Origin of the sequence: Acinetobacter sp. YH12140, assembly GCF_013418475.1 — a bacterium.
In the GTDB taxonomy this organism is placed as follows: domain Bacteria; phylum Pseudomonadota; class Gammaproteobacteria; order Pseudomonadales; family Moraxellaceae; genus Acinetobacter; species Acinetobacter amyesii.
Window position 1 is genome coordinate 1 of the sequence record NZ_VPBZ01000006.1, and the last position, 57,671, is coordinate 57,671.

Genomic DNA, 57,671 nt, shown 5'->3' on the forward strand with positions numbered 1-57,671 from the left:
CAGCGTTCAATCTGAGCCATGATCAAACTCTTCAGTTTAAAATCAATAGTACATATAGTGTACCAATCTTGGCTCATCAATTACTGACAAAAATTTGCTCAAATAAACTTCGAGTAATTTCTACCATCAATCAATGAAAATAATTTCGATCGATCAATCAGTAAAAATCCACACAAGTTGTTCTTCATAATCTTTTAATGATCTTCTTGTTGGTTCGTCACCATCAAGCTAGGTCGGCTATATTACTCTTTATTTCTAAAGAGTCAACTAGTAATTTAAATTATTTTTAAACTTATCAAATAAAACCCAACTTAATCAATTCAACCAAGTTATTGTTTTATCAGAAGTTTTAATCTTCATCACCGCCGATGGATGTGCATTCTACAGCATTTCTGATCCAACGCAACACCCTTTTTTAAATAATTATTTTGAGCGCACATTTTTCGCTCAAATTACATTTTTTCATTCATATTTTGATCAAATTTGGTTTAATAGTAATAAATCAAGATTATTTGAACGTTTTTACTTATTATACGGCAAACATTTTGCCGCGCTAAAAGCGTCAGGACTATATATGCGCCAAACTTCTTTTTTATATGCAGGATTATTGTCACTTGTCGTAACAACACCTGTATTTGCAAATGACGAGGCTTCAGCACCTGTTGCTCAAGACTCAGAAGCTGCCAATAAATCAAAAACACAACAACTTGCGCATGCTGCGATGGTCAAGTCATCTGAAGTTGCAAAAAAATTATCTGTAAATGCCAATGCAGCACAATCAGAAGAAGATAAAGACCCTTTCCAACCGATCAACCGGAAAGTTTACGCATTTAATGATTATTTAGATGTCCATATTGCCCGCCCTGTTGCTGTGCAATATGTAGCAAAAACCCCTAAGGATATACGTGAATCGTATCGTTTATTCCGTAAAAATTTGGGCGAACCTTGGAATGCATTTAACCAACTCATCCAAGGTCGACCGACACGTGCCGCAAAAAGTCTGGGGCGTTTTACTGTTAATACACTGACAACTTTAGGCTTTGCTGACCCTGCAAGCCGTCTAGGTCTAGAAACCGAAGATGAAAACTTTGGCGCGACTTTAGGTTATTACGGTATTCCTTCTGGTCCTTATATTGTTTTACCAGTGCTTGGTCCAAGCACATTGCGTCAAACTGTGGGGCTTGCTGTAGATAGTCAAGGACGTCCACAGAAATATATGCTTGATGGTCATGATGTGGCGTATTGGTCTGAGCAAACTTTACGTGGAATCGATACTCGCGCTCAATTACTGGATATCGAAGGTGTATTGCAAGGCGATAAATACGCTCAAATTCGTGATATTTATTTGCAACGCCTGAACTATTCTATTGCTGAGAAAAAAGGTATCGCTGAAGAAAACCTATTTATTGATGAAGAAGATGACGATATTGATGAATCTGAAGAAAATTCAGTAGACGTTTCATCTGATGATTCTACCGATTTCATTGATGATAGCATTTCAGATGATACCGACACGGTAACAACTGAATAAATAAAATTTTTCAATTGGCTGGTGTGGTTTTTCCCTCCAGCCATCATTAGCTTGCTATAGTACACTTATTGTCTATCGAAGGATTCATCTAATTCTTTATGTATTTCATTCAACCTACTCGTGATATTCCATATTTAGATCAGGTACTTGATGCGCTTCCTAGCGTACAAATGATTAACATTGAAGATCTAGACTTGTATGATCCAACGATCATTGCAATTGCTGATGTTGCCGACTTTTTAAATCACCAATGGACACTTCCTACTATTGTGCTTGCTTTTGAGCATGAAGGTGCTGCATTGGCTCAAGCGTGGCAACAAGGCGCTTTAGCAGGATGGGTGTGGGACCATATTCCAACCAACCTTCAGGTGGCACTCACTAAAATTGATGCGCAATACAAACGCAATCAAGATAGCCGTGATCTCCCTTCTGCTGCAGATTTGCAAAAACGTTTACTGCCCAACCCGATTGAACTCCACAACTATAAAATTGAAACATTCTTCCAGCCTTCAGCCTATTTATCTGGTGATTGGTACGATTACTGGAAAATCAGCGATAAAGAAATCATGTTTTATCTCGCAGATGTATCTGGTCATGGGGTAACGAGTAGTTTACTAACCTCATGGATGGCTGCTTTCCACGGTCGTTCAAAAACCCCGAGAGAACTCATCAAAAAGCTCAATGGCATGTTGGTTCAAGAAAATATTGAAAAGCACATTACCATGATTGCGGGGATACTCAATCTCGATACGCATGTCTTGAAATGGTCTAGTGCAGGGCATTATCCGCCGGCCATTTTATTTGAACCCGGTCTTCCCGCACGAATTTTAAATACCAGTAGCTTTCCACTTGGCTTAACTGAAGACCTAGAAGTTGAAGAGTTTGAATTTACCTTAAATCGTTATTCACGCTTTGTAATTTGCTCGGATGGCGCACTTGAACCTTTTGACGGTGGATTGAATGAACAGCTAGGTCAATTGGTCTATCACTTGCAAAATCAATCATTTCAAGCACCAGACCATGTTGCCGACGATATTGCCATCCTAAGTTTACGTCGAATCAATTAATCACGAAATCAATTACTTAAACCGAATACGACTTTCTGATCATACTCGGCTACTTGAGTAAGCTGTGCCCCTATGGGATAATTTACTATCCTTCTCTGCAAATGGCATTTATATGTCAACAGGTCATGTTGAATATGCAAGCTTGAACGGAACGCATATTTTTAAGCTTATTGGCGAAGTGCGTGCCCAATCTTGTATTAGTCTAGACAAGTTATTAAACAAAATTGAACAGCAACAAAATGTCGTCGGTGCAATCGTTGATTTAACCCAAACGACATTTATCGATAGTACTGTCCTTGGCATTTTGGCTAAACTGGGTTTGAAGCTCAAACAAGTTCACCATATCCAAGCGGTAATGTTGTCTACAAACTCTGATATCACAACGCTTGCCAATAGCATGGGTTTAGGTCAGGTGTTTGTTATTTTGAATTATTGTGGTGATCCAAGTGTATGCACTCGCGCACTTATGGAAGAACACATTACCCATAGCAATATGCTGAATACGGTTTTAGATGCACACAAAACGCTGATGAAACTAAATGATAGCAACCAAAATATGTTTGAGCCTTTGGTCAAACAACTGCAAAAAGAGCAGGACAATCTAGAGCAACCCAAGCAGCAAAATGTCTAATTTAGGTTAATCACAGCAGAGACCCTCTTCGCATGACTTTACTTTCCGTTGCACAAATGAATTCTCAAAATGACATTGAAGATAACTTCAAAGTGATCGAATCATTGATGCAACAAAGTCAGGCTCAAGGTGCGAGTCTCATTGTATTTCCTGAAAATTTTGTCTGCTTTGCCGCAGGTAAACAACGCGAAACCGCGGCGCAATTTGAAAGTATTCAGCAGCGACTAGAACAACTCGCACATCGTTATCAACTTTGGATTGTTGCGGGCACACTCCCATGCCCTTATCGTCCAGATGGTTCAATCATTCAAGATGGCCGTGTCCGTACTGTCAGCCTGTGTATCAGCCCTGAACGTACCGAAGCACGTTATGACAAAATTCATTTATTTGATGTGCAAGTTGGTGACGCTGTCGGTGGCTATCAAGAATCAAAATTTTTTGAACCTGGTACTGAAACCGTAGTTGCAACAACACCTTTTGGCAATATTGGCCTGATGGTGTGCTACGACTTGCGCTTTCCTGAACTGGCTTTGAAACTTCGTAGCCAAGGTGCAAACATTTTAACGGCGCCTGCAGCTTTTACTTATACCACGGGTGAAATGCACTGGCAGTTGTTACTGCAAGCTCGTGCCATGGATAGTCAATGTGCCGTATTAGGTGCCGCACAACAAGGCTGGCATGGTGAAAAGCGTCAAACTTGGGGTCATGCTGGAGCAAGCAACAGCCGTGGTCAAATTTTAGCAATCACCGCGGAAGAAGGCGCTCAACTACTCACAGTTCCTTTTGACTTAGACGAGCAGCAACAGATTCGCGCATCAATGCCACTGATGCAGCACCGTGTTTTGGTTCAATATTGATTTTCACTCTGTATAAAATTACAAAAAAACTGAATATTATTTAAACAAAATCCCCCACGATATGATTTTGAACCATCATCTGAGGGATTAGAAAAATGACTTTAGAAAAAGCAGTTTATACAGCCCATGCAAAAGCCACTGGTGGTCGTGATGGTCGTGCAACGACATCCGATGGTCATTTAGATGTTCAATTGGCTGTGCCTAAAATTATGGGGGGTACAGGTAATGGTACAAATCCCGAACAACTCTTCGCCGCTGGTTATTCAGCCTGTTTTTTAGGTGCAATGAAATTTGTGTCAAACCGAGATAAAATTTCGATTGCCCCTGCTGCCTATGTCGAGGGTGATGTGGGTATCGGCCCTATTCCAACAGGATTTGGTATCGAAGTGACGCTTAATATTCATCTTGAGGGTATGGATGCAAGCGAGGCGCAGAAATTGGTCGATGCCGCGCATATTGTGTGCCCCTATTCAAATGCGACCCGAAACAATATTAATGTCACTTTAAATGTTTTGACTTAAACCCATTTGTACCTATCTATACAAAGCACTGTTTTAATTCTTATAAAATAGTGCTTTGAGCTTTTTTACTTCTACACATCTACAGCTGAGCTCAAAATAAAATCTTATCCATTTCCAATACATTTAAATATTCATATTCAGTTGCCAAAACCTTGCTAAAATATATAACGATTCTTATTTACATTCATTTGTTGATCTATGAAGCTTAAACCTCTCCTTATCAGTACATTGCTAATCAGCGCATCCACACTCAGTTTTGCTGAATTAACGCTGTCTGAAAAAGTCCGTCCTCAGATTAAATCCTTGGTCAATCCAGATATTCAACGTCTTGCGCTACCACCAACACCGAACAACATGTCTTTACCTGCCTATGGTCAAGGCATCATTGGTTGGGGTACAGGCCCAGAAGGTGCTGCAGCACGCTTAGCCAATATCAGCAAAGCCGACGTTGAAAAGCTTAAAACTCAAGATGTCACTTTAGAGATGGTTCAAACTTGGCAAAAGTTTTATGAAAATGAAACCCAGCGCAATGCAGGTAACCCGACCGCGCCCATTCGTGCTGAATTGATGAAGAAAGTTGTCAGTTTGTGGTAAGTGAAAGACCGTACAGCCCATATTTTTTGGGCTGTTTTTGTTCAAATTAAAATAAAAAATTATGAGACATTCGATAGAAAGAATAATGAATAAAATTTAAAAAATGTTTAATATTCAAACTATAATTAACTATACATCCATAAAAAATTAAAATCATTTTCAGGACTTTACAATGAAAACATACTTTTCGTTGCTTTTTCTAAGCTTGGCCTTAGCCGCATGTAGCCAAACACCTGCGCCTGATTTTTCAGGGGAATGGAAACAAACACCTGACACGGAGAGCCTACGCAAACTTTCCATTAGCAAACAAGGCGATGACTACCAAATTAAAGACGAATTTTGGCTCGATAAAAATAATACTGAGCGCACTTCTAGTGCTTCATCCGGTATGGCCGAAGTGAATAATGATGTTTTGAAATATAAAGAGAGCAATAACATTGAAATGAAACTCAGTGATGCAACTCACCTCACTCTGACAGATAAAGCATACGATGCTGTTATTCATTTTGAAAAGATTAACTAAAGCAAAGCCCCGAGTCCTTGCACAGGCTTCGGGGCTTTTTTTATAATTCACACCGACTATTCAGCCGCTTCATTGGTTACACGTAAAACCTCTTCTATCGTGGTTTTACCTGCCAAAACTTTACGCAATCCATCATCACGAATTGAACCCGCATTTGCACGTACATGATTTTCTAACTCAAACTCAGCAGCATTACCATGGATGAGGCGACGTGTTTGCTCATCAATCGGGACGATTTCATAAATTGCGGTACGCCCTGTAAATCCAGTATGCGAGCATTGTTCGCAGCCTTTAGGTTGTGGCAATTTTAATTCGGTCGAGGCATCGAGATGCTTAAATAAGTCTTTTTCAAAATCATCGGCATCATGCCAAGTCGCACAATGACGGCACAAGGTTCGAACCAAACGCTGCGCCACCACACCTATCAATGAGCTTGACAGTAGAAAGGGTTCAATCCCCATGTCTTTAAGACGGGTCACTGCACCGATTGCTGTATTGGTATGCAGCGTTGAAAGTACCAAATGGCCTGTTAATGACGCTTGTACTGCAATTTCAGCAGTTTCTAAATCACGAATCTCCCCGACCATCACCACATCTGGGTCTTGTCGAAGCATGGCTTTTAATGCACGAGCAAAGGTCATATCCACTTTGGTATTGACCTGCGTCTGCCCGATCCCTTCAAGTTGATACTCAATTGGATCTTCCGCAGTCAATATATTTTTTGAACCATCATTTAGATCAGACAATGCCGCATATAAGGTTGTGGTTTTACCCGAACCCGTTGGTCCCGTAACCAAAATAATGCCATGCGGACGATGTACCAGTTGTTTCAATCGATCATAGTCATGCTGCATCAAGCCCAAATGGGTCATGTTTAAACGCCCAGCTTGTTTATCGAGTAAACGCATCACCACACGTTCACCATAGGAAGATGGTAAGGTTGATACACGAACATCAACTTCTCGGCCCGCCAAACGTAGTGAAATACGACCATCTTGTGGAATTCGCTTTTCTGCAATATCGAGTTTGGCCATGACTTTGATCCGTGACACCAACAGTGGTGCTAGTTCACGACGTGGCTGCACAATTTCACGTAACTGACCATCGACACGTAAGCGGACAGACAGCTTTTTTTCAAAAGATTCGATATGAATATCTGAAGCACCGACACGGATCGCTTCAGACAATAAGGCATTGATTAACCGTACAATCGGCGCATCATCCTCCTGATCCATCAAATCTTCAGCTTCTGGTACAGAGTCCGCAAGGCTAAGTAAATCAGGATGATCTTCCAGACCCGCTACCACTTGTTGAGACTCACCGGTGTCTCCGGCAAAGCTTGCACTGAGTAATTGATTAAACTCTTGCTCACTACATAATTGATATTGTGCAGGATGCCCTAAATAGCGACGTGCTTCTTGTAAAGCCAGCAGTGGCGTGCTGTCACGACGTACAATAAAAGCTTGATCACCCTCATATCGAAGCAATACGCCATGACGTTTGGCAAAACTATATGGTATTTGTAATTGTTTAAGTACTTGCATCACGCATTATAATGATGAAAAAAGTTGTTTTGAGTGTACTCTAAGCATCTGACAGCGTGAAGTCTGTTTTTAGGATTTATCAGGACAAGGGATATACGCATTGCCATTAGAAAATGATTTGACTGAAAAGGAATCCCCAAAACGTAAATGGTGGGGGGAATATCAATTTGAACTGAATCACCCGCGCAGTTGGCAGTTTGGGTCTTTATTGTTCCGGGTGACGCGCGGCATGCAAGAGTGGCGTATGGAATATCATCGCCCGACCTTTCAGTTTGACTATGAGCAGCAATGGCATCCGATTCAAGACCCTGAATTTGGTTTTCCACAACCCATTAAAATGGAACGTTATATGTTCCGCCAGACGCATGACAAAATTCAAATCATGCCACGTTTGGCAGATCGGTCTGTGGTGATTAAACCGGTCGATCCGATTTATATTCCAGCCGGACAGCGCGGAACGCTATATATCAGTACGCCGCTGTGGATTGCCGGCTTTGTCGAAGGTCTTAGAGAACCCTTGTTTGATATACCTGTGATTTTACCTAAAGATACTTGGTTTGGACCAAATCATCGAATGGGGGAAATTTGCTATGCCACAGCAGTCGATGGTCGTACAGAACTCAAACAACTCAAACCTCGTGCTTTTCGTGCAGTAACCCCTATTGAGTTTCATAACGTGAGTAACCAACAGATTCGTTTTGACCGAATGAATGTCCCTGTACCGGCTTTGCCATTATTTTATAGTGAAAGTACGGGACGTTTATGGACTTCACAAATTCGGGTCGTCCATGAAGGTCATGACAAACCGCCGCGGGTCAAAATTGAAAACCGTACACCACCACAAGCGGGTGACGTTGTTTATCTACATCCGCCACGCGAGTCAGCCAATGTGCTGTTCAATATGTTTGATTCATTTTTCTAAGGGCGAGCCATGGCAGATTTAAATATTTCGACAGAAATCACCAGCAGCCTAAAAGGAATGGTCGCCAATCTCAATACCGATCGGCTGACAGAATTATTGGTGGCTGTTTTATTGGCAGTCATCGGCTTTCTGATTGCCCGTTTTATCTCGAATACCTTTATTCGTACTGTGGGTATGCGTTTCAATGCTCATCAGCAGTTGGTTTGGCGTCGCGGGATTTTCTATTTCATCTTTTTAATCTTTGTGATGGCAAGTTTAAAAGAAGCCGGCTTTAAACTCAGCGTCTTCTTGGGTGCGGCAGGTATTTTAACGGTCGCACTGGGTTTTGCCTCGCAAACGTCCGCATCCAACCTGATCAGCGGGATGTTCTTGATCGGTGAAGGGTCTTTTGAAGTTGGTGATACCATTCAATTGACACTGATTCGTGGACATACTATTGAAGGTGAAGTGATCTCGATTGATTTACTGTCGGTCAAATTACTTACGCAGGACAATGTCTATGTCCGTTTGCCGAATGAACAACTGATTCGCGCGCCTGTACATAACTTGTCTAAGTTTCCAATACGGCGCATTCCAATTACCCTTGCGATTAACTTTCATGAAGACATCATCAAAGTCCGTGAAGTTTTATTAGATGCCGTTAGTAAATATCCATTGGTCTTGGCCGATCCTAAACCTGCCGTGACTGTCACTGCCTTTCGTGAATCTTCCATTGAGCTGCTTTTTGCTATTTGGTGTCAAAGAGAGAATTTCCTGAAAGTCCGTGATGAAATGCAGGAACGGATTCGTAATGCTTTTGTCGAAAATAAAATTGAAATTCCTGTACCGAAAATGGGTTTTGTTGACCACCCGCTTTCTACGCAAGCAAGCAATGCCGACGTCGATCAATATGCCAATGCACAAGAGATCCAACGAGAACCTCAACTCAAATAATGGTCTATCGACTTGATATGAAAAGCCCTGCATATCTTCAAATGTGCAGGGTTTTTTTATCATGTACTTTTATAGCCATCGACCTGTACAGCTTAGTGATCTCGTACCTTTAAGAATTTCATCATGGTTCAACCTTGTCATTCGGCATGGGTGCAATATAGGCAATCAAAAGCATGGCAAAACCTGCCGCCATAAATGAAATCACTCGCATGAGTGTGCCGACATGAGATAAATCCAGCAAGACCAATTTCAAAGTGACCAAGACCAAAATACTGCCGCCGAGCAGCCAAACTGAACGTAATTGACGCTGAGCGGCAAAGCGCATACTCACCAAAGCCAATAACACCCACAGCACGGTAAAACTCAGCTGAATGGTCGCATTACTCCAAATGTCTAAACTGTTATAAGGTGTATCCAGATACCTATGTAAGGCACGGAGCACAACATAGCTACTTAACCAAAGTAGCCCTAGGACACTCAACACGGCAGCCAAGCTACGATCTAAACCAGCTTTTAACTGTTGATTCAACATCCATAAAAAAGCCGCTAACAACAGCAAACTCACTGCATCAAAAGGATTCAGTATCGGCAAGATATATCCCACAAAGGCCTGCTGACTAAATAATTGCGAACTAATGATCCAAATTAAAGCCAAAAACAAACTGCTACGCGCTTGCCAAAACATTTTCCAGGCCGGTTGCTGCGCTTGCCAATAACACCATGCACAAAATAACAGCGGCAAAATTACCACACTGATATACGGCATACTGGGTATCAACGTCAGACTGGTCCACGCCAAGCTGCTCAAAATTCCGAGACTGACCCATTCTTTTTCTTCACGCACACCGAGTAATGGTCGTAGCCAAAGCAGCGTCAAGCACAGCCCAGCGAATGCAAAATACATCTGCTCCATCGTTGAATGCCAAAGTAACTGACCGTTCTCACTCACTGAAATAACTTGGTACAGCCCCATCACATAAACAGGTACTAGACCCGTCCACTTAATGATGGACCAACTCCACGAAGCTTTTCGTTTTAACAAGCCTTCATTCACCAACAGATAGGCCACACTGACGATCAATAGACTCAAGGCCAATTGATGACTACTCTGCAGCCAATCTAAGAGCAACATGATGAACATAGTAGTTGCTGAGAGCATTTGCACACATTGAAAGGCAATACTCGAACTTGAAAGCTGTTTATGAAATGCAGGAACAGCATGCGTCACGATAATGGCCGCCAAATAGCTCAAACACACGCCCCAATACATCTGTGCAGGGAAATGTGGCAGTTGAACCAAATAATACAGACTTGAACAACCCGCCATCACCAAGAGCGCCATGCCTAAATAACGGCTGATATTGGACTGCTTGTATAGGGCATATATAAATATCAATGCACCTTCAACTGCCCAACCGACCACACTCCACTGCTCTTTCAATACTATCGGTGGAATCAATGCCAAGAAAATTAAGGTCAAACTCAAATAACTTTGTGCAATCACTGGGATCACCGCACTACGCTTACTGATGCTATACAGTGCGGCAAAAAGCGCTGCGAATAGCAAGCTATACCCCGCCTGCCATACCGTTTCCTCAAAATACATCAAATACAATGCCAGATAAGCAAGCACTGGTGCAGCAAAAATCAGTGCAATATCCAAGGCAGGTTTGAGTTGAAAGTGCGCAAGATCCTGTTTCGCCAATAACTGGCTAAAACGAAAACCGAGCCAAATAAAAATCGCAGCGTGAGCTAAAACCAACACGCTCATCATCTGACGTTCGGTGGTGTATCCGTGGTAAAAAGCATATCCTCCACCCATAATCACCGTCATCAAAAAAGCGATTTGATTCAGATATTTCCACGGTCTTAATGTACTCATGACCGCAACAGCAATATTAATCACAAGATAATAGGCAATAAATTCCGTTGCAGTTGCATCACGAACAGGCAAGGTAAATGGCGCAAGATAGGCGATCAGCATTGCCATAATTGCCAGTTCTACCGACTGTTGTTTCAAACTGAGCCAAATCGTCAATGCCATAAGCGTTGCATACATCACACAGGCTATGCTAAAGCCCGAAATCACGGCATTGTAATAGGCAAAAAATAAAGTCAAAAACAGCGCTGCAAGACCTAGACCTTCTAGAGCCAAGGCAAAACTGCGATTTTTGGTTTGCAGCAAAAAACCCAGTCCCACAACACCAGCACTGATCAAACTCACGATCAGCAGTTTCATGGCCAAGCTTAGTTGCCAATGCTCTGTGGCAAATCTGAGTAATAGCACCACGCCAATCACCAAGACCAATACCGCCACTTTTAACACGGGATTGCCTTGGAAAAGCCATTGCTGAATTTGACTAGATAGATTTGGCGCAGACTTGGATGGTGTATTAGAAGGTGTTGAATTGAATGGTGTCTGATGTCTAGCTTTACCAATTTCCGTCGCGGGATGTACAGATGGTGTATCGTCAGAATCAAAATTTTCAGGACGGTCTATTGTCGACGCTGATATTGAAGTAGCTGCATGAATCGATTGCGAGTGAAGCGCACGTCCTTGCAATAGATGCAGCTGACGTTCTAATCGTTTCAGCCAGCGCAGAAAAAAATAAACCCACAGGCCAATCCCGATCGCAACCAAATATCCTAATTCTGTTAACAGTCCAACGACCGTTAATAACGATGCAATATATAACGGAACCTTTGATGTCACTTGAAATGGTTGTTTTGATGAGCTCAGTGCATCAGCGCCGTGCTGTAAATCATCGACATAATTCATCACACTGAGCATAAAACCGATGCCACTGATATAACTCAGAATACGGAGGTCTAAATACCATGCCCCGATCCCTACCAAGATCAGCGTCATCAACCAAATCATCTTGAGTTCATTATTCTGTTTCAGCATACCTGCTTCGTCATTTTCCTGAATGTTTTGATGATACATGAGCCTGACCGATGGATTAAAACTATTCATCAGTGATTCGGTAAGTTACATATACAATCTAGACTCAGCGTACGGGCAAAAAATCACGTACAATAAAACCGTTTTTAGGATTAGGAAATTATCAATGCCACCATTTGTCTTGGTCGATGGCTCATACTTTTTATTTCGTGCTTACCATGCACTGCCACCATTAACCACTTCAACCGGTTTGCATACCAATGCAATCCGAGGTGCCATTTCTGCCATCCAAAAATTAATGCGTCGCATCCAACCGACGCATATGGCCGTTATTTTCGATACACCTGAACCAACCTTCCGTCATGAATTGTCCCCGATTTATAAGGGTGACCGTCCAAGTATGCCTGAAGAATTATCACAACAAATTCCATATCTTCATGCATTAATTCGTGCTCTAGGGATTCCACTACATATGTTGCCGGGCGCTGAAGCCGATGACATTATCGGAACTTTGGCCAAACGCGCTGAAGCAGCCGGTCATCAAGTTTTAATCTCCACCGGTGACAAAGACATGGCACAGCTCGTTACTGAGCGTGTCACTTTAGAAGACAGCTTCAAAGACAAACCTATGGACGTTCAAGGTGTTTTTGAAAAATTTGGGGTGTGGCCGAATCAAATCATTGACTACCTCACGCTGATGGGCGATGCCTCTGATGGTATCCGTGGTGTACCCGGTGTTGGCGCAAAAACGGCAGCGAAACTTTTAACCGAGTACGGCTCGATTGGCGGCATTTTAGAAAATGTCGACAGTATTAAAGGTAAAGTCGGTCAAAACATTAAAGACAATATCGAAGGGATTGCTCTTGACCACCAACTGGCGAGTATTGTTTGTGACCTCGACATGGGTCTTAAATACGAAGATTTGAAACTTGCCGATCCAAATATTCCAGCACTGCGTGATTTATATACGGAACTAGAATTCCGTAACCAACTGCAGTCATTAGATCATCCGAACAACCCCAATGGCGCAACTTACAAACAAGCAGCCAAAGCCATCAACACCACGGCGACTGTTGCCAATGCACCTGAAGTTGAAGATCAAGCGGACAAAACCAGTGTTGATGACTTACTTGGTGAAGCACGTTATCACACGGTATTGAACCAAGAAGATTGGGATGTGTTATTTAAACGTCTAAATACTGAAAAGCGTTTTGCCTTTGATACTGAAACCACAAGCCTCGATTACCGCGTGGCACAGATTGTGGGTTTCTCGGTGGCTTTAGATGCACATGATGCCTATTACGTGCCGCTTGCGCATGATTATGAAGGTGCGCCGAAACAACTTGATCGCGACACGATCCTGAATCAACTCAAACCTTTACTTGAAGATAATGACGTACAAAAAATTGGTCATCATCTCAAATATGATGCACATGTCTTAGAAAATCATGGCATTCATTTGGCAGGTTGGTATTTCGATACCATGTTGGCCTCTTATGTCCTTAACTCTGTGGCTACACGTCATGGGATGGATGACGTCGCGCGTTTGTATTTAAGTCATCTCACTACGACGTTCGAACAAGTGGCGGGCAAAGGTGCAAAACAAAAGACCTTTAACCAAATTGAGCTTGAAACGGCAGCCCATTATGCCGCAGAAGATGCCCATGTGACCTATCGTCTATATGAAGTACTCGATAAGAAGTTACAAGCTCACCCGGAGCTGATCAATATTTTGCACAATATTGAAATGCCTGTTGCTCGTGTTCTAACCTCTATGGAAGAAAACGGCATTGAATTGGATATGAACTTCCTCGACCAACTCGGTGTGGAATTTGCCAATACCATTCAAAATTTAGAAACAGAAATTACCGATCTTGCGGGTCAAAGCTTCAATGTCAGCTCACCAAAACAAGTTGGTGAGATTCTGTTTGATAAATTAGGTTTAAAAGGCGGTAAGAAAACTTCTACAGGTCAGTACAGTACCAGTGAAAGTGTGTTAGAAAAAATCGACCATCCGATTACTGATTTAATTTTGGAATATCGTGGTCTCTCTAAACTGAAAAGCACCTATACCGACGGTTTGTTAAAGCAAGTGAATAATGACACACATCGTGTACATACCAGCTATCACCAAGCGTTAACGGCTACAGGTCGTCTGTCATCCACAGATCCAAACTTGCAAAACATTCCTGTCCGTGAAGATATTGGACGTCAAATCCGTAAAGCCTTTATTGCACCTGAAGGTCGCATTTTATTGGCAGCCGATTACTCGCAAATCGAATTACGTTTAATGGCGCACTTCTCACAAGATCATGCATTGGTCGATGCCTTCAATCATGGGCAAGATGTACATAAACGTACAGCGGCAGAAGTTTTGGGCATTCCACTCGACGAAGTGACTAGCAACCAACGTCGTCAAGCCAAAGCGGTGAACTTCGGTCTGCTCTATGGCATGTCAGAATTTGGTTTGACCCGTCAATTAGGTTTCACTCGTGAAGAGTCGCGTAACTATATTGGTAAATACTTCCAACGCTACCCTGGTGTTTTGGAATATATGGAACGTACTCGCCAAGTCGCACGTGAACAAGGTTTTGTGGAAACCATTTTAGGTCGTCGTCTGTATACACCGGACATTATGGCGAGCAACAAAATGGTGAAACAAGGCGCTGAACGTGCAGCGATTAATGCGCCGCTACAAGGTTCTGCGGCGGATATCATTAAACTAGCCATGATTGCAGTCGATAAAATCTTACCGAAAGATCAAGCCAAAATGTTACTGCAAGTACACGATGAATTGGTGTTTGAAGTTGATGCTGCAATTGCCGATGAACTGTCTGCCCAACTGACTGAAGTGATGCAATCTGTGTTGAAAATTTCCGTTCCACTGATTGTGGAAGTGGGTCACGGCAATAACTGGGACGAAGCACACTAATTCATTCACGTTCATTCACGCCTTTCTCCCTCTAGGAGGAAGGTTGGATGGAGGTGAGATGTTTATTAGTTAGTATAAATATCTTGTTTTACACCTCATATTAAATCCACAAAAAAAGGACGCCTCGGCGTCCTTTTTAATTTAACTCGTCTTAGCTCAGATTAAAGACCAGTCAATAATGCAATTGCGACTTGCTTCATAATGGTTTCCGCAACCAACAATGCCAAAATCGCAAAAATTGGTGACAAGTCAATCATCCCCATATTTGGAAGAATACGACGGAATGGCGCAAGTAGCGGTTCTGCCAATTCTTGAACCACTTCAATATAAGGCGAACGTGACTGACTAAACATCACGACCCAACTCAAAATAATCGATGCAAAAATTAAGTAACGACAAAAACGGATTAAATCCTGAATCATGGTCACAAAGGTCATAATGATCAAATGGAATGGACTATTCACCGCCACACCTGACAAATACATCAAACCAAACATTTTTAACAAATACAGAATCACCACCAACACCAATGCTGCAGTATTCACTCGACCTTTGGCCAAAGTTGGGAAAATTCGGCTAAAGATATCGACAATTTTTGTTGCTTTTGCTGTTGCCAAAACCACAGGGTTATATGGACTCACGGCAGCAAGCTGCATTAAAAAACGGAAAAATACGAGCAAAATTGCAACGTTAATAATGATTCCAAAAATTTGAGCAGAGCCCATACTTGAACTTTCCTAAATCAAATCGAATTATTTGGTGCTTTCGCTTAACTCTTGTGCCAACTCTTGGCTACGCTTTTGCGCTGCGGCTAAAGCGGCCTGAATATTTTGTGAAATTTGAGCATGATCAAATACTTCAATCGCAGCTTGTGTTGTACCGTTTGGAGAGGTTACATTTTTACGCAACTCCGCAGGACTGTTGGCACTGGTAATCGCCATTTGTGCAGCGCCCAATGCAGTTTGCAAGGTTAATGCTGTAGCCACTTTTTCATCCAAACCCATGTTTTTACCTGCACGGATCATACTTTCCATCATATAGAAAAAGTATGCAGGACCTGAGCCAGAAACAGCTGTTACTGCGTCAATCTGCGCTTCTGAGTTTACCCAAAGTGTTAAACCCGTTGAAGCCAAAACTTGACTTGCAAGATCACGATCTTCAGCTGAAACCGCTTCACCTGCATATAAGCCATGCGCACCGGTTTGAACTAAAGCCGGTGTATTTGGCATGACACGAACAATACGCTCTGTGCCTAATAGTTTTGAAATCGTTGCAATTTCTGCACCTGCAACAATTGAAATCACCAACTTCCCTTCTAGCAAACCTTGTAATGGTGCCAAAACTTTTGCCAACACCTGAGGTTTAACTGCAAAAAGAACAATGTCAGCATCTCGAATTGCCGCAACATTATCATCGGTCACATGCAAATCTTTTTCAGCCAAAAGCTCACGTACTTTTTCTACGGGATCTGAAACTGTAATACGTGTAGTCGGGACACCACGTGCAATTAGGCCACCAATTAAAGCCTGTGCCATGTTGCCGCCACCAATGAAACTGATATTACAATTTAGAATTGCGCTCATGATTGAAGATCCGATATTGCAGATTTAGCGTTAAGAGATAATGTCGGTTGCCAGCCAGCTTGAGTACAAAATTCAGACTGCGCCAACCAAAAGCCCTGAGGCGTAAAGACGCCTAGCATAACATTATCTCGGCTTAATATTTGAATAGTATGACGCTGCCATGGAAAAATTTGCGCCTGCTGAATGGCTTTTTTCAAAGGCCAACTTCCGACACGACCATATAAATGAATTTTTTCTCCGCCAAGGCGTGGGCGAATCTGCAGTTGCTGCCCCAATAATTCTGGTGATAAGCCAACCTCTGAGGGTTGAATCACAAAATGTCCTGCAGGCAACTTGAGGCACTGACCTGCAACACAAGTTACAACCTCAACCTCTTGAATGGGTTCAGTTGGCAGATATTCCGCTTTGGCAATCCGATGAAGTTGCTGTTGAAAGCGCAGATAATAAAATCCATTCCAGTGTAATGCCGCTTGCGAGTCTTCGCGTGAGCCAATCACTTCTGAAAATAAACGCTGTACCATTTCAAAACTAGGACGATATTGTCCCTCACCTTTCATCCAGTGCGATAACAACTGACGCTGACGTGCCAGACTGAGCTGTTGTAGAGCCACCAAAGATAACGCTTGCGATGAGCCGCAGACTGCTAAATCTTGTTGTAATACCTCATATAAAATTTCATCAGCATCTTGCATCAAGTAACTGGTTCGGCTCAGAGCTTGCTGCATTTTAGGAAATCGCTCACTGAGTAGTGGCCACAAAATTTCACGACTCCACGCGCGGTCATAGTCAGTATCAAAATTGGTGAGATCTTGAATATTTTGCACATGTAGCTGTGCTGCCCATTGGCAAATTTGCTCACGTGAAAGATCCAATAGCGGACGCCATAATGTAAAATCTTCACGTACATCGAATTTTTTCATGGCAGCAAGGCCATGGACACCGGCACCTGAAAGTAGGCGCAATATCAGTGTCTCGGCTTGATCTTGCTGATGATGCGCGAGTACTAATATTTCATCTGCTTGTAAATGTTGGGCAAAGGCTTGATAGCGGGCCGAGCGTGCTTGATTTTCAAGGTTACCTTGCCCAACCTGGACTTTCTGTATAATGAATGGGAGATTTAACGCTGCACACTGAGCGCGTACAAACTCGCCCCAAGCATGACTACACGCTTGTAGTTGGTGATCAATATAAATCACCCGTATTTTTTCAGGGCACAAAAACGACATAAGATGCAGCAGCAACATGGAATCCATGCCACCACTACATCCTATTAAAAATCGGCTTTGTTCAGGCAGCGCCTGAATTTGACTTAAGCAGTCAGCCCTAAATTGTCGCTGCCAAACTTCATTAAACGCTGATAACGCGCTTCGCATCGTTCGTTTGCATCCATTGGTTGCAGTTCTTCTAGAGCTTGCTTCAAGACCACTTTCAAATCCTGCATGACTTTTTCAGGGTTTAAATGTGCACCTTCCGCTTCATCCACCACGTATTCCACTATGCCCATCTTCTGCAATTTATCTGCCGTCAATGCTAATGCTTCACTTGCTTGTTCTGCTTTTTCTGCAGTTTTCCACAAAATAGATGCACAACCTTCAGGTGAAATCACTGAATAAATACTGTGAGATAACATAATCACACGGTCAGCTACGCCGATACCGAGCGCACCACCCGAACCACCTTCACCCAATACCGTTGCCACTACAGGCACTTTAAGTGAAGAAAGCTGAGCTAAGCTAGTTGCAATCGCTTCGGCCTGACCACGCTCTTCTGCACCCACACCTGGGTACGCACCCATGGTATCAATAAAGGTAAAGACTGGCAGATTAAAACGCTCGGCCATATCCAATAAACGCTGTGCTTTACGGTAACCTTCGGGGTTACTCATACCAAAATTATGTTGTAATTTTTCACGTGTACTACGACCACGGTGCTGACCTACAATCATCACAGGCTGACCATCTAAACGAGCCAAACCACCAATCATCGCTCCGTCATCACCAAATAGGCGGTCACCGTGCAAAGCATCGAACTCTGTAAAAATTTCGCCAACATAATCCAAAAACTGCGGACGATCAGGATGACGTGCGATCTGAACCGTAGTCCAGGCTTTAGATTGAGCTGCTTTATTTTTCATAGGTCGATCATTATCCCTAACTTAACTGGTCTGTTAATTGATAAATTGTTCCGACTGGATATTCAGTTCAATATCCCAATGCTTAAATTGCACTTGCTCATCATGCAAGTCTGCAACCAACAAAGGCCACTGTTTGGCATCACCAGAAACACTAAGTTGCCATTGTTGCGCATTGTCCACGCTTAATTCAATGGCAGGAAGCATCTCATCGCTGCGACTATGATTTAATAAAACTGCTAAACGAAGCAATAGACATAAGTAAACAAGTTTGTTACCACCGACTTTCATCACATCGACACGTGCATCACTGCGTAACTTACGACGATGATGCGCCACTAAATGCGACAAATGATTTTGATCAATTTGTGAGAAACCCGGAATATCCGAATGTTGCAGTAAATAAGCACCATGACGATGGTAACCACTATGACTGATCGCTAAGCCAATTTCATGCAAATACGCTGCACGACGCAGTAAATCACTGTCATCACTGGTCAAATTCAGTGCGGTCGCCACACCATTAAACAGTTGTTGAGCGGTATTTACAACACGTTCAGCTTGTTTCATATCTGCGTTGTAGCGACCCATCAACGCATGTACAGAACGGTCACGAACATCTTCATGTTGGAAACGTCCCAATAGGTCGTACATCACGCCTTCACGTAACGCGCCATCAGAATAAACCAATTTATCGATATTCAACACATCAAAGACGGCATACAAAATGGCAATGCCGGCTGGCAAAACTGCTCGACGGTCTTCTTTTAGACCATCAAATTCCATTTCATTGACATGCTTATATTTAAGCAATTTATCTTTGAGTTTAAATAAACCGTCACGTGTCAGTTCTTCCTGATCGTTGCTCCAGCCCATATTGACACAAATCTGACGACACGCTTTGATCGTGCCACTTGAACCGACAACAGTATCCCAGCCCGCAGCTTTATAAGTGTTGGCAATGCCTGCGATTTCCTTGCGAGCAGCATTTACCGCTTTATCAAAACTTTTCAGGTTAATTTCACCATCAGCAAAGAACGCTTTGGTAAAAGCGACACAGCCCATTTGCACAGATTCTGTATGAATCGGTTCAAACTCTTCACCAATAATCAACTCTGTTGAACCCCCACCGATATCAATCACAAGGCGGCGACCACTATTTGCCATAGTATGTGAGACCCCTAAATAAATTAGACGGGCTTCTTCACGACCAGCAATGATTTCAATTGGTTTTGGTAAAATTTCAGCGGCTTTTTGAATAAATTCATGACCATTTTTTGCTTGACGCAAGGCATTAGTCGCCACAATACGTAAACGGTTAGCTTGTACAGGATTTAAACGCCCAACAAAACGTGCTAGGCAGGCTAATCCTCGTTGCTGTGCGGCTTCAGTCAAATTTTTATTTTCGTCTAGACCTGCGGCAAGCTGTACTTTTTCTGACATTGATGCAACTTTTTTCACTTCACCATGGTCTACGCGTGCGATAGCCAAGTGGAAGCTGTTCGATCCCATATCGATAGCAGCAAGTAATTCTTCATCAATCAAAAAATCAGACATTATTCAAAAAAACCTGTTCAGAATTGTGCTTAGATTAATTCACATACATGCAATTTAAAAGCCATTTATGAGTAGTTCGGGCGGAACTTATCGATTTTTTATCTGAAGCAATGATAGTCATACACGATCATCGGCATCGTGATCATCCATTAGACAAACTCGCCATTCAGGTCGAAAATTTACATAACCCCCTACATTGTTATAGTTGGCTATGTAATACTTATAAACATAGAGTCAACTTAAAAATTAATTCCGGAGCAAAATCCATGTCTGGCAATATCGTAAATACAACTGATGAAAACTTCCAAGCCGATGTACTAGAGTCTGATACTCCTGTACTTGTAGATTTCTGGGCAGGTTGGTGTGCTCCTTGTAAAGCCATTGCACCTGTACTTGAAGTACTTTCAACTGAGTTTGAAGGCAAAGTTAAAATCGTTAAAGTAGACGTAACTTCTTGCGAACAAACGGCTGTAAACTACAACATCCGTAACATTCCTGCATTATTAATGTTTAAAAACGGCGAAGTTGTAGCAACCCAAGTCGGTGCCGCACCAAAATCTAAATTGACAGCTTTCATCGAAGAAAACATCTAATATTTTTTCGATAAAAACACTCGAAAATACGCTGTTTTACACAGCGTATTTTTTTGGTTGATAAATTGACAAATGCTGTGTTCTCTCTTATATTGTTTACTCAAGAAATTAAGGATCTCAAATCCTGTCATTTTCTTACAACACAACACATAAAATGCCGCTCGGCAACAGAATTGTTTTTCACATCTCTCTTCATATAACGAATCAGATCTCTGAATTGTTTTGTGCAAACCAATTGCTATCGTTTCTTGCATGATCGCGGCACATTTGTTGCTCCCTTTTCCAACCTGTACCTCAGAATTTTAGATTCTATCTGACCACCTATGAACTTAACCGAACTCAAGAAAAAACCGATTGGCGAACTCATCAAGATTGCCGAGTTTATGGGCCTCGAAGGAATGGCTCGTAACCGTAAGCAAGATATTATTTTTGCCATCTTAAAGCGCCACGCAATGAACGGCGAAGAGATTTTTGGTGATGGCGTTCTAGAAATTCTGTCGGACGGCTTTGGTTTCTTACGCTCTGCAGCGGGTTCTTACCTAGCCGGCCCTGACGATATCTATGTGAGCCCATCACAAATCCGTCGCTTCAACCTTCGTACTGGTGACACTATTACAGGTACGATTCGTCCACCTAAAGAAGGCGAACGTTACTTTGCATTATTAAAAGTTAATCAAATTAACTACGACACACCCGAAAACTCACGTAATAAGATTCTTTTCGAAAACTTAACACCTTTATTTCCAACCGAACAATTGGTAATGGAATTAGGTAATGGTACAACAGAAGACTTAACTGCGCGTGTGGTTGACTTGGTTGCTCCGATTGGTAAAGGTCAACGTTCAATTATCGTTGCACCGCCAAAAGCGGGTAAAACCATGTTGTTACAAAACATCGCTCAGTCGATTGTTCGTAACAATCCTGAATGTTTCTTGATTGTCCTTCTGATTGACGAACGTCCTGAAGAAGTAACAGAAATGGAACGTACTGTTCGTGGTGAAGTGGTTGCTTCAACATTCGATGAATCACCAGCTCGTCACGTACAAGTTGCAGAGATGGTGATCGAAAAAGCTAAACGTCTTGTAGAACACAAAAAAGACGTGGTGATTTTGCTAGACTCAATTACTCGTTTAGCCCGTGCTTACAACACCGTGATTCCGTCATCTGGTAAAGTTCTTACTGGTGGTGTGGATGCCCATGCTTTAGAACGTCCAAAACGTTTCTTCGGTGCAGCACGTAATATCGAAGAAGGTGGTTCACTGACAATTATCTCAACTGCCTTGATTGAAACTGGCAGTAAGATGGATGAAGTGATCTACGAAGAATTCAAAGGTACAGGTAACCAAGAAATTACCCTAGACCGTCGTATTGCTGAAAAACGTGTGTTCCCTGCGATGAACATCAAAAAATCAGGTACACGTCGTGAAGAGCGCCTAATGTCTGAAGATAACCTCCGTAAAGTTTGGATTTTACGTAAATTGCTTCATACACAAGACGAACTTGCAGCGATGGAATTCTTGCTTGATCGTATGAAAGAAACCAAAACCAATGATGATTTCTTTGATCAAATGAAACGTAAAGCATCCAACTAAGTTGAATGTTTGACTGAAAAGGCCATCTATAACGATGGCCTTTTTATTTGGTTGACTTTGGTTACACAAAGAAACATTTGATGGATTTCCATGTAAACTTATTTTCAAGCTTCTGATTATAAAAAATATATTTTAAAAAACCCTATTCTTTTTAGTAGTTTATTTGCTATTTCGCCAATATAAAACTTTCTCTTAATTGTTATTTTCTGTTAAAAAATGGCCGTTTTTCACCTATTTTTAACGGTTTTTTCAAAGTCACTAGTAGCATTTCAAAATACTCAGTGATAGCATACACGCAGACCAGTTAGACTGCTCTATGCATTTTTAATACCTATTCAAATTAGGCATAATAAAAGCACACAACAGACTAACGCAGGTTATTTTTTAATCTCATATTTTAGAGAGTGATGCCATGTTATTCAAAAAAATCGCTATTGCTGCTGCAGTTGCTACTACTTTAGCTTTCGTTGGTTGTGCTAAAAAAACTGAAGAAGCTGCTCCTGCTGCTGCATCTGAAGCTGCTGCTTCTGAAGTAGTTGCTGCGTCTGACGCTGCTGCTGTTGAAGCTTCTGCTGCTGCATCTGAAGCTACTGCTGCTGCTTCTGAAGCTACTGCTGCTGCTTCTGAAGCTACTGCTGCTGCTTCTGAAGCTCAATAATCTAACCGATTATTCAGCACAAAAAGAGAGCCCTATGGCTCTCTTTTTTATTGCCTCAAACTTTAAACCCTAGTTCATAAAAAGAGCTAAAATTCAAAATACTAAGCCCATGCTTATTGAAAAATAAAAACTGACAATTTAGCTAAAGGAAAGCCACAATCAACCTCTACGACAACTCAACTCAAGTATATCGTCTCACTTTAAAACTAATATTCTTCAACATGAATTGTGCGATAGATGATGAGCACTGCGCCTCCTAAATCAAAGGAAAAAAAAGCAGATCAATTGATCTGCTCATTTCCAACACGTTGACGGAATTTTTGTCCCGCACGGAAGGTCACTACACGACGGGCAGAAATCGGAATTTCTTCACCCGTTTTCGGGTTACGGCCTGGGCGTTGACGTTTATCACGCAACTCGAAGTTACCGAAACCTGAGAGTTTAACTTGTTCCCCAGAGATTAGCGCTTGGCTAATCTCATCGAAGAATAACTCGACCATTTGTTTTGCTTCACGACGGTTTAAACTCGTGAGCTCACTTAAATGATCAGCCATTTCTGCTTTTGTTAATGCTGTCATGAAGCCCTCAATGTCGCCTGGTAAGTGTTTTCCAACACCTGAAGTATGTTATCCATACCGGTTTTGATTTCAGCATCTTCTAATGTACGTGTTGGATGTTGCCATTGAATTGCAAACGCCAATGAGCGCTTGCCTTCTTCGACACCTTGACCAGTGTACACATCGAATAACCAAACTGCGTCTAAAAGCTCACCGCCGGTTTTTTCGATAAGTTGCTGAATTTCACTAACATTAATCTTATCACTAATTAAAAGCGCAATATCACGTCGAACCGACGGAAAACGTGATAATTCTGTAAAATTAGATACATAAGTTTGCAAAACAGCCAATTGATCTAATTCAGCGACCCAAGTAATCGCTAAATCCAACTCATCTTCTAAAGATGGGTGTAAGCGACCGAAGTAGCCAATTGATTGACCATTGACTAAGATTTCAGCAGATTGACCTGGATGTAACCACGTACGCTCTGAACGTACATATTCAACATTTAAACGTGCAGAATTTAAAATCTCCTCTACATCGCCTTTAAAGTCAAAGAAATCCATAGGCTGTGCTTTACCATGCCAAGATTCAGTCGTACGTGAACCTGTTGCAACCAGTGCAAAGGTTGGTATCTGTTTGAGATCATGAATGCTGTTCGCACCTTGATAATCAAAACGTAGACCAAGCTCATAGAAACGCACACGGTTTTGCTGACGGTTCACGTTGTATTGCACACATGGGATCAAACTTGATAATAAGGTTGAACGCATCACTGCAAGATCGCTTGAAATCGGGTTTGCAAGCGCTAGTGGTTGAACCTGTGGATTCAATTGTTTCTCTAGTTTCGCATCTGCAAAACTAAAGCTAATTGCTTCTTGATAACCCAAAGCCACTGCAGTTTGACGTAACTGAACCAATTCAAATTGGTCTTGGTATTTCGCCAGTTTGACATCAATCACCGGCAAGCTAATTTGAATATTGTCGTAACCGTGAATACGTGCCACTTCTTCGATGAGGTCTTGATAAATCGCCATGTCAAAACGGTGTGATGGCGGTACAACTGTCCACTCACCTTCTGCTTTCACAGTGACATTGCAACCTAAACGCGTTAAGGCATCCGTAATAAATGCAGATTCAACTTTATAACCGAGTAGTTGATCAACTTGTGCTTGATTTAGTTCAATGGCTTCACGTTTTGGTAATAGCTCTACTTTTTCAGCAACAGTAATTGGACCAAACTCACCACCAGCTAAATCAGCGATAAGTTGAGAAGCACGGTGCATTGCCGTCATCGGCAATTCAAAGTCTACACCGCGTTCATAACGCTGAGATGCATCAGTATGCAAACCAAAACTACGTGCACGACCTGCGATATAGAGTTGATCAAAGAACGCCGACTCAAGGAAAATTTCAGTGGTATCATCAGAAACCGCTGAACTTAGGCCACCCATGATTCCTGCAATCGCCAAAGCTTTTTGATCATCCGCAATCACCATCACGTTTTCAGATAATTCAACTTCTTGTTCATTCAACAACATTAATTTTTCTGCTGCTGTTGCTTGGCGTACACGAACAGAACCTTCAACTTTACCGCCATCGAATGCATGTAAAGGTTGACCCAATTCCATTAAAACGTAGTTGGTAATATCGACCAAAATACTGTGCTGACGAATGCCTGCACGAGCTAATGCACGCTCCATCCACTCAGGAGTTGGTGCTTTGGTATTAACGTTTTTGATCACTCGACCTAAATAGCGTGGGCAACCATCAGTTTCAACAACAACTTTCTTCTCATCAGTAATTGTTGCAGCAACTTCTTTAATTTCAGGGGCAGTCACAGGGAGTTGATTAATCACACCAATTTCACGTGCAATACCACGAATACTGAAACAGTCTCCACGGTTTGGTGTAATACTAATATCAATAACATTGTCATCAAGATCTAAGTATTCACGAATATTTGTGCCTACAGGAGCATCTGCAGGAAGCTCTAATAGACCGTCGATTTTGTCTTCAAGATCAATTTCAGACGCACCGCACAGCATGCCTTGTGATTCAACACCACGAAGCTTGCCTTTTTTAATTTTGAAATCGCCCGGAAGTACTGCACCAATGGTTGCTACAGGAGCTTTCATGCCTACACGTACGTTTGGAGCACCACAAACGATTTGTAACGGCTCGCCTGAACCGATGTTTACAGTAGTGACACGTAAACGGTCAGCATCGGGATGTTGAACCACTGTTAAAACTTCACCGACTACTACACCAGTAAATGGTTTTGCAGCAGGAGATAAATCATCAACTTCTAAACCTAACATGGTCAGTTGGTCAGAAAGTGTATCGCTATCAATGGCTGGGTTAACCCATGTACGCAACCAATTTTCGCTAATTTTCATTGTATAAAAACCTATTAATTCTAAATTTCTAATCCCCTCTAGCGCCCCTTTAAAGAAAGAGGACGAACCCTAAGTCATGATGGACACCCCCTCTCCTTTTAGGAGAGGTTAGGGAGAGGTATAAAACTGTTTAAGCAAATTGGCGTAAGAAACGCACATCATTTTGGTAGAACATACGTAGGTCATTAATGCCATAACGCAACATTGCAAAACGTTCTACACCTAAACCAAAGGCAAAGCCTTTGTATTTTTCTGGGTCAATGCCAGCGGCTTGTAAAACGTTTGGATGCACCATACCGCAGCCCAAAACTTCCAACCATTTACCACGTTCATCCATGATATCCACTTCTGCACTTGGCTCTGTAAATGGGAAATAAGATGGACGGAAACGTACTTTCAAATCTTTTTCAAAGAATTCATTTAACAAGTTCACCAACAAACCTTTAAGTTCTGCAAAGCTGGTGTTTTCAGCCACATACAAACCTTCGATTTGATGGAACATTGGCGAATGCGTTTGATCTGAGTCACAGCGATAAACACGACCAGGACACACAATACGGATTGGAGGCTGCTGAGTTTCCATCGTACGAATTTGCACGCCTGAGGTATGCGTACGAAGTAAATGATTCGCATCAAAATAGAAAGTGTCGTGCATCGCACGTGCAGGGTGATGACCCGGAATGTTCAATGCTTCAAAGTTGTGATAATCATCTTCAACTTCTGGACCGGTCGCAACAGTAAAGCCAGCTTTGGTAAAGAATTGGCAAATACGTTCTTGAACTTGAGTCACAGGGTGAATACTACCCACCGTTTGACCACGGCCGGGTAAAGTAATATCAATCGTTTCGCTAGCAAGCTTTTGTTCTAATGCAGCTTTTTGTAATTCAGCTTGACGAGCAGTCAGTGCGCCAGTAATCGATTCACGAACGGCATGAATTTGAGCACCAAAAACTTTACGTTCTTCTGGGTCCATTTTACCGAGCGACTTCGATTGTTCCGCGAGCTGGCTTTTCTTCCCTGTAAATTGCACTCGCACTTGGTCGAGTGTAGCAAGGTCCTCTGCTGCTGCAATCGCAGCGAGCGCTTCAGTGGTCAGGGCTTCCAGTGACATAGTAACTCTCAAAGCAACAATTTAAAAAAATAATATAAACCCCTTATTCTAACAGTTTTTAGCCGTTATGATGAAGCGCATTCACAAGTTAAAATTGCATTAGTATCAAGTTTTAAAAAAAGTATAAGATAAACACAATATCAATGGGATCCAATCTTTATGGCACTCGATCCAATCTTTATGGCACTCGATCCAATCTGGAAACAACAGCTCACACTCGTCACTTATGGCAATGAATTTCTCAACCAAGGTTTAAGTTTTCAACGTTGGTTAAATCACCACATTTTTGATCAGCACAGTTTCCATTTTCGTGATTTGCTATCACAGCATTTATTGGCTCAACATTTCCAAATTTGGCTAGAAGGCTTAAAAAAACAAGGGGTACAACGCTTAAGTTTACATAGCTCTAGCTTGCTGAATGATGAACAAAATCCGAATGCTAACGTTGAACTTCTTCCCTTTGCTCATTTCATTGTTAGCCACGAACAAAATAAAAAGCAGGCATGGATTTTTGGTAAAGAACTTGCCGAGTGGTATAACGCAGAAAATGACTATGAAGCACCGGCATCCCAACAACTGCAAATTCGTCGAGAAACCTTTTGGCGCTATGAGCTGAACCATAAACTCATTAAACGCATCGAAGCGGATATGCAGTTACCCAAATGGGATGATATTCATAACTTCACTGAAGCAGAATTATTTTTACAAAAACCTGCGGAAGGTTTTATTGAGCCGGAGGTGTTGGGCACACCTTATTATGGTACGCAGCCCGATCTAAGCAGCGAATCGAATGAATCTACAAAACTTGCACTCTTGCCAACGGATGCACAAGCGGATTTTGCACATGACAGCTTGCATCGCTTAGATGCATTAAACCGCCACATTCAGTCTAAAATTCAGCATCCCTATCATGCAGATGGCAGCATCTATACACCTGAAGAACAGTTAAATTTGCGCCATTTTGCTCAAAAAACTGAAGATTTAACGGCTAAATTTATTGTGAAAGTCGCTAATCACTATAAAACTGCACGTTTAACTCCTGTGGTTGAAAGCTCTCCTCTGGATGGATTTAAAACTGAGCAAAGAAAATCATATCCTCAACATGCACACACGCCAAATCCAACCCATAAACCCGGTGCAGGTGGAGTGATTACTTTAATTATTATTACGGTAGTGATTTGCTTATTGGCTTATTACTTCGGACTTTAACTGTATAAATGTAATTGACATTAAAAAGCCCTTCTTATAGAAGGGCTTTTTTTATAAACATACTTCTGTATGAAAGACCTCAAAATTATGAGGTCGTTAAATAATTAAACGGACGAATTTCTAATCGAACGCGATGCTGATCGGCATGTTGATTAATATAATGACTGACAGAGACTACTTCCCCCTCAAGCTCTGCGTCTGCACCATACATGATTTTGACTGCCTCACCTTTGCGGGGAATCATTTCGAGCTCTACAGTAATGCTACCTTGACCCATACCAACTATTTCAGCCAACATTTTATTTTCCTTTTGTTCTTTTCTATCCATACATTAGGCATGTCGCAAAGCGCGGTATAAAGATTATTTCTGTAACTTAACTGCACTTTTTATTGATAAAACATCAAAACTTAAACATCAAAAACATAAGAGTCCAATTGTTCTAAAAATGCATCAACTGCACTTGCAGACTTTAAACGAATCCATTGAATATGTTGATATTCAGGTGCATTCATCATCTGTAGATATTTTTCACGATTCTTTTTATGGGTCTTAATCATCCACCAGACAATGGAATCTCGACCAAACATCCGCCACAAACTTTCCTGATTATTTGAATCTGGCCAAAGATCTTGTTTGGACTTAGCCCGAGAAAATGCGCGCCTTACAGAGCGGTATAAATTGACTGGAAACGGAAGATCTAACCATATCACCGTATCTATTTCAGACCATTTAACAGGAATCGTTCGAGTATAGTTGCCATCAATAACATAACCATTTTTCGCTTTGGCAATTTCAGTTTCGATACGTGCAAAAAAGATTTCGTCAGGACACTCCTGCCAATCATCCAGCCAAAATAGGTTATCTAGTTCAATATAATGCAGCCCTATTTTGTCCGCCAAAGCTCTGGAAAAGGTTGATTTTCCAGTGGCCGATGTACCGACTACGTTTATTCTTTTCATTGTCATGATGATCTACTTGAGTCTGGTGAATCTACTTCAAGATAACAGCATTGGATCTGTAGGTTAACTTTTATTCTTCACGATAATCCAAAAGATCTGCATCGATATTGATAAAGTCAGGTTCAATTGCAGTATAAAAACACACTTTTCACAGACTATATTGATCCAATAATTTTTCAGTTGGTATTTATCCATTCATTTATGGCTGTCCCTCCTATCTGCACGCCTTATAAAAAAACAGATTCTAGCTGTCCCCAGATGTATGAATTAATTCTGTCCGCAATTATGATGAACATGCGCAATATAAATACCTTCCCGTTCTGAGCGAAAAGCGCCGTGTGCATGTGCGGGCCTTCAACTGAGCATTAAACAAACCGGCCAGGCAACAAGATCGAAGCTAAACATTGAAATCACGACATAATACGCACAAACCGTGGCTCGGGGCGCAGCACCTACCTAGCCTATTCATTTTCAGATATAATTTAGCGCTAAGCATCGATCAAATATTCAAAATTTAAATATAGTAACCAAACACTTAAATATAAAATTTCAACATAATTATTATGAGACTTTATGAAAACAGAATTTGACATTTATGCTAAAAAACCGCTGATTTCATGGCCAACAATTTTAATGCTTATTTTACTAGGCATTGCGATGGTCTTTATTATACCTTTTTTCAAATGGTTTAGAGATCAAGCTCAACCGCTTAACGTCAGCATAGTGATTGAATACCTGCAATTCACCCTAAAAAATTTCCCGATTTACAAGCTGCAAGCCGATCATGCCCAGCTGATCCTGCTCTACATCGTATCTATAATTGTCATTGATTACTTAAAAACGCAGATTAAACTGGTCATTACGCCTGATAAAATTTATTACCGCTTGTGGAAAATACCTCTCAGCACATTCATTCAGCGGCAGGAGGTAGAATACTGTCAATTTGCCATTCTTGGTATAAAACGCCCAAAACGGATCTCATGGCTGCAGCGTCCCATTTATCAGACTGCCAACAAAGAAAATCCACAGCTTTTATTCTTCCCCCTTAAAAATGTTCAATCTCAATTGCACCTTGCATGCTTAAGTGAACATGAAAAAGGGCAGCTGATTCAAATACTCAAACAATATTATAATTTTCAGGATGAGATTGCGGCGCTGACGCTTTCTCAAGAAGATCTGCAAAATTTAATTCTGCAAACCAAGATCAGTCCGCGGATCGCCTACATGCTTATCGGCAGCGTTCCTATTGGTATTTTGGGCTTATATTTAAACGCGCAAGCGCAGTTCTTTTACATTTCCAATTATCCGGTTTTGCTGTGTTTGGCCATTATTTTTCTGCTGATTTTCATTCCAAGCGTATTGTGGATACAAAAAGATATTCCCAAAATGGCGTTTACAGGAAGCGTGCTGTCCAGTACATTTTTAACGCTGAGCCTGAGCTTTTTTCTAATGCCGGTATTGCATAGTTATTATGCTTTGCATTTTGGCACTCATAAAATGACCGATGCGCAATTACTCTCAATGGATGCAGATGGTCAGAAATGGTTGTTATTAGACAACCAGCAAACTTTTCATATTTTACCCAAAACACCTTTCTACAACACGCACTTTAAAATAAATGCAATTTATGAATTTCCCATTTATTATCACTGGCATAACTATCATTTTCAGCACCGAGACCTTGCTTATGTCCAGCTTAAAACAAAAACCGATTAATATTGGTTAAGCTTACATAAGAATTTAAAGCCCAAAAAAAGACCGCTAAAAGCGGTCTTTTTTTAAGTCATAAAGACTTATGCAGCTAATGCATCTTTAGCTTTAGAAGCTAAAGCAGCAAACGCAACTGCGTCATGCATAGCGATGTCAGCAAGTACGCGACGGTCGATAATCACTTGAGCTTTTTTCAAGCCAGCAATCATACGGCTGTACGACAAACCATTTTGACGAGCACCAGCATTGATACGCGCAATCCATAGAGCACGGAATTGACGTTTCTTTTGACGACGGTCACGGTAAGCATATTGACCTGCTTTGATTACTGCTTGGAACGCTACGCGATATACGCGTGAACGAGCGCCGTAGTAACCTTTAGCACGAGCAAGAATTTTTTTATGACGGCGATGAGCCTGTACACCACGTTTAACACGAGCCATTTATAATCTCCTTAGATGTATGGGCACATACGGCGAACTGAAGCAACGTCACTTACGTGAACCATTACACAGCCGCGTAATTGACGGATACGCTTAGCAGATTTTTTGGTCAAAATGTGTCGTTTGAACGCTTGGTGACGTTTAAAACCGTTTGCAGTTGGCTTGAAGCGTTTAGCTGCACCACGGCGAGTTTTCATCTTAGGCATAAGAACCTCTTTTGAACACCTGTTCGGCACGTCTGCACCATTGCAAAGACGCCCTGCAGGTAAGGGAGCGAGTATTCTAAAGCATCTTTGCTCAAAACAAAAGCGAATCTTTCTACCGAATATCGAACTTAATTAATTTTCTGATATAGATTTTCCGATGATTTTATAAGCGATGCCCAATAAGGCTTATATAATGTCGGCACGCCAACTATTAATGTCCATTATGAAACCTGCACAGGATGCTTTTGCAGCCCTACGTTATCGGGATTTCTCGATTGTTACGCTTAATCAATTTTGTCTGACCTTAGCCATTTTGATTCAAGAAATTATTGTTGCTTACTCACTGTATCAAATCACTAAAGACCCGCTAACACTGGGCTTAATTGGTTTAGCCGAAGCAATTCCTTTTATTGCTCTCTCTTTGTGGGGAGGATACTTTGCAGATCGTTTCAATAAACAGACCATTATGAAAATTTGTCTGTTTTTTTCTGTACCGATGCCACTGATTCTTTGGGGGTTATTTCACCAATATGGTCTCGGCCAAATTGATGTCACCCAACTGTCTTGGGGTATTTATGCGGTCATTTTTGGGCTTGGAACGATCCGTGGTTTCTATAATCCCTCGGCAACGTCGCTTAAACCTTTTTTAATCCCGCGGGAGCTCTATGCCAATGGTGCAACATGGACAACGATTGGTTGGCAAAGTGGGGTAATTATTGGGCCAATGCTCGGCGGTTTCATGTTGGCATTTTTAGGCCGTGAAACAAGTTTGCTCAGTGTTGCAGCTCTACTAACGCTCTGCTTCGTCCTTATTAATCTGCTCAGTAAACGCAGTTTCCCTAAAATTGAATCTGACAATTTAAAAGATAGTTTAAGTGAAGGTTTTCGTTTTATCTGGAAAACCAAAATTGTCCTTTGGGCGATTTCACTCGATTTGGTTTCTGTGCTTTTTGGTGGCGTGATTGCCCTCTTACCGATTTTTGCCGAAGATATTTTAAAAGTGGGGCCTGAAGGTTTAGGCTACTTACGGGCAGCACCGTCTATTGGCGCCCTGATCACCATGATTGCATTGACCAAATTCCCTCCAACTCATCATGCATGGCGTAATATGTTATTGGCTGTAGCGGGTTTTGGTGTATTTACCATTTTATTCGCATTTTCAAGCCATCTTTGGTTATCACTCTTTGCACTGGCAATGACTGGTGCATGTGACAGTGTTTCTGTCGTCGTGCGTCAAACGATTTTACAGCTCTATCCACCTGAAAATATGCGGGGTCGTGTTGCTGCGGTGAATGGCATGTTTGTTTCTAGCAGTAATGAACTTGGAGCTTTTGAATCGGGACTTGCAGCAAAATACATGGGCACGATCATGGCGACACTTTTTGGTGGTTGTATGACCATGGCTGTTGTTGCAATCAGCTGGGCAAAAACTCGTGATTTGTTTGGGATCGACATTACCCATCAGTCAAAAAAATAATGGCATATTTTCCATTTAAACCTTGCCAGTATTTCCAATACAGGAAATACTGCGCAGCAATATCGACGCATTCATCACTCACATTGTGATCTTAGAATAGACTTATGAAACAATATCTGTGCTTAACCCTTTTGGCCTGCGCTCCATTTTCTACAGCGTTTAGTGCTTCAACCAAAACCCATCAACTTCCGGCACAGAATATTGAAGTTGCTCATGCACATTTAACCACGCGTTTAAATTGGTCGGTTTTTCCAAAACCGGTATATGCCAATGAAGACCTCAAGCAACGTGATCGCGCAGCCATTATTCGTGTCACAGCGAATGCAAAAGGTACAATTACCGATGCAAGTGTTGAAGAAAGTACAGGTGTCGATCAACTCGACCGAATCTTAATTTCTGCTGTCAAAAAAGCTAAAGTCAAACCACATTTAGAAAATGGTGAAGCCAAAGCCATTATTGGCTATCAAGCGTTTAATTTGAGAGTTAAAGGCAATACGCCTGAATGTGATTTCAACTTTGATTCAAAAGTTTGGAATGCACAAAGTGCAGATAAGAAAACGCCATTCCAATATGTATCTCAACCAAAATTAGATCTCACTAGCCATGAGTTGAAACAGCATGATCGTAAAGTCAAATTTAACTTTAAAGTGGACAAACACGGACAAGTGAAAAAGGTGAAGATCAAGCAAGGCTCTGGCATTTATGCACTCGATCAGAAAGTCGTTGAAGCACTAAGAAATAGTCAGATCTCGGTTAAACGTACTGCGAGCACCCTTTGGATCTATAAAAAGTCGAACTTTAAAGATGAAATTCAATTTAAAGTGAATGGCTGCTCATAATCTCAATTTTTAGCGGCATTAAAATAATGCATTGGCGTGCCGCGCACTGATGGAATGACTATGTTGAAACAATATACAGCAATAGGTCTAATGCTCTGTGCAAGCACAGTGATGTGCACGCAGTATGCTGCCGCTGAGACTGCGCCCGCCAGCGAAGTAAAAATATTGCAAGACAGACCTGTCAGCTGGATGCGCGCACCCAAAGTTAAATTTGAGCCAGGAGATCTGGAAGGACGCCCTAGATTTGTCAATGTCGCAATTGATGCAGACAACTCGGGCAACATTACCGCAGTCAAAATCATCACCAGTTCAGGCTTGCCAGATTTGGATGATATGGTCATTAACGCGGTAAAAAAGGCACGCTTCAGGCCTTATATAGATTCGGGCATCAGCTATCCCTTCCGAGCGACGCAGCCATTTGAATTTAATGCTGATGACTATTCATCGACACGTAAAACACCAAAAAGAAAGCCCATCAAAACCTGCTGGGCTGATTTTGAGCCCGAGGGCTTGCAGCTCCAACAGTCTGGCCAACATAGAACATTTCAATACAAAGACGTCCCCGCAATGAAGCTGCCGATGACGGAATCTGAAGCAAAACAATTCAGCATAGATTTTAGTTTTAGCGTAGATCGTAAGAACCAAATTTCCGATATTCGTTTAATACAAAGTCCAAGTGATCCAATTGCCCGCTTGCTATTAAAGAAATTTGAACTGGCAAAAATCGAAGCGCCACGTAAGTTTTATCAGATCTTTAAAATTCAATTTAAAGAGCGCATTCAGCTGAAAAATATTCAATGTAATTGAAAAAATAGCCCGTAGATAAACAGATAACGTCCAATTTTGGCGATACTGACCAGTGTCAAAAATCGCCAGAAGTTTTCTTTCATTAAACCCGCAATTAAAGTAATAGGGTCTCCAATAATCGGCAGCCAACTCAGTAGCAAAGACCAATAACCATATTTGTGATAAATACCCTGTGCCTGCTGCATTTTCAGCTCTGACACGGGAAACCATGTTTTATTTTTATAATGTTCTACTTTTAAACCGAGCCACCAATTCACACAAGAACCGAGAATATTACCAATACTGGCCACCACAATCAGCAGCCATGGATTATGTTGACCATAGCTCAACAAGCCGAGCAATACGGCTTCGGACTGTAAAGGAAGTAAGGTCGCAGCCCCAAATGCCGCGAAGAATAAAACTAAAAACGACCACATCGAAACGAATGCTTAGAGACCTAATTTTTTCTTCGACTTCAAATATTCAAAATTTGACCAAAGCACTGCTGCAACAATTACAACGATTCTCGACCATTTATATTGTGAAGAAATCGGTTCAATCGCAGCTCGCATCAAGTTTTGATCTTTGGTATGTAAATCTGCAAGAATATTTTGAACATGCACAATTTCAGCGACAAATAGCACTAAGCAGCCTGCAATACCAAAAATAATACTCCAATAGATTCTTGGGTTATTTTCAACAATACGGGTAAAATTTAAGAAAAAGTCTTTCATCGCAAAATCGTCCAACTAAGCCGTCAACAACGCGTTCTTTTCGGCAGCGCCGCATTCTAACACAGCCTTAGAATTTTCTTCCGTCCCATCTAAAATCTTAAGGTGAGTCTTTCCGCACTTTACTTTTATACATGAGACTTCTAATCTGCCACGCAAATATTGAAAAATTTAAAAACTTGATAAAAAAATTCTTAGCCTAATTTTTATCGTGTTCTTACAAAGTTTAACTGCTTTATATGCGTAGATTCCTACTGAGATTGCCAAACAACACGTGATTACACAAGATCAAATGATTTGGCAAAAGCGACCTTTCTTTAACTTCAACAATGACGATCTGGGCAATCAAAATCGTGACCTTAGTTTTAAATTGTATGTTTTAGCCACCGGCGAAGTTCAAAAAGCTGAATTAATCAAAAGCTCTGGACTTACACACATTGATAAGCGGGTTGAGCAGTCACTTTTACGTGCCAAGTTCAAACCTTATATCGAAAATGGTGTAGCCTCCCCCTTTGTTGCCTTACAGCCCTTCTCACTCAAGACCCTGAAAGAAAACCAAAGACCTTGGTGGAAAAAGCTTCTATTCATTCCATAAAAAAAAAGAGCATGTTTCCATGCTCTATTTTTAAACGTGTATTGCTAAGGCTTTTTGTACCGCTGGACGGGCCGTCAGTCGATCGATATAGTCTTTCACGTATGGATAATCTTCCAGCTGAATTTGCTGCCATTCATGACGCAGTGCCCAAGGCAGAATAGCCATATCTGCAATCGAATACTCTCCAGCCACAAATTTTTGACCAATCAACTGATGGTTCAAAACTTTATATAAGCGTTTAGATTCATTTACATAACGTTCAGTTGCATACGGAATACGTTCAGGTGCAAAACGACTAAAATGATGATTTTGTCCTAACATGGGCCCAAAACCACCCATTTGCCACATCAACCATTGTTCAACTTCAACGCGCTCAAACTCATCTTCTGGATAAAACAAACCTGTTTTACGTCCGAGATATTGCAGAATCGCACCAGACTCAAAAACTGAAATCGACTCTCCTCGTGGGCCATTCTGATCCACGATTGCAGGGATTTTATTGTTCGGAGAAATTCTCAAAAAGTCTGGCTGAAATTGATCATTTTCCAAGATATTAATCGGAAAAATTTGGTATTCCAAACCCATTTCTTCTAAAGCGATGGTAATTTTATGTCCATTGGGTGTACCCCAATAGTAGAGATCAATCATCTATATTCCTTTTTAATTTTCAGTAAGGCAATCTCATTTTGCTTTATGTATAACATGTTTAATCCAGTAAAAGCTTGTCAGTTTTTCTGAAAAGTAACGTTAAAATGTGAATTATCACTTTGCTTTTAAAATCACTTAAGGTACAAAAATTCAAAAAATATAATTTTTTTATAAAAATCCCTTGAAAAAAATCAGCACAGACCGATATTGATACATGTACAAGGATCAAACGATCTTGTTAGTGAACAGTGGATGCCAAGCATCACTGAACATTTCTTATTGTTACAACTTTGCTTATTAAAGAGAGTTCTAATTATGAGTAGTTTAAATCTTAACCCACTTTTCCGTCGTAGCATTGGTTTTGATCGTTTCAACGATTTATTTGATTATGCCATGCAAAGCGACACACCAAATTACCCGCCATACAATATTGAAAAAACGGCTGAAAATAGCTATCGCATTGTGGTGGCAACCGCAGGTTTTACAGAAGATGAACTTTCGCTAAACTTAGAAAATCAAGTGCTAAGCATTTCAGGTAAACCAACTGAAGCGCAAGATACAACTGTGGAATTCCTGCATAAAGGCATTGCTCGTCGTACATTTAAACTGTCTTTACGCTTAGATGAACATATAGAAGTGCAACAAGCCCTATATGAAAATGGTTTATTGACAGTGGACTTACAGCGTATTATTCCTGAAGAAAAACTACCACGCCAAATTCCAATTGGCAAAAAGGCATTGATAGAAAGTCCTGTCCAAGAAAATATCGCTGAGTAAACCCTCATAAAAAAAAGACCCTTCGGGGTCTTTTTTATATTAAGAAAATTAGTTAGATTCAAAACATGACAAACAAGAATAAAAAATCATGCCATCTCAAGAATATAGTGTCTCGATTCCAATTTATATGTTTCGTTTTTTATCTATTCTCAACTTAATCTTACCCATAGGTGTTTTTAATGAATCCTTGGTGGGTCTGGCTTACAAGCTGTTCATCTACTCTTTTTAAATTTTGGCGTATCTTGCAAAAAATAATCCTACTCTGTATTACTATCTATTTATATGAAATGTACTTTGTTCTGATTGCTTTTATGACATGGAATATACGACCTAATATTACCAAGATGAAAATCTATTGGAGGGTACTGAAAACCCCTATTTCACGGCCTGTTTTATGTAAATAGATCTCACATAGTTAGCTCAATAAAAAGCTTTGCTCACTTTATACCTACATCAAGCGCAAGTTAAAGCATTTCGATACACTAGATTCGGAACAACGATTTAATAACCGTTACTGCACAATTGAATTTGTCTTTATTCAAAAGAGCCTATTTAGTACCCTAAGGCATAAATTTGCGCTGATTAATTTCGCACTATTTTCTAATCACCACTCAGCAGACATTCTTGCTGCCCTTCAGCAACATTGGAATTTAAAACCCGACATCTAGACAAAAAAAAGCACTGCAAATGCAGTGCTTTTTTAATGGATACTTACTTTTTCTTTTTAGGACCAAGCAGCATACCCATTTGACGGCCTTCCATTTTTGGTGTTTGTTCAACAACACCATAGTCAACCACGTCAGCTTCAATTTTTTGCAATTGAGCCAAACCTAACTGTTGGTGTGCCATTTCACGACCACGGAAACGAAGCGTGATTTTTACCTTATTGCCTTCTTCAAGGAACTTGATAATGGCACGTAGTTTAACGTTGTAGTCACCAACATCAGTACCAGGGCGTAGCTTGATTTCTTTCACCTGTACTTGATGTTGTTTTTTCTTCGCTTCTTTTTGCTTTTGTTTTAGATCAAACAAATGCTTGTTAAAATCCATGATTTTGCAGACTGGTGGCTCAGCATTAGCAACAATCTCAACAAGGTCAAGATCTACTGCTTCTGCAGCACGCAAAGCGTCAGCAAGAGATACAATCCCTTTTTGCTCGCCATTTTCGTCTACTAGACGGACTTCTTTTGCACGAATTTCATCATTCAAGGCAGGACGGTTTGATTTTCCGCCCTGTTGATTACGGTCAGGCTGTTTAATCGCTTTTACTCCACAATGTACCGGCCGCGTTCGGCTACGGCTGCTTTTACTAGGTCAACGAATGCATCAATTGACATAGTACCCAAATTTTTTCCAGAGCGAGTACGGACGTTTACAGTACCTTCCTCAACTTCACGGTCTCCAAGAACCAATAAGTAAGGAATACGCTCTAAAGTACGTTCACGAATCTTAAAGCCGATTTTCTCATTTCTCAAGTCTGAAATCGCGCGGATACCGCTTTCTTTAAGTTTAGCGACGACTGACTCACATGCTTCAGCTTGTGAATCGGTAATGTTCATCACACATGCTTGAATTGGAGACAACCAAGGTGGCATGAAACCAGCATAGTGTTCAATAAGTATACCAATAAAACGCTCGAAACTGCCAAGTATTGCACGGTGCAACATTACAGGCTGATCACGGTCGTTATCTTCAGTCACATATGATGCGTCAAGACGTTCTGGTAAGTTAAAGTCACATTGAATTGTACCGCACTGCCATACACGACCTAAGCAGTCTTTCAATGAGAATTCAATTTTCGGACCGTAGAATGCACCTTCACCCGGTTGAAGTTCCCACTCTAGGCCTGCAGCATCTAAAGCATCTGCTAAAGATTTTTCTGCCATGTCCCAAAGTTTGTCATCACCTACACGTTTTTCTGGACGTGTCGACAACTTCATTTGTACTTCTTCAAAGCCAAAGTCTTTATAAACATCTAAAGTCAATTTAATGAAGTCTGCAACTTCAGTGCCGATTTGTTCTTTCGTACAGAAGATATGCGCATCATCTTGTGTAAAGCCACGTACACGCATAATACCGTGTAATGAACCCGATGGTTCGTTACGGTGACATGAACCAAACTCAGCCAAACGAATTGGAAGATCACGGTAAGATTTCAAACCTTGGTTGAAGACTTGCACGTGACATGGGCAGTTCATTGGTTTTACAGCATAGTTACGGTTCTCTGAGTGAGTCGTAAACATGTTTTCAGCATAGTTTGCTGCGTGACCTGATTTTTCCCAAAGTGTGAAATCAACCACTTGCGGTGTACGGATTTCTTGGTAACCGTTGGCTTGTTGAACTTTACGCATGTATTGTTCAAGCACTTGGTAAATAGTCCAGCCGTTCGGATGCCAGAACACCATACCTGGTGCTTCTTCTTGCATATGGAACAAGTCTAACGCTTTACCAATTTTACGGTGATCGCGTTTTTCAGCTTCTTCAATACGTTTGATATACGCAGCTAACTGTTTTTTGTCAGCCCAAGCTGTACCGTAAATACGTTGCAGCTGTTCGTTTTTCGCATCACCGCGCCAGTAAGCACCAGAGATTTTAGTCAGTTTGAACGATTTTAGGAATTTAGTATTTGGAACGTGCGGACCACGACACATGTCCAAGTAGTCTTGATGGTAGTACAAGCCCATTTCAGTTTCTTCAGGCATGTCTTCGATCAGACGCAGTTTGTATTCTTCGCCGCGTGCAGTGAACTCTTTGATCACTTCGTCACGTGGAGTCATTTTTTTGATGACATCATAGTCTTGGTCGATGAGCTTTTTCATGCGCTCTTCGATTGCTGCCATGTCGTCTAAAGTAAACGGACGTGGCATCCAGATGTCATAGTAGAAACCTTCTTCAATGACAGGACCAATGACCATCTTTGCTTCTGGGAACAATTGCTTAACTGCATGACCTACCAAATGCGCACAAGAGTGACGAATGATGTGAATACCATCTTCATCTTTAGGCGTGATAATTTGTAGGCTAGCATCTTCTGTAATTAAATCAGACGCATCAACTAAACGATCGTTTACACGACCCGCAACTGTATTTTTTGCTAAACCAGGACCGATGCTTTGAGCAACTTCCATCACAGATACGGCATGATCAAATTCTTTTTGATCGCCATTTGGCAAAGTGATAATTGGCATATAAAAATCCTTAAGGAGTGATGCCCCGTACAATGGAGCATGTCACCGCGAGATTATGATCGAGGGAGACCCTCAAAAGATAAAAACGGTGGATAAATAAAATTCGACCTAAATTTTACACGCCCTGCCAACTTTAATAAACCTCTAATACTATGGAAGTTGATTTTTCTGCCGCCTTTTACAAGACTCCTGATAATTCAAGCAGATTTCAGCCGAAATGCGCTTTATGCTGTCAACATAATAATCACGTTCTAATTCATAAAATTATTCCGAATTTCGAACACCTATACCCACTGAAATCTTTATATAGGCAGGTATCATGCAAGCACACTCACTTATATCTTGGTCTAGTTTAAAACCGCTCCAACCCGCTTATGCCCTTGCAGCCAATGTCGATCTTGTGGTCTTAAGGCTCGAAGATAATGATGCAGAACAAGTCGTGGTCATGTATGGTCGCTGTCAGCATCGTGGCGCCCTCATGGCTGATGCCCATATTCAAGGGGATAAAATCGTCTGTGGGCTGCATGGCTCGCACTATATTTATAAAACTGGTATCAACCCACGTTATCTGAATAAAAATTTGCAAAAGTTTAAAGCGTGGGTGGAAGGCGATCAGGTGTACGTCGATCTTGAAGAAATTCAAGCGTGGGAGAAAAGAAATCCTCAACAATATAAGCGTGATCAATACCAAGGCCTATATGCTGACTCCGCGCCCGCACCAGAAGAACCACATAATAAATTGATCTTGGAACTTGCACGCAATGGCTTAAGTAAATTTGGACATCATGGCCCGACAGCTGCCATGGGCGTGCCTTTCAATCAACTCCCGAAATGGGAGGACATTCAACTGATCACCGCACAACTGTGGAAAATTCCATTATTAGATGATGCACCCGTAGCGACCGAAGTGGTAATTGGCCCAAATGCTAAAAAACCCTTAAAACTCAAAATCCCCCTGTTTGTGTCAGATATGAGTTTTGGTGCATTATCTCAAGAAGCCAAAGTTGCCCTTGCAATAGGTGCTGAACTTGCAGGTACAGGCATTTGTTCAGGTGAAGGTGGAATGCTTGCTGAGGAACAAGCGGCCAATTCACGTTATTTTTATGAACTTGCATCGGGTCGTTTTGGCTATGACATCGAAAAAGTTAAAAAGTGTCAGGCCTTTCATTTTAAAGGCGGTCAAGCTGCAAAAACAGGTACGGGAGGACATCTGCCAGGCCATAAAGTGGTTGGCAAGATTGCAGAAGTGCGCAAATTACCAGAAGGCACCGCAGCCATTTCTCCTGCAACTTTCCCCGACTGGACTCATCTTTCACAATATCGTGAATTTGCAGAATATGTCCGAGCAGAAACCGGCGGCATCCCGATCGGCTATAAACTCTCCGCACAGCATATTGAACGTGATATTGACGCAGCACTCAGCATCGGTGTGGACTATATTATTTTAGATGGTCGTGGCGGTGGAACAGGTGCAGCCCCAACCTTATTCCGTGACAATATCTCTGTACCGACCATTCCTGCACTTGCACGAGCACGTCGTCATTTAGACCGTTTAGGACGGTCAGATATTAGTTTAGTGATCACAGGTGGACTTCGTGTACCCGCTGACTTTATTAAGGCCCTCGCTTTAGGTGCAGATGCCATCGCGATTTCAAACTCTGCCATGCAAGCCATTGGCTGTTTAGCTATGCGTGCCTGTCAGACCAATGATTGTTCTGTCGGCATTGCCACACAACAAGAGCATTTACGTCGTCGTTTAGAAATAGACAAATCGGCACAACAACTGGCGAATTTTCTAAATGCATCTGTTGAACTGATGCAAGTCATGGCTCGTGCCTGCGGACATCATCATCTGAATCAATTCTGCAAAGATGACCTGACCACATGGAAAAAAGAAATGTCGAACCTCACTGGTATTCACTACAGTGGATTTGAGTAAGCTTCAAATCATGAGCTTTTTTCAAAACCATTGAACCTAAAAAGAGTCCATACGGGCTCTTTTTTATTCTCTGAAGGTCTCAAAGGCCATGAATTGATCAGCTTGGTACAACCAAAGCTGTGCAAATTGAGGGATGATCATTTCACTCTGGGTAGGGCGTAAAAAAATATAATCATCTACGTCTATGCTGTTTGTCTGTGGAATTTGCACAAGCTCCTGATTACTACTGCGACCATATAACGCATGGGGCTGACTGCCTTGAGGATAAACATAGTCCCCTCGCCAATAACCTCCATAAATAAACACAGCCTGAGATTTCGCCCAACGACTGAGCCATTCTAACTGTGGTAATTCAGTCCGCGGCAACACTTTTAACACAGGCGTGGCGATCCACAAGGCACTTTGGAAAGCTTGTAAATTTTTCAGTTCAAAATCTGCGGGTTTTAACAGCATCGAACCAAACGAGACTTCGTTACAGACGCTCTGCTGACAATGAAAACTAAAACTAGGACTACCACCACCATTCCAACAGATGTGTTCATCACATAAAGTTGGATAATGCTGTTGTACATAAGCTTTGAATTGTTGATAACTTTGCTGGGATTGTTGATAAGTCTGTTCAGGAGATTGGATCAGCCGTGGGATCTTCGCCACATGTGCGTCATAGCCCATCAATCCTGAAAATTTTAAATGTTGAGGATGTCGAACAATTACATCCAAAATAGCCTTTAGCTCATCGATCGTTTTCAGACCACCACGATGTAGCCCAACATCGATTTCAATATTGATACGTAGACACAGTTGATGCTGCTCAGCAAATTTGAGGTATTGAGCTAAACGCTGTTCACTATCAATCAGCCATTGCACTTGCGATTGCGTTGCCTGCAAAAACGCCTTGTCTGCATGGTTCAAGGCCTGAATCGGCATCGGTTTTCCAAACAACACATCGGCTTGCGGTATCGATTCGAAAAGTGTTTTCAGATGTGCAAAATGAAATAGCATGAAACGCTGTGTCTTGAGCTGTGTAGCACAGTGTTGAAGCAATGCCATGCACGCCAAGGATTTCACCACCAAGCGAGGATGCAGACTGTGTGGTATTTGCTGCTGAGTGACCCCCAAGTTGTGATTTAATGCGTCAATATCCACGATTAACTGCGGCATCCCCGTCCCGTTTTGCTTTAACAGCGTATTCAACTTTTGAAAATATGCATCCATGCCATCCCCTTGTTCATATCGTTCAATTGGTCTTCAACGTTTAACGTTCCACGATGCTTATTCAATCAGTATTTGCTGTAGCTCTGGACTGAGCCACTTTTGCTTCGGATCTAATTCTTGTCGAATATTTAAAAAATCCTGCCACTTGGGGTACACATTTTGAAGCTGCCGCGCATTTAGGCTATGCAATTTTCCCCAATGCGGACGCCCGCCATATTTTAAAAAAATCGGCTCCACGAGCTTAAAGATGACTTGATAATCTTGCTTATAGAACTGATGCACCGAAATTGAGGCCGAATCTTGCTGATAAAACGGACTGAGCCAAATATCATCCCCACGTACAAGTCGATATTCTAGCGGGAAAAACATCGGAACCTTATGTCGTCGAAGGGTATGCAAAATTTCTTCTAAACAATTCATCCCGTGTTGCAGCGGAATCTGGTATTCCATCTCATTAAATTTGGTATTTCGAGCAGAAGGAAAAATTCGACTTGACCAATCTACGTTCATCGAAGGTTTGACAAAAACACCCAATAAGTTTTGTAGCCATGGATTCAGTGGTGGAAAAATTCGCGTCAATTCTGCACAAAATTTGAGTAATACGTCATCATCTAACCACTGTTCTTTCCGCGGTTGAAGGTCATCTTCCGTCTCATCTAAGGTTTTTAAAATAACCTGATCGGCATGACTAAATACCCAGAACTCAATATGTCGATGTGCATATTGCCATTGCTGCATATTCTGCATGACATCTTTCAGCGGACATAATCGCGTTTGTTCTTTGAGTTTATACATCGGCCGATTTTGCAGCTGTACATGCGTCAGCACGCCTAAACTCCCGAGTGAAACACGCCCTGCTTGGAAAATTTCGCTGTTCTGTTCAGCACTGCATTGTAGTAATTCACCCTGCGCGGTTAATAATTCAAACCTCGTAACCAATGCCGATAAACACGGTAATTCGAGTCCGGTACCATGCGTCCCTGTTGCAATAGCTCCAGCCAAACTTTGACGATCAATATCACCTTGATTAATCAGTGCTTGATCAAAAGCCGCGAGCTTCTCCCCCAAATCAAATAATCTTGTGCCAGCTTGGACGGTACTTTGGCAGCGTTCAGCATCGATATCTAGAATGCCTTTGAGATGATCTAAACGTACTAAGGTATCTGTAGTTTTTGCCAAAGGGCTAAAAGAATGCCCTGAACCGACCATACGAATCTTAGGATGGGATTGCACTATATCCATTAATTGCTCAAGATTTTGCGGTTGTATAAATGACTTCGGGATCGACTTCTGAGCACCTGACCAATTTTCCCATGCAATGTCGTGTTGAATTGTCATATTCATCCTTGTCGCCATACTTTTTATTGTATTTAGCCGTATTGTTTTATTTTTGATTTCCGCTTTTGCAATGTTAATGCACAAGCCATCTTGATTTTTTACTTAGATTATACGAAGTTTAGCATCTTCTCAAATTTAAGTTTATTGTTAAAAAACAGCAAATAAGCCACGATCAATTAAAGAAAATATCATTCGTTTATATCCCCACAAAGACTATTCAAGGCGCTCTACATTATTCGTTAAGCATCATTCAAACCGAATCAATAAAAAAGATCACACACGGAAATATCTGCTAAATTAGTATAAAAAACCAACAAACCCTGTATATTTTTCAACTAAATTATTTATGCTAAAAAATCAAATTTGAGAACCACAGGGTTCATTTTCGTCACCTTATTGTTTTTATTATGTTAAATTTCAATCACTTAAAAATTTAGTGCAAATACTCGACTAAAGCATAAATGCAGAGAAGCTACGGACTGAATTATTGTTAAGTCAGATTTAAAACAAATAGACATGGACTTGGAGTACCACGATGGTTAGCGCATACGATGAATTGCCACGGACCCCGGCAAATTTTGTGGCACTTTCGCCTCTACGTTATTTAGAGCGTGCAGCTTATATTTATCCTGATCAGGATGCCATTATCCATGGCAATCGTCATATTTCATGGCGCCAAACGTATAACCGCTGTCGTCAATTTGCACATCAGTTGCAACAATTAGGCATTGGCAAAAACGACACCGTGTCTGTGTTATTACCGAACATTCCGGCTATGGTTGAAGCACACTTTGCCGTACCGATGGCGGGTGCTGTACTAAATACGCTAAATACACGCCTTGATGCGAAAACCATTGCCTTCATGCTGGAACATGCAGAAACCAAAGTCCTGTTGGTTGACCCTGAATTTGCTCAAGTTGCCACCGAAGCTTTGGCTTTGATCGATCAAGACATTTATGTCATTGATGTTGCAGATGCTGAATTTGAAGGCACAGCACAACCGATTGGACAAATTGAATTTGAAGACTGGTTGGCGCAAGGCGATGCCAACTTTGAGTGGCACTTACCTCAAGATGAATGGGATGCAATTAGCTTAAGCTATACCTCGGGTACCACAGGGAATCCAAAAGGCGTGGTGTATCATCACCGCGGCGCATATATCAATGCAGCGAGTAACATCATTGCTTGCGGCATGACGCCACGTGCAACGTATCTGTGGACGCTTCCTCTATTCCACTGTAATGGCTGGTGCTTTGCATGGACGATGGCAGCCAATGGCGGAACCAATATTTGTCTACGTAAAATCGACCCTGAACTGATTTTCAAACTGATCGCAGAGCACAAAGTAGATTATTTCTGCGGTGCGCCAATCGTACTTTCAATGATGATCAATACGCCTGAAGAGAAAAAAGCGCAATTTGACCATCGCGTTGAAGTGATGGTTGCTGGTGCAGCGCCACCTGCAGCGATTATTGAAGGGATGCGTAATATTGGTATCAATGTCACACATGTTTACGGTTTGACTGAAACCTATGGTCCATCAGCACTTTGCGCATCGCAAGCTGGTTGGTCTGATCTTTCCATTCAAGAACAAGCACATTTGCATTCTCGCCAAGGTGTGCCATACCCGCTTCAAGATGGCATGAAAGTCATTGATCCTGAAACCATGTTACCTGTTCCGCATGATGGCCAGACCATGGGTGAAATCATGTTCCGTGGCAACATCGTAATGAAAGGTTATTTGAAAAACCCGGAAGCAACGGCTGAAGCCTTTGCCGGTGGTTGGTTCCATACAGGCGACTTAGCAGTCTGCCAACCTGACGGTTATGCCAAAATTACTGACCGCTCTAAAGATGTGATCATTTCAGGGGGTGAAAACATTTCATCGCTAGAAGTAGAAGAAATTCTATATCAGCACCCTGCTGTACTGACAGCTGCAGTGGTTGCAAAACCTGACCCTCGTTGGCAAGAAGTGCCTTGTGCCTTTATTGAATTAAAAGCAGGTAAAGAAGCAACGCCTGAAGAACTGATCGAATTCTGTAAGCAGCACCTTGCACGTTTCAAAGTACCTAAAGATGTAGTGATTACCGAAATTCCAAAAACTTCGACAGGTAAACTTCAGAAGTTCGTTCTCCGTGAATGGGCTAAAGAGCGCGCTGTTGGTGAATTTGGTTAATGTTAAAACTCAAAAGCCAAGCATGATTTTTTCAACATTTAAGCAAAAAAAGCGACCTAATCAGGTCGCTTTTTTGATATGAAGTCTATAACTTCACGTTTTGCTTCAATGATCAGATCATGTTGAATTCTCTGATCATTGAGCTATCTATGCACTTGGCTATCTAATCATGCATTAGTTATCAGATAATAAAGCCACTTGTTGAATGTAGTTAAACAATTTCAACTTTGACGCAGTCAGTTCTTCTTCGCTTACATTTTTTGCTATATCACGTTGAATACGCAAAATATGCTGACGAATAGGATGATGTTCAGCAGCATTATGTGCTTTCATGAACTCTTTAATGACGGGATCACCTTGGGCAATCATACGTTCAGTCCAGCGTTGAAGCTGCGCTGTTTTTTTCGCACCTTGCTGCGGGGTTAAGTAAGATAAAATCATGGTTTCATCTTCATTACGCAGTAATTTACCTACACGTTGAAACTGACGGCGTCGCGCTTCATGTGAAGTAATTGTTTGTGCATCTAGTAGTGCTTCGATCAGACGCTCTTCAACAGGAAGATTTTTAATCTGTTTAGGATTCAGTTTTGCAAGTTCCTCGCCCAAAGCAGCCATACGTTGTACAGCTTTCTTTTGCTCAGTTTTACTTGCACGTCCTTCTAAGGATTCAAAGTCTTCTTCGGTATAGCGGTTCGGTCGACGTGCCACGTTTAATCTGCCTCGTAAAATTTTGCCGCAAACAGTGCTTGAATTTCAGATAAAGCTTTTTCTTCATCTGCACCTTCAATCACTAAGCGTAAAGTTGTGCCCTTGCCTGCGCCAAGCATCAGCAAAGACATAATATTTTTGGCATCTACTAATTTTCCACCCTTACCAATTTGAATCGACGAGCGAAATTTGGTCGTGACTTCGATTAGCTTGCCAGATGCACGCGCATGTAAACCCAGTTTATTAATTACGTCAACAGTTGTGTCGATCATGACCAGTGCTTCATTTCTCTATGTAGAACCTGAATAGACCATTTTGCCTCAAGTGCTTTTTTTAGTCTATCTACGATATATACCGAACGGTGTTGCCCACCTGTACAACCGATCGACACCGTCATGTAATGACGATGCCCTTCGGCAAATGCCGGCAGCCATTTATCCAAGAAATGATAAATATCTTGGAACATTTCATTGGTTTGTTCACTTTGCTGTAAAAATTGACGAACTGGCTCATCTAATCCTGAATACTTACGTAATTCCATATCCCAGTGCGGATTGGGCAAATGACGGACGTCAAAAACATAATCTGCATCGAGTGGAATACCATGCTTATAGCCAAAAGACTGTAAGATCAATATTAAATTATCTGCCTGTCCAAGTTTAGACAGCAAGGTATGTTTTAAATCATGTACGCTCTTATCTGTAGTATCAATATGTACTGTCGAGCGTAATTGAATCGGCAACAGTAAAGATTTTTCTTCCTGTATGCACTCATTTAAACTTTTGAAACGACTTGCCAACGGATGGGGACGTCGAGATGAACTGAATCGCGCAATCAATTCCTGATCACGCGTGGTCAAATAAATAATATCGACTGAGCCATGGCGTTGTAGCTGTTGAAAAACCAAATCGAACTCTTGTAAATCTGCACGTGTACTGCGGACATCCACACCCAGTGCCAATTGTTCAAGATTATTTTCTGAATCAAGTTTTTCAACAATTTCGGGGAGTAAGGCCAATGGCAAATTATCGATACAGTAATAGCCCAAATCCTCAAGTATCTGTAATGCAGATGACTTTCCAGATCCAGATTGTCCTGTAACAATTAAAATGCGCTTCATCGCTTGCTACCCCATAGCCGTTTTAAACTGCAGTATATTTAACCTGCATATTATCAATAAGACGTGTTGCGCCTAATTTAGCCGCAATAAACAACACCACGTCTTGATCAAATTCTTCAATTTTCTGTAATTCAGGTGTACGTGCTTCAACATAGTCCACAACAAAACCCGCCGCTGTCAATGTTGCTTTAATATTCGCTAACACATCTGCAAGCTGAGTTCCAGCATGTAATTCTGCCTCAGCCGTTTTCAAGCTTTGGTAAATCGTTGGTGCAATCGCACGATTTTCCGCACTTAAATAACCATTGCGTGAACTCAATGCCAAACCATCTTCAGCACGAGTAATCGGCACACCAATCACTTCTAGTGGAATATTTAAGTCACGTACAAACTGACGAATCACTGCAAGTTGCTGGTAATCTTTTTGCCCAAAGAATGCAAAATTCGGTTGAACAATATTAAAGAGTTTTGTCACAACAACAGCAACACCGTCAAAATGACCCGGACGCTGTTCGCCACACAAATCATTGGTAATGCCGCCCACGCTAATATTGGTTAAGCGCGGTTTGTTGCCATACATTTGTTCAACAGTCGGTGCAAACACGATGTCACAACCCACTTCAGCCAATAAGTGCTGATCTTGTTCCAAAGTACGTGGATAGTTGTCAAAGTCTTCATTTGGACCAAACTGAATTGGGTTAACGAAAATACTCACCACCACGACATCACACAGTTTACGTGCTTCACGAACTAAATTAAGGTGACCTTCATGCAAGTTCCCCATCGTTGGTACAAAACCAATGATTTTGCGCGCAGCACGTGCTGGATTTAGCGATGCACTTAAACCTTGAATCGTTGTTTCAGTTTTCATGTCTTACAGCTCAATTTGGAATGTATGTTCTTTGGCAGGGAAACTACCATCAAGTACGGCAGCGTGATACGCCTTAAACGCATCCACAATTGCTGTTTCCCCTGCTTGCTCTTTCATAAAGTTGCGAACAAATTTCGCCACGTGACTAAACGTTAGTCCCAACATATCTTGTTGAACCAAGACTTGAGCATCCGTTTCTGCACCGGCACCGATCCCAATCACAGGTGTATTTGGGAATAATTCACTAATTTCTTTACCCACTTGGGCAGGAACACATTCCAAAAGTAAAATTGCTGCACCTGCATCAACCACAGCTTTACAATCTGCAATGAGTTGATCCGCGGTTTCGCGTGTACGTGCTTGCACTTTATAACCGCCAAACACATGAACCGATTGCGGAGTTAACCCTAAATGCACACACACTGGAATACCATTACGGGTCAATACTTCAACTGTTTCTGACAACCATGCACCACCTTCCAATTTGACCATCTGTGCGCCTGCTTGCATCACGGTCTTTGAATTCACCAAAGCGTCATTCAAAGTGGCATAGGTCATAAATGGCAAATCAGTCAAAATAAACGCATGTTTATTGCCACGACGCACTGCAGCAGTGTGATATACCATATCTTCAACAGTGACAGGCAAAGTTGAGTCATTCCCTTGAATGGTCATCCCCAATGAATCACCAATCAGAATACTATCGACTTCAGCAACTTCCATTGCTTTTGCCATGCTCGCATCATAGCAAGTCAGGCAGGAGAATTTGCGGCCTTCCGCTTTAAATTTTTTCAAGTCACTTAGACTAATCATTTCAATATTCCTCAGATGACGGCTTTCTCAAGTGGTCATACAAAAATTAAAGATGGGCCCAGTTTCCTGCATCCAATACAGTTAAATTTGGATTATTCAAAATAGGTAAATCTTTTAATGGTTGTCCTTTAATCTGTAGATTCTCATCTAAATCCAACAAAGGTTTCAACACAAAATCACGTTCTAAAACACCAACATGAGGCACCGTCAAACGTTCATTTTGAATGTGCTGTTCACCATAAATCAGTAAATCTAAATCCAGTGTACGCTCCCCCCAATGACGTAGGCGTACACGCCCCGACTCTTGTTCAAAGCGTTGCAATTCATCCAACAAGGCCAAAGGCGCTAGATCCGTTTCTAATGCAACCGCTGCATTTAAATAATTCGGCTGATCTTGTGGCCCCATTGGCGGGCTTTGATACAGTTTTGAGACTTTCACTGTTCCGAGTGTTGCAAGTTTATGCACCGCTTCACTGAGAATCTGCTGAGAATCACCTAAATTACTGCCTAAACCAATATATGTCAGCGTCATTGTGTTGGCCCAAAAATAACCTGAGTCAAATCTCGTTTCACACGTTTACGTTTTAAAATCGGATGATCTGCACCAATTTCACCACTGGCTGACGCTGCAACGATTGACACTGTCTCTAGACTATTGGCATGTGATTTAGGCTTACGTTGACGGCGACTTCTGCTTTCTGGTTCATTCACCAGCGGTTCAATTTCAACTTGCTGATGAGTAGAAGTTTTGGCTTCCACATCTTCATGCGCCGCTTTACGACGACTCTTGGCACGTTGACGATTGTATTGGCTAATTGCTCGTTCTTTTTCGTCAGTGCTCATCTGCTGATAAGCATCCCACCACTGCCCCATGCCTTGCGTGCTTGTATCGCCCGATTTTTCACGCAGCAGCAGAAAGTCAAAGCCTGCACGGAAACGTGCATGACCTGAAAGTGCTTCAATTTGCTGTGGTTTTGGACTTAGTAAACGGGTTTGCATTTCCCAAACTTCACGAATAAATGTTTCGGCAAAGCGTGGAATAATGGTTCGTGTAGCCTGACGTTTCAATACATCTAAACCAGCTTGAGCACGTGCTTCAGCAGGAACTACACCTTTGTTTAGATAGAACGTACAACGTTCTTGGAACGGAATCCACAATAACACGGCATAGAAAAATGCAGGGTTAATGGTTTTCCCAATCGAAATACGTTGATCGGTATTTTTTGCAGCCAACTCAATAAATGGCGTTACAACCGGTTTGATATCTGCAAATAATTGATACCAAATACCAAAATCGATCAGCATCGGTAAGACGCGATTGAGATGCCCCATAGTAAAGAGTTTTTGTGACTCATCGTATAAACGATGTGGAGACACATCACGCAGCAATTGAGTAAGTTCTGGAGTAAAGACATCCAGAATTTTTTCATCAATATTAAAGTTTAATTTGGCTGCAAAACGTAAAGTCCGAAGCATCCGCACAGGATCTTCTTCAAAACGTAATTGTGGATCACCCAATAAACGCAAGGTTTTATGCTTAATGTCATCTACTGCATGACAAAAATCTAGCACTTCACCTTTGCGTGGTTGGTAATACATTGCATTGATCGAGAAGTCACGACGTGCAAAGTCTTGCTCAATCGTACCCCAATTATTATCACGTAAAATCATGCCCGCAGCAGAAGTCACGGCTTTTTTAGGCGGCGCACGGAAGGTCGCAACTTCGATCAGTTCACGTCCTGAGTAGACATGCGCCAGCTCAAAACGACGACCAATAATTCGGCAACGTCGCCCGAAGACTTCTTTCACCTGAGCTGGTGTCGCATTAGTTACGGCATCAAAATCTTTAGGTGCATGACCCAACATTAGGTCGCGGACACTGCCACCCACGATATAAGCTTCATAGCCTGCCTTAGTTAAGGCATCAATCACATCTAAAATGGAAGAAGGTAATTGTGCGGTTGATAAACCACATTTGGACGCGCGCAAAGTTTGCAAAAGACGCTGTCTCCTACGTCTGAACGTAAAATTCTTAAGATGTCGCTAATGATATCTCTAACACAATCAAAGGGCAATTTGATTATCTCAATGCTCAAGCTGAGCTTAACCTAATTCTTTTTTTTACACTTCACTTAAAGTGCCAATTTTGCTTTATTTTTAGCAAACAGCGCAGGACCGATTCCCTTAACCTGTTGAATATCATCAATGCTTTTAAATAAGCCATTACTTTTGCGATATTGCACAATTGCTTCCGCTTTTTTCTGACCAATTCCATGCAATGTCTGCAGTTCATCGACTGAGGCTGTATTTAAGCGTACCTGATCTGATCGGCTATTTTGCTGAGTGCTGGGTCGTGACAAATAATAGTTTGCATTGCTGGGTGCAGTTGTCGCTTTGGACTTAGAGGCCTCAGATTGCTTTTTTAATTGCTGATCTTGAGCTTGCTGCATGGCTTTCCATTCCGCGTAGCCCGAAGGGCTTTGCGCAAAAGTTAAATCTGCCATTAAACTCAAAACCAAGACAAGTAATTGCGTAAAGTATTTATTCTTTAGGATGTGATACATATTTAGCCTGTTGTTTTAATTGTTGTTTTGCCTGTTCCCATAACTGATCCATTTCAGTCAGGGACAAGTCTTCTACATGTTTTTGTTGTAATGTGGCCTGTGCTTCAATATAAGCAAAACGGCTTCTAAATTTATGAATGGTACTTAACAGTGCCATCTCACTTGAGATGCCAATCTTACGTCCAACATTCACCAGAGAAAATAAGCAATCACCAAATTCATCAAATATTTCGTCGGATTTTTTGCCTGCTAAGGCCTCTTTTAATTCCCCCAACTCTTCCTCAAGCTTGCCATAGGCCCCTTCAATATCTGGAAAATCAAAGCCTATTTTCGCCACATTTTTTTGAATTTCATCTGCTTGGCTTAATGCAGGAGCATGTTTAACCTCATCTAATCTAGATGCTGATTTCCCCGCTTTTTCTTGTTGTTTAATCTGTTTCCATAGTGTTGCCACATCATCCGCATTGAGTGCTGAGAATTGCTCTGCCTGAAACACATGGGGATGACGGCGAATTAATTTATCTGTAATGGCTTGCACCACATCTTGAAAATTAAACGCGCCTTGTTCGCTATACATCTGCGACTGAAAAACCACTTGTAGTAATAAATCTCCCAGTTCATCTCGTACATCATCACTCTGACCTGAACGAACTGCCGCTTCAACTTCATAGGCTTCTTCGATGGCATAACGAGTCAAACTTTCTGGGGTTTGCTTTTGATCCCATGGACATTTTTCACGTAATTCTTTCATCACTGCTAATAATTGTTCCATGTGAACTCCAGCTATTTACTCATCAGTACATTGTTTCGATTACAGAATTTGATATGCTCAAAATTCACTCAGGGAATGAGCAACTCAATTTAAGGAAGCATAACATGCAAAGTATTTTTATTAGTGGTGCAGGACAAGGGATTGGCGCAGCAATTGCACGACTATTCATACAACAAGGCTATAAAGTTGGGCTTTACGACATTAACCAATCTCAAGTCACCTCCTTAGCTGCTGAACTCGGTAGCCATGCCAAAGCTGGGCTTTTAGATGTGACACAACCAGAGCAATGGCAAAGCGCTTTAGCTGAATTTGTTGCTTGGGCAGGTCAGCTGAATATCTTAGTCAATAATGCCGGAATTCTGTATTCAGGTAGCTTTGAACATACGGAACTGTCTGCACACCACCGTACGATTGATATCAATGTCAAAGGGGTGATAAACGGTTGCTATGCGGCATTTCCCTATTTAAAACAAAGCAATTTTGCTCGTGTGATTAACCTCTCTTCGGCTTCAGCAATTTATGGACAAGCGGATTTAGCCAGTTATGCCACATCTAAATTTGCTGTCCGCGGGTTCACTGAAAGTTTGGATATTGAATGGCAAAAATACAATATTCGCGTTTTAGATGTGATGCCTTTATTTGTTCAAACCGCGATGGTGCAAGACATGGATGCACAAAGTATTAAGAAAATGGGGGTCAATCTTCAACCGAGCGATGTCGCTCAGCAAATTTATGCCTTGGTACAAAAAAAGGATACTGTCTTAATGGCCACACATACACCTGTGGGGATGAAAGCTAAATTTTTATTTAATTTATCGAAGTTTAGCCCGCAATTTGTCAACCGCTTAAGTAATATTTGGATTGCACAAAAACCCAAATAGCAACGTGTTACTAATCATTTAATTTTGCAATCATTTTTGTACGCAAATTACACAAAGTTACACAATTGTCACATTTTAACAGGACAAAATTCCTTTTTTTGAATAATATTCACCCGCCCATTACTTTCGGGCGTTTATTTTCTAACAATAAAGTGAATTATTTCATGAAAAAATTACTTGTTCTTGCAACTGTTACTTCTATTTCAATTTCTGCTTTTGCTACAACTCAATTCGCATCTTCAGAATTAAAAGCGATGGATTGTGCAACTCTTGCTGTTGAAAAAGCGAATGCTAAGCGCTCTTTAGAAGCTGCTGACAAAAACATTGCAAACATCCAAGCATCTGCTCAAGCACCAGGTAAATCATTGAGCAAATTTGCTGGTTTAGCGGGTGGCGCTCTTGCTGCTTTCGGTGGTAACTCTGAAAAAGCTGCTCGTGCAGGCAACATTGCAAACAGCTTGGCTGGTGAGCAAGATACTTCTGATGCAAGCAACCTTGAACTTCAACAAGCGAACAAATCTGCTGCTCAAGCAAACATCGACAACATTGGTATCTACCAAGGTTCTAAAAAATGCAAAATCTAATCTAATGCCAGTTTAGATTGATTTTCAAAAAAAGCCCTGTTCAGCCAGAACAGGGCTTTTTTTATAGTTATTTTATTTCATACCGATTTATAAGACATTCAACTCAATTTTCGGCAAATGAAAGCCTCGGCAAGATTGTTCACTTTGCCATGCCACCGTCAACATGACATGCGGCAGTTGAATATTCTGATAAGCAAAAGTGCCAATGGTGGGATGGCTACACATCCCACCATTCTGCTCAGGATGACACTGCGTATTCAGTTCATTCAGGTTCACTCGAATCCCTAAACCTGACGCTTTAAGTACCGCCTCTTTGGTGGTCCAAACTTTAAACCAAAAATCAGGATCATGCTCACAGCTCTCCCAATGAAGCAATTCTTCGGGATGAAAACTGTGTTGAACCATCGCATCAAAACGAACTTTTCGATTTAAATCCTCAATATCAACACCAATATTGGCGATTTTTTCACTGCTGGCCAAAACATAATGCTGCTGGCTATGACTATGATTAAAATGAAAGTGTGGAAAATCAGGAAGAAAAGGCTTACCAAATGCAGACTTTGAAAAATCTGAATTTTCAACTGACCTATTTAGCCGCTGCCCGAGTAATTGATTGCGATATTGGTAAATGGCTTGTTTACGCACGGCAATTACCTCTTGACGACTCAAGCCATGCGGCTCCACAAAGAAGTCAGTAATTGCACTATATTCAAGCTGAATTTTCGCCATAAGTTATTGATCCAATATCTTTTACACTACGTCCATGACGCTATATTTTATGCGACTCTCCGACACAAAATACACCACAATACAGATGAGCGCATCGGTCCTTTGACTTATCGAGATTTTAAAACTCAGTTTAAAAATATTTCAGACCACTTAAGAAATACTTAATATTATAAATATATTCAAATACTTAAGTATAATAAATATTTCAAATACATCTTTAATTAGATAAAATACTCTAGATTATTATAACTTTAATTTAAAACTCGGGGTAAACCACATGCTAAGAAAAATCACCTTAATCAGTTCACTTTGCGTCCTACCATGTTTCGCTCAAGCAGGATTATTGGATGCAGCCGTTGCAGTAATGGGTGCCCAAAATGGCGCGATTATGGACCAAGCTGAAGCGCGTATGAATCAAAGCCGTCAAGAAGCTGCCAATGCTGTAGCTCAAGCAGACCGTGGCTATGCCTCAAATTTCAATCAAGCTAACCAAACCAACAATAGTGTTTATAGCACCAGTTATTTAAAAACCTTAGATTGCACTGATCTGAGCGTTGAACGTAAAACTTTCGAACGTACATTGGAAGCATCGCAACTGGCATTAAGCCAAGCGTCTGCACAGCAAAATAATCAAGTTTCAAAATGGGCTGGTCTTGCTGGCAACGCGCTATCCGCATTTTCAGGTCAATCTGAAACAGCCGCGCGTATGGGACAATTTGCGACAGCTTTTTCGGGCAATAAAAATACACAACAGGATAGCAGCAGCGCACAGCAAGCCATTGAAATTGCTCAAGCTAATCTAGATAATATTGATATTTACCGCCAAGCTAAAAAGTGTAAAAACTAATTTCTACATCTTTTTAGATAAATAAAGTGAAATAAAAAAGCCTGCATATCTGCAGGCTTTTTTTGTTCATCTAAACTTAGCGTTTGAATTTCTTTTCCGCTTTTTTGAACTTCTGAACATAACGACGTTTACGTGCCGCCGTACGCTCATCGATTTGCGACTTACGACCTTCAAATGGGTTATCAGAGGTTTTAAATTCAATTTTGACTGGCGTACCTTCAAGTTTATAAACTTTACGGAACACGTTTTCTAGGTAACGACGATAGTCATTTGGCGTTTTATCGACCTTGTTACCATGAATCACAATCGTCGGTGGATTTTGTCCGCCAATATGCGCATAACGCATTTTGATACGACGACCTTGAACCATTGGTGGTTGGTGCGCATCAGTTGCATCATTCAAG

The 57,671-nt window shown here is 41.4% G+C and carries 57 protein-coding genes (1 of these 57 running past the window's edge); 25 read left to right on the top strand and 32 right to left on the bottom strand.

From position 1 onward, the window contains the following. Positions 1-574: 574 nt before the first annotated feature. The 7 genes from FTU75_RS09315 (at position 575) to FTU75_RS09345 (ending at position 5,724) form a co-directional block, all read left to right on the top strand. Entirely contained in the window at positions 575-1,531 is a 957-nt protein-coding gene (locus FTU75_RS09315; RefSeq protein WP_180115824.1) for a VacJ family lipoprotein, read from the top strand. A 98-nt stretch (positions 1,532-1,629) separates the two neighbouring features. Then, positions 1,630-2,598 carry an RsbU family protein phosphatase GigA gene (gene gigA / locus FTU75_RS09320; RefSeq protein WP_078192616.1) on the top strand — a complete coding sequence of 323 codons (969 nt, stop codon included), beginning with the start codon at positions 1,630-1,632 and terminating at the stop codon, positions 2,596-2,598. 112 nt (positions 2,599-2,710) lie between these two features. Continuing rightward, the gene (gigB, locus tag FTU75_RS09325) at positions 2,711-3,229 is read left to right on the top strand and encodes an anti-anti-sigma factor GigB (protein WP_078189558.1); all 519 of its coding nucleotides are present in this window, start codon (positions 2,711-2,713) and stop codon (positions 3,227-3,229) included. Positions 3,230-3,261: 32 nt separating this feature from the next. After that, positions 3,262-4,086, top strand: coding sequence for a carbon-nitrogen hydrolase family protein (locus tag FTU75_RS09330; protein WP_180011795.1), 825 nt, complete (start codon positions 3,262-3,264; stop codon positions 4,084-4,086). A gap of 95 nt (positions 4,087-4,181) precedes the next feature. Next, positions 4,182-4,607, top strand: a complete 426-nt coding sequence (locus FTU75_RS09335) for an organic hydroperoxide resistance protein (protein ID WP_078189560.1) — start codon at positions 4,182-4,184, stop codon at positions 4,605-4,607. A gap of 198 nt (positions 4,608-4,805) precedes the next feature. After that, complete coding sequence (locus FTU75_RS09340; protein WP_180115825.1) at positions 4,806-5,201, top strand: DUF4951 domain-containing protein; 396 nt, start codon at positions 4,806-4,808, stop codon at positions 5,199-5,201. Between the two features lie 172 nt (positions 5,202-5,373). After that, entirely contained in the window at positions 5,374-5,724 is a 351-nt protein-coding gene (locus tag FTU75_RS09345) for a hypothetical protein (RefSeq protein ID WP_180115826.1), read from the top strand. Between the two features lie 56 nt (positions 5,725-5,780). On the opposite strand, the gene gspE is transcribed toward FTU75_RS09345, so the two are convergent. Continuing rightward, positions 5,781-7,268 carry a type II secretion system ATPase GspE gene (gene gspE, locus FTU75_RS09350; protein ID WP_180084646.1) on the bottom strand — a complete coding sequence of 496 codons (1,488 nt, stop codon included), beginning with the start codon at positions 7,266-7,268 and terminating at the stop codon, positions 5,781-5,783. A 100-nt stretch (positions 7,269-7,368) separates the two neighbouring features. On the opposite strand from gspE, the gene FTU75_RS09355 reads away from it, so the two are divergent. Then, the gene (locus FTU75_RS09355; RefSeq protein WP_111884712.1) at positions 7,369-8,190 is read left to right on the top strand and encodes a hypothetical protein; all 822 of its coding nucleotides are present in this window, start codon (positions 7,369-7,371) and stop codon (positions 8,188-8,190) included. Positions 8,191-8,199: 9 nt separating this feature from the next. Then, complete coding sequence (locus FTU75_RS09360; RefSeq protein WP_180050202.1) at positions 8,200-9,123, top strand: mechanosensitive ion channel family protein; 924 nt, start codon at positions 8,200-8,202, stop codon at positions 9,121-9,123. Between the two features lie 121 nt (positions 9,124-9,244). Here FTU75_RS09360 and FTU75_RS09365 read toward each other — a convergent pair whose 3' ends face one another. Further along, on the bottom strand, positions 9,245-12,031 hold the full coding sequence (locus FTU75_RS09365; protein WP_180115945.1) for a DUF2339 domain-containing protein: 2,787 nt from the start codon (positions 12,029-12,031) through the stop codon (positions 9,245-9,247). 163 nt (positions 12,032-12,194) lie between these two features. On the opposite strand from FTU75_RS09365, the gene polA reads away from it, so the two are divergent. Beyond that, positions 12,195-14,960, top strand: coding sequence for a DNA polymerase I (polA, locus tag FTU75_RS09370; protein ID WP_180115827.1), 2,766 nt, complete (start codon positions 12,195-12,197; stop codon positions 14,958-14,960). 161 nt (positions 14,961-15,121) lie between these two features. Here the strand turns inward: polA and FTU75_RS09375 are convergent, their stop codons facing one another. Genes FTU75_RS09375 through ppx form a run of 5 tightly spaced genes read right to left on the bottom strand, consistent with a single transcriptional unit; the run spans position 15,122 to position 20,231 of the window. Further along, entirely contained in the window at positions 15,122-15,685 is a 564-nt protein-coding gene (locus tag FTU75_RS09375; RefSeq protein WP_078189567.1) for a YggT family protein, read from the bottom strand. Between the two features lie 27 nt (positions 15,686-15,712). Further along, positions 15,713-16,543 carry a pyrroline-5-carboxylate reductase gene (proC, locus tag FTU75_RS09380; protein WP_180007240.1) on the bottom strand — a complete coding sequence of 277 codons (831 nt, stop codon included), beginning with the start codon at positions 16,541-16,543 and terminating at the stop codon, positions 15,713-15,715. Next, on the bottom strand, positions 16,540-17,916 hold the full coding sequence (gene tilS / locus FTU75_RS09385; RefSeq protein WP_180115828.1) for a tRNA lysidine(34) synthetase TilS: 1,377 nt from the start codon (positions 17,914-17,916) through the stop codon (positions 16,540-16,542). The genes proC and tilS overlap by 4 nt, the downstream gene beginning before the upstream one ends. Beyond that, positions 17,853-18,677 carry an acetyl-CoA carboxylase carboxyltransferase subunit alpha gene (locus FTU75_RS09390; RefSeq protein WP_180115829.1) on the bottom strand — a complete coding sequence of 275 codons (825 nt, stop codon included), beginning with the start codon at positions 18,675-18,677 and terminating at the stop codon, positions 17,853-17,855. Before FTU75_RS09390 ends, tilS begins: the two co-directional genes overlap by 64 nt. A gap of 33 nt (positions 18,678-18,710) precedes the next feature. Next, positions 18,711-20,231: an exopolyphosphatase gene (gene ppx / locus FTU75_RS09395; protein WP_168378483.1), complete on the bottom strand. Its 1,521-nt coding sequence runs from the start codon at positions 20,229-20,231 to the stop codon at positions 18,711-18,713. A 266-nt stretch (positions 20,232-20,497) separates the two neighbouring features. Between ppx and trxA the strand changes: the two genes are divergently transcribed. The 3 genes from trxA (at position 20,498) to FTU75_RS09410 (ending at position 23,074) form a co-directional block, all read left to right on the top strand. Next, complete coding sequence (gene trxA, locus FTU75_RS09400; protein WP_078192629.1) at positions 20,498-20,824, top strand: thioredoxin; 327 nt, start codon at positions 20,498-20,500, stop codon at positions 20,822-20,824. Positions 20,825-21,147: 323 nt separating this feature from the next. Further along, on the top strand, positions 21,148-22,416 hold the full coding sequence (gene rho, locus FTU75_RS09405) for a transcription termination factor Rho (protein WP_067731074.1): 1,269 nt from the start codon (positions 21,148-21,150) through the stop codon (positions 22,414-22,416). 412 nt (positions 22,417-22,828) lie between these two features. After that, entirely contained in the window at positions 22,829-23,074 is a 246-nt protein-coding gene (locus FTU75_RS09410; RefSeq protein WP_078192631.1) for a hypothetical protein, read from the top strand. Between the two features lie 281 nt (positions 23,075-23,355). On the opposite strand, the gene FTU75_RS09415 is transcribed toward FTU75_RS09410, so the two are convergent. The 3 genes from FTU75_RS09415 to pheS form a co-directional block, all read right to left on the bottom strand. Further along, positions 23,356-23,652, bottom strand: coding sequence for an integration host factor subunit alpha (locus FTU75_RS09415; protein WP_004783565.1), 297 nt, complete (start codon positions 23,650-23,652; stop codon positions 23,356-23,358). Then, positions 23,649-26,030 carry a phenylalanine--tRNA ligase subunit beta gene (gene pheT, locus FTU75_RS09420; RefSeq protein ID WP_180115830.1) on the bottom strand — a complete coding sequence of 794 codons (2,382 nt, stop codon included), beginning with the start codon at positions 26,028-26,030 and terminating at the stop codon, positions 23,649-23,651. Before pheT ends, FTU75_RS09415 begins: the two co-directional genes overlap by 4 nt. Positions 26,031-26,160: 130 nt before the next feature. Next, positions 26,161-27,141 carry a phenylalanine--tRNA ligase subunit alpha gene (gene pheS / locus FTU75_RS09425; RefSeq protein ID WP_180024390.1) on the bottom strand — a complete coding sequence of 327 codons (981 nt, stop codon included), beginning with the start codon at positions 27,139-27,141 and terminating at the stop codon, positions 26,161-26,163. 180 nt (positions 27,142-27,321) lie between these two features. On the opposite strand from pheS, the gene FTU75_RS09430 reads away from it, so the two are divergent. Then, positions 27,322-28,350, top strand: coding sequence for a hypothetical protein (locus FTU75_RS09430; protein ID WP_180115946.1), 1,029 nt, complete (start codon positions 27,322-27,324; stop codon positions 28,348-28,350). 85 nt (positions 28,351-28,435) lie between these two features. On the opposite strand, the gene FTU75_RS09435 is transcribed toward FTU75_RS09430, so the two are convergent. Further along, entirely contained in the window at positions 28,436-28,648 is a 213-nt protein-coding gene (locus FTU75_RS09435) for a hypothetical protein (RefSeq protein ID WP_111884721.1), read from the bottom strand. A 110-nt stretch (positions 28,649-28,758) separates the two neighbouring features. Continuing rightward, the gene (locus FTU75_RS09440) at positions 28,759-29,310 is read right to left on the bottom strand and encodes an adenylate kinase (RefSeq protein ID WP_180115831.1); all 552 of its coding nucleotides are present in this window, start codon (positions 29,308-29,310) and stop codon (positions 28,759-28,761) included. A gap of 573 nt (positions 29,311-29,883) precedes the next feature. On the opposite strand from FTU75_RS09440, the gene FTU75_RS09445 reads away from it, so the two are divergent. Next, positions 29,884-31,026 carry a hypothetical protein gene (locus tag FTU75_RS09445; protein ID WP_180089849.1) on the top strand — a complete coding sequence of 381 codons (1,143 nt, stop codon included), beginning with the start codon at positions 29,884-29,886 and terminating at the stop codon, positions 31,024-31,026. Between the two features lie 77 nt (positions 31,027-31,103). Here FTU75_RS09445 and rplT read toward each other — a convergent pair whose 3' ends face one another. Both rplT and rpmI read right to left on the bottom strand, forming a co-directional pair. Continuing rightward, positions 31,104-31,463, bottom strand: a complete 360-nt coding sequence (rplT, locus tag FTU75_RS09450; RefSeq protein WP_004647525.1) for a 50S ribosomal protein L20 — start codon at positions 31,461-31,463, stop codon at positions 31,104-31,106. 11 nt (positions 31,464-31,474) lie between these two features. Next, a complete protein-coding gene (gene rpmI / locus FTU75_RS09455; protein ID WP_065994397.1) occupies positions 31,475-31,669 on the bottom strand; it encodes a 50S ribosomal protein L35 in 195 nt (64 codons plus the stop codon). A gap of 223 nt (positions 31,670-31,892) precedes the next feature. Between rpmI and FTU75_RS09460 the strand changes: the two genes are divergently transcribed. The 3 genes from FTU75_RS09460 to FTU75_RS09470 all read left to right on the top strand — a co-directional run bounded on the left by FTU75_RS09460 (position 31,893) and on the right by FTU75_RS09470 (position 34,792). After that, entirely contained in the window at positions 31,893-33,146 is a 1,254-nt protein-coding gene (locus FTU75_RS09460; protein WP_180115947.1) for an MFS transporter, read from the top strand. A 104-nt stretch (positions 33,147-33,250) separates the two neighbouring features. Further along, entirely contained in the window at positions 33,251-33,985 is a 735-nt protein-coding gene (locus FTU75_RS09465; protein WP_180115832.1) for an energy transducer TonB, read from the top strand. A gap of 60 nt (positions 33,986-34,045) precedes the next feature. Then, complete coding sequence (locus FTU75_RS09470; protein WP_162689745.1) at positions 34,046-34,792, top strand: energy transducer TonB; 747 nt, start codon at positions 34,046-34,048, stop codon at positions 34,790-34,792. Here the strand turns inward: FTU75_RS09470 and FTU75_RS09475 are convergent. After that, positions 34,780-35,208, bottom strand: a complete 429-nt coding sequence (locus FTU75_RS09475) for a YqaA family protein (protein ID WP_180115833.1) — start codon at positions 35,206-35,208, stop codon at positions 34,780-34,782. The two genes, FTU75_RS09470 and FTU75_RS09475, sit on opposite strands and share 13 nt — an antisense overlap. Before the next feature lie 12 nt (positions 35,209-35,220). After that, positions 35,221-35,505 (bottom strand): hypothetical protein, encoded by a 285-nt coding sequence (locus tag FTU75_RS09480; RefSeq protein WP_078192639.1) that lies wholly within the window; start codon positions 35,503-35,505, stop codon positions 35,221-35,223. A 271-nt stretch (positions 35,506-35,776) separates the two neighbouring features. Between FTU75_RS09480 and FTU75_RS09485 the strand changes: the two genes are divergently transcribed. Further along, a complete protein-coding gene (locus tag FTU75_RS09485; RefSeq protein ID WP_180115834.1) occupies positions 35,777-36,097 on the top strand; it encodes an energy transducer TonB in 321 nt (106 codons plus the stop codon). Between the two features lie 30 nt (positions 36,098-36,127). On the opposite strand, the gene FTU75_RS09490 is transcribed toward FTU75_RS09485, so the two are convergent. Further along, positions 36,128-36,745: a glutathione S-transferase N-terminal domain-containing protein gene (locus FTU75_RS09490; protein ID WP_168378472.1), complete on the bottom strand. Its 618-nt coding sequence runs from the start codon at positions 36,743-36,745 to the stop codon at positions 36,128-36,130. 315 nt (positions 36,746-37,060) lie between these two features. Here FTU75_RS09490 and FTU75_RS09495 point away from each other — a divergent pair, with 315 nt between their 5' ends. Continuing rightward, entirely contained in the window at positions 37,061-37,522 is a 462-nt protein-coding gene (locus tag FTU75_RS09495) for an Hsp20 family protein (RefSeq protein WP_078192642.1), read from the top strand. Positions 37,523-38,233: 711 nt separating this feature from the next. On the opposite strand, the gene infC is transcribed toward FTU75_RS09495, so the two are convergent. Next, complete coding sequence (gene infC / locus FTU75_RS09500) at positions 38,234-38,782, bottom strand: translation initiation factor IF-3 (RefSeq protein WP_078192643.1); 549 nt, start codon at positions 38,780-38,782, stop codon at positions 38,234-38,236. A gap of 5 nt (positions 38,783-38,787) precedes the next feature. Further along, on the bottom strand, positions 38,788-40,710 hold the full coding sequence (thrS, locus tag FTU75_RS09505; RefSeq protein ID WP_078189589.1) for a threonine--tRNA ligase: 1,923 nt from the start codon (positions 40,708-40,710) through the stop codon (positions 38,788-38,790). 319 nt (positions 40,711-41,029) lie between these two features. Between thrS and FTU75_RS09510 the strand changes: the two genes are divergently transcribed. Further along, positions 41,030-42,649 carry a glutamate synthase-related protein gene (locus tag FTU75_RS09510; RefSeq protein WP_180115835.1) on the top strand — a complete coding sequence of 540 codons (1,620 nt, stop codon included), beginning with the start codon at positions 41,030-41,032 and terminating at the stop codon, positions 42,647-42,649. Between the two features lie 63 nt (positions 42,650-42,712). Here FTU75_RS09510 and FTU75_RS09515 read toward each other — a convergent pair whose 3' ends face one another. Both FTU75_RS09515 and FTU75_RS09520 read right to left on the bottom strand, forming a co-directional pair. Further along, positions 42,713-43,864 carry an alanine racemase gene (locus tag FTU75_RS09515; RefSeq protein WP_180115836.1) on the bottom strand — a complete coding sequence of 384 codons (1,152 nt, stop codon included), beginning with the start codon at positions 43,862-43,864 and terminating at the stop codon, positions 42,713-42,715. A 57-nt stretch (positions 43,865-43,921) separates the two neighbouring features. Further along, positions 43,922-45,202, bottom strand: a complete 1,281-nt coding sequence (locus tag FTU75_RS09520) for a D-arabinono-1,4-lactone oxidase (protein WP_180115948.1) — start codon at positions 45,200-45,202, stop codon at positions 43,922-43,924. A gap of 535 nt (positions 45,203-45,737) precedes the next feature. On the opposite strand from FTU75_RS09520, the gene FTU75_RS09525 reads away from it, so the two are divergent. Beyond that, entirely contained in the window at positions 45,738-47,378 is a 1,641-nt protein-coding gene (locus FTU75_RS09525; RefSeq protein ID WP_180115837.1) for an acyl-CoA synthetase, read from the top strand. 174 nt (positions 47,379-47,552) lie between these two features. Here the strand turns inward: FTU75_RS09525 and yjgA are convergent, their stop codons facing one another. The 9 genes from yjgA to mazG all read right to left on the bottom strand — a co-directional run bounded on the left by yjgA (position 47,553) and on the right by mazG (position 54,226). Continuing rightward, the gene (gene yjgA / locus FTU75_RS09530; RefSeq protein ID WP_078189593.1) at positions 47,553-48,086 is read right to left on the bottom strand and encodes a ribosome biogenesis factor YjgA; all 534 of its coding nucleotides are present in this window, start codon (positions 48,084-48,086) and stop codon (positions 47,553-47,555) included. Between the two features lie 2 nt (positions 48,087-48,088). After that, positions 48,089-48,358 (bottom strand): HPr family phosphocarrier protein, encoded by a 270-nt coding sequence (locus FTU75_RS09535; RefSeq protein WP_067763492.1) that lies wholly within the window; start codon positions 48,356-48,358, stop codon positions 48,089-48,091. Next, complete coding sequence (rapZ, locus tag FTU75_RS09540) at positions 48,355-49,206, bottom strand: RNase adapter RapZ (protein WP_180011688.1); 852 nt, start codon at positions 49,204-49,206, stop codon at positions 48,355-48,357. The genes FTU75_RS09535 and rapZ overlap by 4 nt, the downstream gene beginning before the upstream one ends. 22 nt (positions 49,207-49,228) lie before the next feature. Continuing rightward, positions 49,229-50,077 (bottom strand): pantoate--beta-alanine ligase, encoded by an 849-nt coding sequence (gene panC, locus FTU75_RS09545; protein WP_078192648.1) that lies wholly within the window; start codon positions 50,075-50,077, stop codon positions 49,229-49,231. Between the two features lie 3 nt (positions 50,078-50,080). After that, on the bottom strand, positions 50,081-50,890 hold the full coding sequence (panB, locus tag FTU75_RS09550) for a 3-methyl-2-oxobutanoate hydroxymethyltransferase (protein WP_111884734.1): 810 nt from the start codon (positions 50,888-50,890) through the stop codon (positions 50,081-50,083). Between the two features lie 46 nt (positions 50,891-50,936). Further along, a complete protein-coding gene (gene folK, locus FTU75_RS09555) occupies positions 50,937-51,422 on the bottom strand; it encodes a 2-amino-4-hydroxy-6-hydroxymethyldihydropteridine diphosphokinase (protein ID WP_111884735.1) in 486 nt (161 codons plus the stop codon). Continuing rightward, positions 51,419-52,888: a polynucleotide adenylyltransferase PcnB gene (gene pcnB, locus FTU75_RS09560; protein ID WP_180115838.1), complete on the bottom strand. Its 1,470-nt coding sequence runs from the start codon at positions 52,886-52,888 to the stop codon at positions 51,419-51,421. The genes folK and pcnB overlap by 4 nt, the downstream gene beginning before the upstream one ends. 134 nt (positions 52,889-53,022) lie before the next feature. Further along, positions 53,023-53,454: a ComEA family DNA-binding protein gene (locus FTU75_RS09565; protein ID WP_180115839.1), complete on the bottom strand. Its 432-nt coding sequence runs from the start codon at positions 53,452-53,454 to the stop codon at positions 53,023-53,025. After that, entirely contained in the window at positions 53,432-54,226 is a 795-nt protein-coding gene (mazG, locus tag FTU75_RS09570; RefSeq protein WP_180115840.1) for a nucleoside triphosphate pyrophosphohydrolase, read from the bottom strand. Before mazG ends, FTU75_RS09565 begins: the two co-directional genes overlap by 23 nt. Positions 54,227-54,330: 104 nt before the next feature. Between mazG and FTU75_RS09575 the strand changes: the two genes are divergently transcribed. Continuing rightward, complete coding sequence (locus FTU75_RS09575) at positions 54,331-55,107, top strand: SDR family oxidoreductase (RefSeq protein ID WP_180115841.1); 777 nt, start codon at positions 54,331-54,333, stop codon at positions 55,105-55,107. A gap of 164 nt (positions 55,108-55,271) precedes the next feature. Beyond that, positions 55,272-55,691, top strand: coding sequence for a hypothetical protein (locus tag FTU75_RS09580; RefSeq protein WP_180102551.1), 420 nt, complete (start codon positions 55,272-55,274; stop codon positions 55,689-55,691). Positions 55,692-55,778: 87 nt separating this feature from the next. Here FTU75_RS09580 and FTU75_RS09585 read toward each other — a convergent pair whose 3' ends face one another. Next, on the bottom strand, positions 55,779-56,420 hold the full coding sequence (locus tag FTU75_RS09585) for a 4'-phosphopantetheinyl transferase superfamily protein (protein ID WP_180115842.1): 642 nt from the start codon (positions 56,418-56,420) through the stop codon (positions 55,779-55,781). Between the two features lie 277 nt (positions 56,421-56,697). On the opposite strand from FTU75_RS09585, the gene FTU75_RS09590 reads away from it, so the two are divergent. Beyond that, positions 56,698-57,267 carry a hypothetical protein gene (locus tag FTU75_RS09590; RefSeq protein WP_180115843.1) on the top strand — a complete coding sequence of 190 codons (570 nt, stop codon included), beginning with the start codon at positions 56,698-56,700 and terminating at the stop codon, positions 57,265-57,267. 76 nt (positions 57,268-57,343) lie between these two features. Here the strand turns inward: FTU75_RS09590 and der are convergent, their stop codons facing one another. Beyond that, positions 57,344-57,671: the end of a ribosome biogenesis GTPase Der gene (der, locus tag FTU75_RS09595; RefSeq protein ID WP_078192658.1), read on the bottom strand. 1,082 nt of this gene lie beyond the right edge of the window; only the last 328 of its 1,410 coding nucleotides appear in the window; its start codon lies off the right edge, out of view; its stop codon occupies positions 57,344-57,346.

What these genes read in the sequence shown, in the direction of transcription:
- FTU75_RS09315 (WP_180115824.1), top strand. Translation starts at nt 575, where the DNA reads ATGCGCCAAACTTCTTTTTTATATGCAGGATTATTGTCACTTGTCGTA.
- gigA (WP_078192616.1), top strand. Translation starts at nt 1,630, where the DNA reads ATGTATTTCATTCAACCTACTCGTGATATTCCATATTTAGATCAGGTA.
- gigB (WP_078189558.1), top strand. Translation starts at nt 2,711, where the DNA reads ATGTCAACAGGTCATGTTGAATATGCAAGCTTGAACGGAACGCATATT.
- FTU75_RS09330 (WP_180011795.1), top strand. Translation starts at nt 3,262, where the DNA reads ATGACTTTACTTTCCGTTGCACAAATGAATTCTCAAAATGACATTGAA.
- FTU75_RS09335 (WP_078189560.1), top strand. Translation starts at nt 4,182, where the DNA reads ATGACTTTAGAAAAAGCAGTTTATACAGCCCATGCAAAAGCCACTGGT.
- FTU75_RS09340 (WP_180115825.1), top strand. Translation starts at nt 4,806, where the DNA reads ATGAAGCTTAAACCTCTCCTTATCAGTACATTGCTAATCAGCGCATCC.
- FTU75_RS09345 (WP_180115826.1), top strand. Translation starts at nt 5,374, where the DNA reads ATGAAAACATACTTTTCGTTGCTTTTTCTAAGCTTGGCCTTAGCCGCA.
- gspE (WP_180084646.1), bottom strand. Translation starts at nt 7,268, where the DNA reads ATGCAAGTACTTAAACAATTACAAATACCATATAGTTTTGCCAAACGT.
- FTU75_RS09360 (WP_180050202.1), top strand. Translation starts at nt 8,200, where the DNA reads ATGGCAGATTTAAATATTTCGACAGAAATCACCAGCAGCCTAAAAGGA.
- FTU75_RS09365 (WP_180115945.1), bottom strand. Translation starts at nt 12,031, where the DNA reads ATGCTGAAACAGAATAATGAACTCAAGATGATTTGGTTGATGACGCTG.
- polA (WP_180115827.1), top strand. Translation starts at nt 12,195, where the DNA reads ATGCCACCATTTGTCTTGGTCGATGGCTCATACTTTTTATTTCGTGCT.
- FTU75_RS09375 (WP_078189567.1), bottom strand. Translation starts at nt 15,685, where the DNA reads ATGGGCTCTGCTCAAATTTTTGGAATCATTATTAACGTTGCAATTTTG.
- proC (WP_180007240.1), bottom strand. Translation starts at nt 16,543, where the DNA reads ATGAGCGCAATTCTAAATTGTAATATCAGTTTCATTGGTGGCGGCAAC.
- tilS (WP_180115828.1), bottom strand. Translation starts at nt 17,916, where the DNA reads ATGCGAAGCGCGTTATCAGCGTTTAATGAAGTTTGGCAGCGACAATTT.
- FTU75_RS09390 (WP_180115829.1), bottom strand. Translation starts at nt 18,677, where the DNA reads ATGAAAAATAAAGCAGCTCAATCTAAAGCCTGGACTACGGTTCAGATC.
- ppx (WP_168378483.1), bottom strand. Translation starts at nt 20,231, where the DNA reads ATGTCTGATTTTTTGATTGATGAAGAATTACTTGCTGCTATCGATATG.
- trxA (WP_078192629.1), top strand. Translation starts at nt 20,498, where the DNA reads ATGTCTGGCAATATCGTAAATACAACTGATGAAAACTTCCAAGCCGAT.
- rho (WP_067731074.1), top strand. Translation starts at nt 21,148, where the DNA reads ATGAACTTAACCGAACTCAAGAAAAAACCGATTGGCGAACTCATCAAG.
- FTU75_RS09410 (WP_078192631.1), top strand. Translation starts at nt 22,829, where the DNA reads ATGTTATTCAAAAAAATCGCTATTGCTGCTGCAGTTGCTACTACTTTA.
- FTU75_RS09415 (WP_004783565.1), bottom strand. Translation starts at nt 23,652, where the DNA reads ATGACAGCATTAACAAAAGCAGAAATGGCTGATCATTTAAGTGAGCTC.
- pheT (WP_180115830.1), bottom strand. Translation starts at nt 26,030, where the DNA reads ATGAAAATTAGCGAAAATTGGTTGCGTACATGGGTTAACCCAGCCATT.
- pheS (WP_180024390.1), bottom strand. Translation starts at nt 27,141, where the DNA reads ATGTCACTGGAAGCCCTGACCACTGAAGCGCTCGCTGCGATTGCAGCA.
- FTU75_RS09430 (WP_180115946.1), top strand. Translation starts at nt 27,322, where the DNA reads ATGGCACTCGATCCAATCTGGAAACAACAGCTCACACTCGTCACTTAT.
- FTU75_RS09435 (WP_111884721.1), bottom strand. Translation starts at nt 28,648, where the DNA reads ATGTTGGCTGAAATAGTTGGTATGGGTCAAGGTAGCATTACTGTAGAG.
- FTU75_RS09440 (WP_180115831.1), bottom strand. Translation starts at nt 29,310, where the DNA reads ATGAAAAGAATAAACGTAGTCGGTACATCGGCCACTGGAAAATCAACC.
- FTU75_RS09445 (WP_180089849.1), top strand. Translation starts at nt 29,884, where the DNA reads ATGAAAACAGAATTTGACATTTATGCTAAAAAACCGCTGATTTCATGG.
- rplT (WP_004647525.1), bottom strand. Translation starts at nt 31,463, where the DNA reads ATGGCTCGTGTTAAACGTGGTGTACAGGCTCATCGCCGTCATAAAAAA.
- rpmI (WP_065994397.1), bottom strand. Translation starts at nt 31,669, where the DNA reads ATGCCTAAGATGAAAACTCGCCGTGGTGCAGCTAAACGCTTCAAGCCA.
- FTU75_RS09460 (WP_180115947.1), top strand. Translation starts at nt 31,893, where the DNA reads ATGAAACCTGCACAGGATGCTTTTGCAGCCCTACGTTATCGGGATTTC.
- FTU75_RS09465 (WP_180115832.1), top strand. Translation starts at nt 33,251, where the DNA reads ATGAAACAATATCTGTGCTTAACCCTTTTGGCCTGCGCTCCATTTTCT.
- FTU75_RS09470 (WP_162689745.1), top strand. Translation starts at nt 34,046, where the DNA reads ATGTTGAAACAATATACAGCAATAGGTCTAATGCTCTGTGCAAGCACA.
- FTU75_RS09475 (WP_180115833.1), bottom strand. Translation starts at nt 35,208, where the DNA reads ATGTGGTCGTTTTTAGTTTTATTCTTCGCGGCATTTGGGGCTGCGACC.
- FTU75_RS09480 (WP_078192639.1), bottom strand. Translation starts at nt 35,505, where the DNA reads ATGAAAGACTTTTTCTTAAATTTTACCCGTATTGTTGAAAATAACCCA.
- FTU75_RS09490 (WP_168378472.1), bottom strand. Translation starts at nt 36,745, where the DNA reads ATGATTGATCTCTACTATTGGGGTACACCCAATGGACATAAAATTACC.
- FTU75_RS09495 (WP_078192642.1), top strand. Translation starts at nt 37,061, where the DNA reads ATGAGTAGTTTAAATCTTAACCCACTTTTCCGTCGTAGCATTGGTTTT.
- thrS (WP_078189589.1), bottom strand. Translation starts at nt 40,710, where the DNA reads ATGCCAATTATCACTTTGCCAAATGGCGATCAAAAAGAATTTGATCAT.
- FTU75_RS09510 (WP_180115835.1), top strand. Translation starts at nt 41,030, where the DNA reads ATGCAAGCACACTCACTTATATCTTGGTCTAGTTTAAAACCGCTCCAA.
- FTU75_RS09515 (WP_180115836.1), bottom strand. Translation starts at nt 43,864, where the DNA reads ATGGATGCATATTTTCAAAAGTTGAATACGCTGTTAAAGCAAAACGGG.
- FTU75_RS09520 (WP_180115948.1), bottom strand. Translation starts at nt 45,202, where the DNA reads ATGACAATTCAACACGACATTGCATGGGAAAATTGGTCAGGTGCTCAG.
- FTU75_RS09525 (WP_180115837.1), top strand. Translation starts at nt 45,738, where the DNA reads ATGGTTAGCGCATACGATGAATTGCCACGGACCCCGGCAAATTTTGTG.
- FTU75_RS09535 (WP_067763492.1), bottom strand. Translation starts at nt 48,358, where the DNA reads ATGATCGACACAACTGTTGACGTAATTAATAAACTGGGTTTACATGCG.
- rapZ (WP_180011688.1), bottom strand. Translation starts at nt 49,206, where the DNA reads ATGAAGCGCATTTTAATTGTTACAGGACAATCTGGATCTGGAAAGTCA.
- panC (WP_078192648.1), bottom strand. Translation starts at nt 50,077, where the DNA reads ATGAAAACTGAAACAACGATTCAAGGTTTAAGTGCATCGCTAAATCCA.
- panB (WP_111884734.1), bottom strand. Translation starts at nt 50,890, where the DNA reads ATGATTAGTCTAAGTGACTTGAAAAAATTTAAAGCGGAAGGCCGCAAA.
- folK (WP_111884735.1), bottom strand. Translation starts at nt 51,422, where the DNA reads ATGACGCTGACATATATTGGTTTAGGCAGTAATTTAGGTGATTCTCAG.
- FTU75_RS09565 (WP_180115839.1), bottom strand. Translation starts at nt 53,454, where the DNA reads ATGTATCACATCCTAAAGAATAAATACTTTACGCAATTACTTGTCTTG.
- mazG (WP_180115840.1), bottom strand. Translation starts at nt 54,226, where the DNA reads ATGGAACAATTATTAGCAGTGATGAAAGAATTACGTGAAAAATGTCCA.
- FTU75_RS09575 (WP_180115841.1), top strand. Translation starts at nt 54,331, where the DNA reads ATGCAAAGTATTTTTATTAGTGGTGCAGGACAAGGGATTGGCGCAGCA.
- FTU75_RS09580 (WP_180102551.1), top strand. Translation starts at nt 55,272, where the DNA reads ATGAAAAAATTACTTGTTCTTGCAACTGTTACTTCTATTTCAATTTCT.
- FTU75_RS09585 (WP_180115842.1), bottom strand. Translation starts at nt 56,420, where the DNA reads ATGGCGAAAATTCAGCTTGAATATAGTGCAATTACTGACTTCTTTGTG.
- FTU75_RS09590 (WP_180115843.1), top strand. Translation starts at nt 56,698, where the DNA reads ATGCTAAGAAAAATCACCTTAATCAGTTCACTTTGCGTCCTACCATGT.